Origin of the sequence: Litorivita pollutaquae (genome assembly GCF_003205515.1) — a bacterium.
Taxonomy (GTDB): Bacteria; Pseudomonadota; Alphaproteobacteria; order Rhodobacterales; family Rhodobacteraceae; genus Litorivita; species Litorivita pollutaquae.
Genome location: NZ_KZ826484.1, coordinates 1 through 57671 on the forward strand (window position 1 = coordinate 1; position 57671 = coordinate 57671).

The window sequence follows — 57671 nt, forward strand, 5'->3', positions numbered from 1 at the left end:
ACCACCGTCCACACACAAGCCTCGCTGGCCTGACGCCAGCAGAATATGCTAACCGGTCAAAGGAAGACCAAAACCTGAACAGAGCTAACCTAAATTAGCGGACTCAATGGGGAGCAGGTCAACAACTATATATTTGACCAACGAAAGGAATAAGGATCAGTGACGAGGAAACGCTGCTGCTCATACTGATCGTTGCAAAGGAGCCGCCAGACCGGGTAAAAAGCGGCCTGTCAGAATTACGGCCAAAGCCCGGCCTCGACGCCCCAGCCCAACTTAAGAAGCCTAAGAAACTAAGCTTGGAAGAAAATGGATGAGCATAGAAAAATCCCAACGAGACTGCTTCAAAGAGGCCGCCCACGAGATCGGGACGGACGACGACAAAGCGCAGTTCAACGAAAATCGGGTGAAGCCGACGCCAGAACCAAAGAGTGACGGCTGATGGAAATCGTAATACCACTGCTATCTCTTCCCATTGGCATTTGGATTATGTGGACCTTGTTTGTTATCGTTGGGGATATGGCTGAGATACGTGGCCAAGATCGCCTGTTGTGGCAAATTTCTGCACTTTTCATCAATCCTTTTGGGGCGATGCTACTTTTGGCCTTGTTTTGCGGCATCAAGGATAGTTCACCCGATCCTTAGGCTGGTCTCAGCCGTAACCGTGGGTTTATAAAGCAAATAATCGCCTCTAAATATCCCCGCCGGTGGCATCCCGCCACGATCCAACCGCGTGGAAAAATCACGGCGCGCCTGCCTTAGCAGCTATCCCAGATACGCCCGCAGGGCCGGCGGTGGATCGGCCAAGAGCACAGAGGTGTCTTGCGGCGCAAAGGCCCGCCCTTCGGCGACCAACACCGTCTGCGGACAAAGCCGCGCCGCATCATCGGGGTCGTGACTGACCATCAACAGTGTCGCGGCCTGCTGCGCCGCCATTTGCGCCACCAGATCAAGCATTTCGACCTTGAGCGCGGGACCCAGCGCCGCAAAGGGTTCATCCAGCAAGATCACCGGACGGTTTTGCAACAAGACCCGCGCAATGGCCACGCGACTTTGTTGCCCGCCCGACAGCTGCGAGGGCTTACGCGGGCCGAGCCCCTGCAATCCGACCTGCTCGAGCGCACGGTCCACCGCGCCGCGCTGCGCCGTGCTCAACCGAAGATCAGGACGCAAGCCAAGCCCGATGTTTTGCGCCGCCGTGAGGTGCGGAAACAGGTTGTGGTCCTGAAACAGCATCGCAATCGGGCGCACCGCAGGGGCAGCATCGGTCAAATCTTGCCCCTTCCATGTGATCCGTCCCTTGGTCAATGGCACAAATCCCGCCATGGCCCCCAGAAACGTCGACTTGCCCGCACCAGAGGGGCCAACCACCGCCACGCGCGCGCCCGCCGCGATGCTTAGATCGGCGGACAGGGTGAAATCGTCTTGCTGAATACATAGGCCCTCAAGCGTCAACATCGCGCCGCCCCCTTTGATCGAAAATCCAGAACAACCCAAGGCTCAACGCGAGCAACACCACCCCCGCACCGGAAGCCGCTTGCATTTGATACGCCCCCATCAGGCGATAAATTTGCAACGGCAAGGTCGCCCATTCGGGATCGGCAAACAACACCACCACACCCAGATCTCCCATCGCCAAGGCCGCGCTCAACCCGGCGGCAAAACCTAGGGCGCTGCGGCTGCGGGGCAGGATCAACAACCGCAGCCGCGCCACGCCCGTTAAACCCAGTTGATCCGCCAGAACGCCAAAATCCGTCTCGGCGCGGCGCACGGCCGGGGCAATGACCCGCACCGCAAAAGGCAACGCCATCAAGGCATTCACGGCAACGGTCACCGGCAAGGCAAGACCCGCCGGCGCAAAAAACGGATTGATCATAATAAAAAGCCCGGTTCCGATCACCAAAGGCGACACAGCCACACCCAAGAGCCCAAGCCCCTCTGCCCAGCGCCAGCGTGCCATTGAAAGCCCCAAGGCCAACGTCAACGTCAACGCCGTTGCCAAGAGTGCGATAACCAAGGAATGACCGCTGGCGGCAAGGACCGACGCCCAGACATCGGCGCTCATCTGCGCGCTGCCCCATGCGCCGCGCCAGAGGATCATCGCCACCGGCCCGGCCACAAACAGCGTGGCCAGTGCAACCGTCAACGCGTCAGCAATCCGTTGCATCCAGCCGCCCGCATCAAACCGCTCGACCCGCCCGTCCATGCCCCGCCCGAATCCGTCCGCCCGCGCCACAGTTGCCGCGCCAAGCGCCGCAATGCCCACAAGACACAATTGCACAAGCCCCAGCCCAGCCGCCCGCGCCAGATCAAAATCCAAGGTGAAGGCTTGGTATATGGCCAACTCCAATGTGGTCGCGCGCGGTCCACCGCCAAGGGTCAGCGCCACAGCAAAGCTCGACAGGCAAATCGCAAACACAATCAATGCCGCGCCCGGAAGATAGGCGCGCAACATCGGTGCCTCGATCCGCCAAAACACATCGCGTGGGCGGAATCCGAGAGAGGCGGCAAGGCGGAAATGTTCCGCCGGTATCGCTTGCCAGCCCTGCAAGATAATACGTGTGGCCAACGGTAGATTGAAGAAAACATGTGCCAAAACCACGCCATGCAGCCCGTATATTTGAACGGCAGGTAGGCCCAATGCCGCCAATCCTGCGTTCAACAAGCCGCCGCGCCCGAAAATCGCCAAGAGACCAAGGATCGCCACGATCACCGGCAAAATGAACGGGGCGCCGAGAAGCGTGATCAAGGCACCGCGCCCCCAAAACCTGCGCCGTGCCAACGCCCGCGCGACCGGCACCGCCAAAGCGATTGAGAACAACGCTGACAACCCCGCTTGCACCACGGTGAAGCGCAAAGCGGCAAGATCGCCAGCCCCGAACCGCGCACCGGATTCGGCGCGCAGAGCGACAGCAACCAGAGGGGCGAGGATCATCACCACGACAAACCCTGCCGCCGCGATCCCCGCCCCTGCGTTCAAATCAATGCGCTTTATTGGGACAGCGCCGTGAGCCATTCGGCCAAAGCCTCCTCACGCATTTGCGGCGCATCGGCCAGAGGTGTCATCAAGGCTTTGTCCGGTGTCACAAGCGTTTCGAACCCTTCAGGCAGTCCGCCGGTAGGCGTGATCGCCGGATACATCCAGTTGGTCGTTGGAATGATGGTTTGGAAGGCATCCGAAAGCATGAAGGCAAGGAACCTGTCGGCCAATTCCGGTTGATCCGTGCCGGCGATTTTTGCGGCCACTTCGACTTGAAGATAATGGCCTTCGGAGAAGGCCGCGACATTTTTGCTGTCATCCTCTTCCGCAATCAAATGGTAGGCGGGCGAGGTGGTATAGCTGAGCACCATGTCGGATTCGCCTTCGAGGAACAGGCCGTATGCCTCGGACCAACCTTTGGTCACGGTGACGATATTATCCGACAGCGCCTCCCAAACGGCGGGCGCGTCGTCACCATAGGCCGCTTTGACCCACATCAACAAACCAAGACCCGGCGTTGACGAGCGCGGATCCTGAATGATGATCTTCAAATCCGACTCTGCCAGAGCCTTGAAATCGGTGGGCGCATCGAGGCCCGCATTTTTCACGAAAGCGAAATAACCCCAGTCAAACGGCACAAATGTGTCATCCTCCCATTTGATTGGCAGAGCATAATCGGCACTAATCCCGGAGGGGGCAAAAAGACCGCTGTCACGGGCGGCCGCGATCAGATTGTTGTCGAGGCCCAGAACAACGTCAGCCTTTGTCCGTGCGCCCTCCAATTTGATCCGCGCCAAAAGCGATGCGCCATCCCCTGCCGCGACAAATTGAAGATCGCACGCGCAGACCTCCTCAAAGGCCGTCTCGACCGCAGGGCCGGGGCCCCATTCAGTGTCAAAGCTGTCGTAGGTGTAGATGGTCAATACGGGCGTTTCGGCCAACGCGGTGCTGGCTGCGAAAAGCCCCGTAGCGAGTGCAAGATACTTCACGGCATCCTCCTAATTTCTATTGGGCGGAATGGGTGCGTGGAGCATATCCAAACCTTCCCTCCGCCGGTCTTAACCGGTTCAGGTTCAACGGGTTCGCAGAAGTGCATCTCAGCCGCATATGCGCGGCACCCCGAGGCAAGGCGGAATCTAGGCGGCGCGGGGCGCGGTGGCAAGGGGATTTCCCGTGCCACCGCGCCCCGTTTGTTGATGTGCCGTGCTAGTGCGGCTTGGCGTATTGCGCAAGCTCCGCCTCGGCAGCCTTGTCAATATCCAGATCGTCGCTGGTCAGGATGCCTGCATCGGGATCATTGAATATTGCCATATCAACCTTACCCTCGCTTTTGGCGACGATGGAGGTGACGACCGCATCGCCGGTGATGTTGACCGCCGTGCGGATCATATCCATCAACCGGTCCACCCCGAGGATAAGCGCAATGCCCTCGATCGGAAGGCCCACCTGCCCCAATACCATGGTCAGCATCACCAGACCCACGCCCGGTACGCCCGCCGTCCCGATAGACGCCAGAACCGCCATAGCAATCACCGTTACATAACCGCCAAGCCCCAGATCAATGCCATAGACATTGGCCAGGAACACCGTGGCGACGCCTTGCATAATGGCGGTGCCATCCATGTTGATCGTCGCGCCAAAAGGCACGCAGAAGGAGCCGACCGAATTGTTGACGCCGACCCGTTCCGTCACGCAGCGCAAAGTCACGGGGATCGTGGCGTTGCTCGACGCGGTGGAAAAGGCAAAAATCTGCGCAGGGCGAATTTTGCGCATGAAGGTTAGGGGGCTAAGCCCCGAAAGCAATTTGAGCATGATCATCAGCGTCACGAAGAGATGCACAAACAGCGCCAAAACCAAGGTGACAACATAGGCCAACACCGGCAGGAACAATTCGATCCCCTGTTCGGTGAAGGTCTTGGCGATCAAACAAAACACGCCAATGGGGGCAAAGGCCATGACGATGCCGACGACCTTCATCATCACTTCGTTCATATATTCGCTGGCTTCCACAAACCCTTTGGATTTCCGGCCGAGCATCAAAACAGCCACCCCCAAAATCACCGTGTAAAAGATGATTTGTAGCATCTCGCCATTGGCGAAGGACGCGACCGGATTGGTGGGAACGATCCCCGCAAAAACGTCCCAAACAGTGGGGGCCTCGCGGCCCGTCACACCGGAGGTGTCGATGCCATCCATGACAAACCCTTTGCCCGGCCCAATCATCGAAGCAAGAATAATCGCCACGGCAATCGCAATCGCCGTCGTGGTCAAATAAAGCACAAAGCTTTTGCCGCCGACACGGCCCAGAATGCGGATATCACCGATCCCTGTCACGCCGCAGATCAAAGAGAAGAACACCAGCGGCACCACCAACATTTTCAAGGCGTTGACGAACATCTTGCCGATCATGGCGAACAGTCCGCCGACAATATGGGTATTGATGAAATCGGACCCGATCTTGTTAAAGATCACACCAAGGATCAGCCCGCCAAGCATGGCCAACATGATTTGCGTCGTCAGGGACATTTTTGACGGCTTGCCGCCACTTGCCCCGCTTTCCGTTTCGCGTGTCATTGTCTTTCCTTCCTGTTGCTTATGTGAGGAGTTTTGCACGCTTTGCGTGAAACGCAAAATTTATGCACGCTTTGCGCGAAACAACGCGGAAGATTGCCTCTGACATGAGCAGTTGATAGAGCAGGTAAAAGAAAATGCGAGCCGCCACAGGAGCCGCCTATGTCGCTAAATTCATTCGGACATCTTTTTCGCGTCACCACATGGGGCGAAAGCCACGGCCCTGCATTGGGCGCGACGGTTGACGGGTGCCCACCCGGCGTAGCCGTGGACGAAGCCATGATCCAACATTGGCTCGACAAACGTAAACCCGGCACCAGCAAATACACCACGCAGCGGCGCGAAGCCGATGAGGTCGAAATTCTGTCCGGCGTGTTCGAAGGGCAAACCACCGGAACGCCGGTACAATTGATGATCCGCAACACCGATCAGCGGTCAAAAGATTACGGCGACATCGCCGAAAAATTCCGCCCCGGCCATGCGGATATCACCTATTGGCAAAAATACGGCATCCGCGATTATCGCGGCGGCGGGCGGTCCTCGGCGCGCGAAACAGCCGCGCGGGTGGCCGCAGGCGGATTGGCGCGGGCGGCCTTGAAATCGCTTTTGCCCAACGTCGAGATCACCGGATATCTCACGCAAATCGGCCCGCATAAAATCGACCGCGAACGGTTCGATTGGGCCGAGATCGGCAACAACGTCTTTTGGTCCCCCGATGCGATCGCCGCCGGTGAATGGGCCGATTACATGGATGCCCTGCGCAAAAGCGGCAACTCGGTCGGGGCGGCGGTCGAGGTCGTGGCGCGCGGTGTGCCCGCCGGTCTTGGCGCGCCGGTTTACGGCAAGATAGACACTGATTTGGCTGCCGCGATGATGAGCATCAACGCCGTCAAAGGCGTCGAGATCGGCGAAGGCATGGCAGCCGCAGAGCTGACCGGCGAAGAGAATGCCGACGAGATTTTCATGGGTAATGACGGCAACCCCGTCTATTCATCCAACCACGCGGGCGGGATTTTAGGCGGAATTTCCACGGGTCAGGATCTGGTTGTGCGCTTTGCGGTGAAACCCACGTCATCGATCCTGAAGCCGCGCCAGACGATCACCAAATCCGGTCAATCGGCCGAAATCATCACCAAGGGCCGTCATGATCCCTGTGTCGGCATTCGCGCCGTGCCGGTGGCCGAGGCGATGATGGCCTGCGTGATTTTGGATCATGTGTTGCTACATCGTGGCCAAATTGGCGGCGCCGCAGGCGAGACACGCGGCAAGATCGGATAATCCGGCGGGCGCCCCCTGTGCCCTCCTCACCCCGCCGGTTTTAACGCTGATCGGGCGGGGGTTTTTCAAGCCGTTTACCCCGCGCATAGATGCACTGCCTTGACGCGATGCGATGCACATCCGTTGGGCGGCGCGGTTGGTCTCTAGACGGCGTGCTTTGCCACCCTCTCGGCACGGCTCTATGCCTTGGCCTGAAGCACGGGGGGCTGCTGCTTCGACAACTGCACCGCCAAAATTCCCGCCGCAATGATCCCCACGCCAATGACATCACGCAAGCCAATGCTTTCGTTGATGACCACCGCAGCAATCGCCACACCAAAAAACGGGTTGAGGAAATGGAAGGTTGCGGCTTTGGTTGCGCCGATCATGCCAACCAAAGTGAACCACACCCATGTCGCCAAAAGCCCCGGCACCAAAGTGGTATAGATGAACGCGATGACCAACGGCGCGGACCATGTGACCTCTAGCGTTTCGGTAAATCCTGACACCACAGCGAGACAGGCAGACCCAACCAGCATTTGCAGCCCGACGATCATCATCACATTCCCGCCCGACACCGCGCCGCGTACCGACAATGTCGCAACGGTCAACGCCGCCGCCGCAATCAGGCAAAGCAGCAAGCCATAGCTGTCTACTCCGCTTTGCAACCGCGCGCCCATGATCAACGCCACGCCTGCCACACCTGCAATCAATCCGATCACCGCCATGCGCGGCAAACGGTCACGAAAGATGACCCAACCGGCCAACGCCACCATCAAGGGCATGGACGAGGCGATGATCGACGCAAGCGATGCCTCAATGGTTTGCATCGCGACAAAATTCAAACCGAGATAGAGCGCGTTTTGACAGATCCCGAAAATCACCGTCGCACGCCATTGGCTGCGGGTCAGGTTAAACCGTTGACCCATCGCAAATGCAATCGCCACCCCAATCAAACCCGACAGCAGAAACCGCAACGACAAGGATGCCAATGGCGGCGCATAGGCCACGATCACCCGCGCCGACGTAAAAGCCGAAGACCACATCAGGGCAAAGGCCAGCCCCATCAACATCGCGCGCAGGTTCATCGTGTCTCCAATCCGATCAAGAGAAAGCGCCCAAACGCAAAAAGGCCGCCTTACCGGCGACCCTTTCGAAAACTTGGCAAAGATGCAAGCTTAGCCGTTGACGCTGTCTTTGAGCGCTTTGGCGATGGTCATTTTCACGACCTTGTCAGCTTCTTTCTTGATCTGCTCGCCGGTGGCCGGGTTGCGCACCATGCGCTCGGGGCGCTCACGGCAGTAAATTTTGCCAACGCCGGGCAGGGTCACAGCGCCGCCAGCGGACACTTCTTTGGTGATGATTGCAACGATCGCGTCGAGCGCGCCACTTGCGGATTTCTTATCGCTGCCCATTTCTTCGGCCAGAGCGGCAACAAGCTGGGTTTTAGTCATTGGTTTCGACATTCTGTGGTCTCCTTCACTTGCCCGATCTATGGGGCCTCATTGGCGTTATATAACCTTATGTTGCGTAGCTACACAACGAATTGTGGTGCGAAACAAGTGGAAATAACACATTTTGGGAAGTTTATCCCTGATCACAGGAAGGCCGTCTCGTCAAATGAGCGCAATTTGCGGCTGTGGATACGCTCCAGTGGCATTTCGCGCAGGCTCTCCATCGCCCGAATCCCGATCATCAAGTGCCGTGCCACTTGGGTTTTATAGAAATCCGAGGCCATGCCCGGCAACTTCAATTCGCCATGCAGGGGCTTGTCAGAGATGCACAGAAGCGTTCCATAGGGCACCCGAAACCGAAACCCGTTGGCAGCGATCGTCGCGCTTTCCATATCAAGCGCCACGGCGCGCGATTGGCTCAGCCGCTGCACCGGACCGGTATGGTCACGCAATTCCCAATTGCGATTGTCGAGGCTGGCCACCGTCCCGGTCCGCATCACACGCTTGAGATCATAGCCCGCGAACTCCGTCTCTTTCTCGACAGCGGTCTCAAGCGCGATTTGGATTTCCGCCAAAGCGGGGATCGGCACCCAGACCGGCAGATCATCATCCAACACCTTGTCTTCGCGCAGATAGGCATGTGCGAGAACGAAATCCCCCAGACTTTGCGAATTACGCAAACCCGCGCAATGTCCGACCATGATCCATGCATGCGGGCGCAAAACCGCGATATGATCGGTGGCGGTTTTGGCGTTCGACGGGCCAACCCCGATGTTGACCAGAGTAATCCCGGACCCATCGGCGCGCTTGAGATGGTAGGCAGGCATCTGCGGCATTTTCATCGTCGGCGGGATCGGCGCATCGGCATGGGTGATTTCGACATCTCCGGTGCTGACGAAACTGGTATATCCACTGTCCGGATCGGCCAGAACGCTGCGCGCAAAGGCTTCAAATTCCGAGACATAGAACTGGTAATTGGTGAACAACACATGGTTCTGGAAATGTCCCGGATCGGTGGCGGTATAATGCGCCAGCCGCGCCAGTGAATAATCCACCCGTTGCGCCGTGAAAGGGGCCAAGGCGCCCGGCCCGCCCTCGGTGGGAACATAGGTGCCGTTGACGATATCATCATTGGTCGTGGTCAGGTCCGGAACGTCGAACACATCGCGCAGGGTAAATTTCGCCGCGCCTTCCTGCGGGACGGTCATGCCCCCCGTTCCCGCCACAGCAAAATGCACCGGCATGGGCGTTGTCGAAGGGCCGATTTCGACCGGCACTTTGTGGTTTTCAAGCAAAAGCCCGATTTGCTGCTCAAGGTAGGATTTAAACAAATCCGGCCGCGTGATGGTTGCGGTAAATGTGCCGGGGCCGGCGACATATCCAAAACTCAGACGGCTATCGATTTGGGCAAAGCTGCGGGTGGTGACGGATATTTGCGGATAAAAGGCGCGCATGCGGGCGTTGGGGTGGCCGTTTTTCATCGCAAGGCGGAAGTTGTCGCACAAGAAGGCCGTCGCCTCCTCATAGAGCACGATCAAATGTGCCACGGCCGCCTTGGCATCGTCGAAGCTTCGCGGGGCGGAGGGCGTGGGTGTCAGCACCGGCAAGCCTTGTTTGTCGTCGTTCATGCGTTATCCACCATCAGATCAGTCAATTCAAAACGGGTCACATCCACCAACCCCAAATCAGAAATACGCAGCTCCGGAATAACCACAAGCGCCAACAACGAATGTTGCATATAGGCGTTGTTCAATGTGCATCCGCAGGCCGCCATCGCCGCCATCATCGCGCCTGCATCGGCGGCCACCTCGGCCGCAGGCGCATCCGACATCAACCCCGCGATCGGCAATTTGACAAGCGCTAGTTCGGCCCCGTCCTTCCAAATGGTGATGCCACCGCCGACCTCGGCCAAACGGTTCGCTGCTGCCGCCATCATCTCGCGGTCTGTGCCGACGACGATCATATGGTGGCTGTCGTGGGCGACGGTGCTGGCCATGGCCATGCGGCCGTTGTATCCGAAACCCGACACGAACCCGTTCACAACACCGCCGGTGGCGCGGTGGCGTTCAACCAAGGCAATTTGGCATATATCCTGCGCGCCATCCATTTCAACGCGCGACTCGCTGACCTTTAGATCAGCGGTCAGGGCTTTGGTCGGCGCTTGATTTTCCACCACGCCAATGACGCGGGCGGTGACGTGATTGGCGCCCTCCGGCGCGGGGATATCGAAATCCGTCTCGGTCAGGGCATGACCCAAATGCACGGTTTGCCGCGCCGTATCGGGCCACGCGTAATGCGGACAATCGACGAGGCATTTACCGTCCTTGGCTACGGTTTTGCCGCGCGCGATCACCTGTTCAATCGGCAGGGTTTTGAGATCCGAGGTCAGGATCATATCCGCCCGCCGCCCCGGCGCGATCGAGCCGATCTCGCGCTCCAACCCGAAATGCGTGGCGGTGTTGATCGTCGCCATTTGCAGCGCAATCAGCGGATCACAACCACAATCAATCGCATGACGCACCACGCGGTTCATATGGCCGTCCTCGACCAATGTGCCGGAATGGCAATCGTCGGTGCATAGGATAAATCCGCGCGGATCGAGCCCCTTTTCAGTGATCGCAGTGATCTGCGTTTCGACGTCATACCACGCCGAGCCGAGCCGCATCATCGCGCGCATGCCTTGGCGGGTGCGGGCGATGGCATCGGCCTCGCAGGTGCCTTCATGGTCATCAGCAGGACCGCCCGCGACATAGGCGTGAAAGGCAGGGCCCAGATCGGGCGAGGCATAATGCCCGCCAACGGTTTTTCCCGCACGTTGGGTTGCGGCGATCTCGGCCAGCATCTTAGGGTCGCCATTGATCACACCCGGGAAATTCATCATCTCGCCAAGGCCGATAATCCCCGGCCATGCCATAGCCTCGGCGACGTCGTCGGGACTGATCTCTTGGCCCGTGGTTTCCAATCCCGGCGCAGATGGGGCGCAAGACGGCATCTGCGTGAAGATATTCACCGGCTGCATCAAGGCTTCGTCATGCATCATCCGCACCCCGTCGAGGCCAAGGACATTCGCGATCTCATGCGGGTCGGTGAACATCGACGTGGTGCCATGCGGGATCACCGCACGGGCAAATTCGGCAGGGATCAACATGCCGCTTTCGATATGCATATGCGCGTCGCACAGACCGGGGATCATATAGCGGCCCTCGGCCTCGATGATTTGCGTGTCCGGCCCGGTGCAATGGCTGGCATCCGGCCCGCAATAGGCAAACCGTCCGCCCGCAATGGCGATGTCCATATTGTTCAGAACCTCGCGGGTGTGGACATTGACCCATCGCCCGCCGCGCACAACGGTATCGGCGGGGGCGCGCCCTGCGGCAACGGCGACGAGAGTGGGGGCCATATCGGCCCAGCTTGGAAAATCTATGCTCATAAGAACAGCTTTTCCCCATTCACGCCGAGGTGCAAGGGGGAACCTGTCATACAGATGGTTGCGGAGGCTTCTATGGAATGTGTTGACCCATCTGCGATGTAACACCGGGCGATCAGGCCAAACCTGCCCTTGCCTTGGCCGAGCGGCTCGGCCAAACCTGTCACCATGACAGAGCAACACGGCAAAATTCTTTTTTCATACGGTCATGGCTATAGCGCACAGGCTTTAGCCCGCCGCCTCGTGCCGCAGGGCTGGACGATCTATGGCACCACGCGCAGCACCGATAAAACGGATCGGCATTGGGCCGACGGCATCACGCCCTTGGTCATTGGCGCGGATGATTTGACCGCGCCGCTGTCGCGCGCCAGCCATCTGTTGATCAGCGCCGGACCTGACGCCGAGGGTGATCCGTTTTTGCGCAACCACCGCGCCGAGATCACCGCCCGTGCGCCGCATCTGACATGGGCAGGATACCTGTCGACCACGGGGGTTTATGGCGATCACGGCGGTGATTGGGTCGATGAGACGACCCCCCTCTCCCCATCAACGCGGCGCGGCAAATGTCGCGTGGCGGCCGAAGCTGATTGGCAAACCATCCGCGATCTGCCGCTGCATATCTTCCGGCTGGCGGGGATCTATGGCCCCACTCGCGGACCATTTGCCAAAGTGCGCAATGGCACTGCGCGGCGGATCATCAAAGACGGGCAGGTGTTCAGCCGCATCCATGTCGAGGACATCGCGCAAGTGCTCGAGGCGTCCATCCAAGCACCGCGTGCGGGCGGTATTTACAACCTGTGCGATGACGACCCCGCCCCGCCGCAGGATGTGATCGGCCATGCGGCGGAGCTCTTGGGGCTGCCGCTTCCTCCTGCCGAAGCCTTTGAGACAGCAAAGATGACCCCAATGGCGCGCAGCTTCTACGCCGAATCCAAACGCGTGCGGAACGATTTGATCAAACGGGAGTTGGGGATACAGTTGCTTTATCCAACGTATCGTGACGGGCTGCGTGCCTTGCTGGATGCGGAAACCACCGCAGAAGAAAGTTGAACCCCATGCAGGAAACCGTCACGCCCCGCGTCGACACCCCCTCCCCGTCCCTGCGTAGCCTGAGCGACATTCTCGATGCTGTTGAGGCAGCCGCAGAGGGCGGCACGGCCTCGGTGGAGGATATTTTGACCGAGGTGGGCGAACGGTCGTTCTCTCCGATCATCCTGGTGCCGGCGCTGATCCTTGTCTCGCCGTTGTCGGGGATCTTCGGTTTGCCGACAGTTGGTGCCGTTCTGATCTTTCTGACCACGGTGCAAAAGCTGTTCGGGCGTCCGCATGTATGGTTGCCCAGCGTGATCAAAAAGCGCAGCGTGAAAGCCGAACGGCTGATCCGGGCCGTGGGGTGGCTCCGCCGCCCAAGCCGGTGGATCGACGCGCGCATGGAAAAACGGCTGACCTGGTTGGTGACGCGCGGGGCGAATATCGCGACATTGCTGACAATCATCGCCATCACCATGGTGATCCCGCTGCTCGAAGTCCTGCCATTTGTGACATCCTTTTTGGCCACGGCCATCGCGTTTTTTGCCATTGGCCTTTTGGCCCGCGATGGCGCGTTTATCGTGCTGGGCTATGTCTGGACCTGCGCCAGTTCCGCCATTGCCTATTGGTTGATGATCGAAACAGGTATAGCCGGTTAGGCGCGGTCTGCTTTCGCATCCAATCGCACCACGCCCAGAACCTCCAACACCTTTGCCTCGATATCCGCCGCCGATAGAGCCGCCGTGCGATACATGTCCTCGGGCGAGGATTGGTCGATAAACGTGTCGGGCAACACCATTGAGCGATATTTAAGGCCGCTGTCAAACACGCCTTCTTCGGCCAGCATTTGCGCCACATGGCTGCCAAACCCGCCCACGGCACCCTCTTCAATCGTAATCAGGGCTTCGTGGCGCGCGGCCAGATCAAGGATCAGATCCCGGTCCAAAGGTTTGGCAAAACGCGCATCTGCAATTGTCGGAGTAAAACCGCGCGCGGATAGGGCTTCGGCGGCTTTTTCGACCTCTGCCAAACGGGTGCCAAAGGACAAAAGCGCCACGCGCCCGCCCTCTTGGATCATCCGGCCTTTGCCAATCTCCAATGCCGTGCCGCGGTCGGGCAAATCAACACCCACGCCTTCGCCACGCGGATAACGGAAGGCAATCGGGCCATCGTCATAGGCGGCAGCGGTGGCCACCATATGCATCAATTCCGCCTCGTCCGCCGCCGCCATCACCACCATTCCCGGCAGATTGGCAAGAAAGGCCGTGTCGAAACTGCCTGCGTGGGTGGCGCCATCGGCACCGACCAATCCGGCACGATCAATGGCAAACCGCACAGGCAAACGTTGGATTGCAACGTCATGCACCACTTGGTCATACCCCCGTTGCAAAAACGTCGAATACATCGCGCAAAACGGTTTCATTCCGCCCGCCGCAAGGGCCGCCGAGAACGTCACGCCATGTTGTTCGGCAATGCCGACATCGAAACAGCGCGACGGGTAGCGTTCGGCAAACAGTCCAAGCCCGGTGCCATCCGGCATCGCGGCGGTGACAGCACAGACCTTGGCATCGGCGGCAGCTTCGGCCAGCAACGCACGCGAGAATACAGACGTATAAGAGGGTGCATTGGATTTGGCTTTGACCTGTTTGCCGCTCACCACATCGAATTTTGCGGTGGCGTGGCCCTTGTCGTCGGCGTTTTCAGCGGGGGCATACCCTTTGCCTTTGACGGTGTTGATGTGAATAAGGATTGGGCCGGTGGCGCGCTCTTTGACCGTGCGTAAGACCGGCAGCAATTGCCCCATATCATGCCCGTTCAATGGGCCGATGTAGGAAAATCCCAATGCCTCGAAAAGCGTGCCGCCCACGGTCATGCCCTTGAGCATGTCCTTGGCGCGCTTTGCGCCCTCGCGGAAGGGCGGCGGCAAAAGCGAAACCGCGCCTTTGGCGGCGGCTTTCAATTCCTGAAACGGCTCGCCCGCATAGAGCCGCGACAGGTAGGACGACAGTGCCCCCACCGGCGGGGCAATCGACATCTCGTTGTCGTTGAGGATCACAATCAGACGTTTGCCCAAATGGCCGGCATTGTTCATCGCTTCGAATGCCATGCCCGCCGACATCGCGCCATCGCCGATCACCGCAATCGCATCGCCAAGCCCACCGTCGCAGGCCCCACCCAGATCGCGCGCCACAGCAAAACCCAATGCCGCGCTGATCGAGGTCGAACTATGCGCCGCGCCAAAGGGGTCATAGGGGCTCTCGGAGCGTTTGGTAAACCCCGACAAGCCGTCCTTTTGGCGCAGGGTGCGGATACGGTCGCGCCGCCCGGTGAGGATTTTATGCGGATAACTCTGGTGCGAGACGTCCCAAATGATCTTGTCCTTGGGGGCATCGAAAATCGCATGCAGCGCCACGGTCAATTCTATAACGCCCAGCCCTGCGCCCAAATGCCCGCCGGTTTCCGATACCGCCGAAATGGTTTCGGCGCGCAGTTCACCCGCCAGCGTTTTCAATTGAACATCGGAAAACTGCTTTAGATCCGCCGGTGAGGCGACCGTATCGAGCAACGGTGTGTCAGGTCTGGACATCGTAGGGCGCTCCTTGCGGGGGCGAATTGGCAACCACGCAGGTCAGGCGCAGCAGGCTAGCTTTGACGCGAGATAACGAAACGCGCGGCTTCTCGCAAGCCATCTGCGCCTTTGCCGTAAGGGGAAAGCGCATCACAGGCGGCGTCGGTCAACTCTGCGGCGCGGGCTTTTGCCCCGGCGAGCCCCAAAAGCGAAACGAATGTGGCTTTGCCCGCACCCGCGTCTTTTTGCAACCGCTTGCCGGCAGTTTTCTCGTCCCCTTCTACATCTAAGATGTCATCGGCGATCTGAAAGGCAAGGCCAAGAGCCTCGGCATAGAGTTGCAGCGCTTCGGTTTTGGCGCGCGCCATGCGCGGCCCCGCCGTGGCGGACCATGCGATCAACGCGCCGGTTTTGCCGTTTTGCAAGCGGGTTATCTCGTCCAAGGTCAAGGCCCGATCTGCCGTTTCCGCAGCAATATCAAGTGCCTGACCCAAGACCATGCCGCGTGCGCCGGCGGCTTGGGCCAATGTCAAACCCAGTTCTGTCCGTGCCTCCGCCGACTGTGCACCGCGTGGATCAAGCGCCAATTCAAAGGCCAAAGATTGCAAAGCATCTCCCGCCAAAATCGCGGTGGCATCATCCCATGTGACATGCACGGTCGGCTGGCCGCGCCGCAGATCGTCATCATCCATTGCCGGAAGGTCATCATGAATAAGGCTATAGGCATGCATCGCCTCAATCGCCGCAGCAGGCCAAATCGCGCGCGCCGGATCGACGTCATGCAATGCCGCCCCTTCGAGTACCAGATAGGCACGCAAACCTTTGCCGCCACGCAGACCATACCGCATCGCTTCGATCACGGGCTGATCGCCCATCGGGGCCAAAATGCGCGTCAGATGCGCCGCCGCCTCAGCCGCCCGCGCGCTCAGGTCGTTTTGAAACACTCACAAACCCTCGACCGGGGTCGTGCCTTGCGGATTACCGGCACCATCAAGCGTGATTGCCGCGACTTTTTCCTCGGCTTCTTTCAACTTGGCCTCGCAGCGTTTTTTCAACTCTGCACCGCGCTCATAAAGCTTGATCGAATCCTCGAGCGCCACATCGCCGCGCTCCAACTGGCCGACGACCTGTTCCAATTCGGCCATGGCCTGTTCGAATGTCATTTCCGAAACGGAAGGGGCGGTGTCGCTCATGATGCGTCCTTTGCGGGTGGCGATTTTGGCGCGATCATAGCGGCGGTCGCAGCGGGGTTCAATCACGCAGGCGACTTGCACCGCCGGCGCGAATACCGCAAGATTCGCCCATGCAAAACACCAACCCCGACCACGATGACGCCATTGAGGCCGAGAGCGCCCTACGCGACCCAAAGGCGGCGCTGCGCGCGACCGAACGGCTTGAAGCGGCAGCTGCGGAACATGCGGCGCTTGCATCCATGGTTCTCGACGACATTTTACGAATTGTGCCGGAAAAGCGCGCGATTTTCACCGGCACCTTGCACGGACAAAACGCCGTGTTTCGATTGGCGCTGTGCGATGCCGAACGGCGACAAAGCGCCGAACAATGGGCCGAGCTTAGCCGGATTTATCCCTATATGAACGCCGGTGCCTATCGCGTGGCCGAGCCGTTGTTTTTCGACGAGGCGGACGGCATTACCGCAATCAGCCATGCGGCGGGGCGGCCTTTGATGATGCATCTGTGGTCCTTGCCGCGCGACGCGCGCCTGCCCCATATCGCCCAAAGCGCCGGTTGGCTGGCACAATATTGCGCGCCCAGCACCGCATGGCGTGGGGTGGATTGGCGCAATTGGGCGCGGCGATGCGAGAAGGCCGCCGCGCAGCAACATTTCACACGGCTGCAAAACATCGAAAGCAAAATCTTGCAAAAGACCAAAAAACTGGGCCGGATGATCAAGGAGATGGAGTGGCGGGTCGCCGTCTGCCACGGGGATTTCCACCCGCTGAACCTGATCATTGCGCCCGATGAGACGCGGTTGACGGGACTGGACCTTGGCTCATCGTTCTTGATGCCGATCTACCGCGATATTGCGCGATATCTGATCTATAATGCGCGGCGGCATATGTGGGCGGGCGATGGGCGCCGCTATGGCGTTGACGGCGCCGCGATTGATGCCTTTGCCGATGCATTTGCGATGAGCGCAGACGAAAAACGCTATTTCATCCCCTATATGATCGCGGTCGAAACCCTGACGCGCGTCGAATCCAAAACCGAGGTCACCACGCGGCTGAACAACAGCGTCGAGCTGGCGGAGGCATTGTTCGAAGATCTACGCGAATTGACGCTTTAAGCGGCCATCAGCGCGCCGACATGGGCGGCGGTGGCATCGGCCAATGCCTCAAGGTTATACCCGCCTTCGAGGATGGAAACCAGTTTGCCCCCGCAGTGGCGCGCGGCGAGGGCGCATAGGTTTTCAGTCAACCAGACATAATCATCCGTTTGCCAATTCAGCTGCGCCAAAGGGTCATCCGCATGGGCATCAAATCCCGCCGAGACCAATATCAGCTCGGGTGCAAACGCATCAAGCGCGGGAAAAACGCGGTTTTCATATGCGGCGCGCATCTCGGTCCCGGTGCTGTGCGGTGGCAATTCGATGTTCATCACATTGCCATGCGCGCCGGTTTCTGTGGCACGGCCGCTGCCGGGCCAAAGCGGCGATTGATGCGAGCCGATAAACAAGGCACGGTCCTCGTTCCACAAAAGGTCTTGGGTGCCATTGCCATGATGCACATCGAAATCGACGATGGCGACACGGGCCAATCCGCGCCGTTCCATCGCGTGACGCGCGGCAATGGCGACATTGCCAAACAGGCAAAACCCCATCGGTTTGGCTGTTTCGGCGTGATGACCCGGCGGGCGGGTGGCCACAAAAGCTTTGCCAACGGCCCCGTCCAACACCGCATCCACGGCGGCAATCGCGCCGCCAACGGCACGGCGCGCAGCACTCATCGAGCCCGGCGACAGCCATGTGTCCTCGTCCAATCGCGCGAGGCCGGTCTGCGGCACGGCGTCTTTGATCCGGTCAACATAGGTCTGCGGGTGGCATAAGCCTATGTCTGCATCATCGCATTGCGGCATCGTCCGGCGTTCCAGTGCATCAAAGGCCGGAACCGATAAGGCCCGCGCAATATGACGCAACCGCGCGACCTGCTCGGGATGACCCTCGGGCGTGACGTGGTTCAGGCCGTCGTCATGCATATAAAGTGCAACGCTCATGGCGGTCCCTCCGATCCGGTTTGGCATATCCTGACGCCAGATTTCGTGCCGTGCAAGGATGCTATTCGGGGCTGAGCATATAGCCTTCCCCGCGCACGGTTTGTAGGTAGCGCGGTTGTTTCGGATCGGCTTCGATCTTACGGCGCAGACGGGTGATTTGCACATCCACGGCGCGGTCTTGGGTGGTATCTGCGTCGCGGCCAAGATCCTCCGCCAAAGCACTGCGCGAGATTGCTTCGCCCGTGCGGGCGGCAAATATTTTCATCAACTGGCTTTCCGTCGCCGTCAGGCGCACCAATTCTTCCCCACGCCACAATTCTCCGCGCTCGATATCGTAGCGCACCGGGCCAAGCTGCAAGAGCTTGGGGGCCAGATCTTGCGGCGCTTGGTCCGGCATGCGCCGCAAAATGGCATTGATCCGCAGCAGCAATTCCTTTGGCTCGAAAGGTTTGGCAAGGTAATCATCGGCACCTGCCTCCAATCCTTCGATCCGCTCCGAGGTCTCACCTTTGGCGGTCAGCAACAGGATCGGAGAAGAGATCGTTCCGGCCAAAGCCCGCGTCAAAGACACCCCATCCTCGCCCGGCATCATCACGTCCAGCACGATCAAATCGAATTCGAGGCCGGCCAAAATCCGCCGCGCATGGGCGGCATCACGGGCGGCCGTGACCAAAAACCCGTGCCGTGTCAGAAACTTTTGCAGCAATCCACGAATGCGCTCATCATCATCAACAACCAACAGATGCGGGGCCAAATCGGTCATGATCTGCCGTCCCTAAGGCGCAGATAGCGGCGGCGCATTTCACCATCCATCATCGCTTCGAGCACGGTGCGAAATCCGGCGACCGCCTCGGGACCGGCGGCACGATATGCGGCGCGCATACGGCTGCGTTGCGCATCCGAAAGCTTGCGCTCCAAGGCTGTGCCTTGTTCAGTCAAATACAGGTTGCGTTCACGTTTGTCAGAGGTGCCCACACGGCTTTCGACCAGCCCGTCCTCTACCAAGGTCCGCAGCACCCGGTTAAGTGATTGCTTGGTGACACCCAGAATAGCCAGGAGGTTGTTCACAGTGGTTCCGGGCGCGCGCGCAATGAAATGCACGGCGCGATGATGGGCCCGCCCATACGCCATCCCCTCGAGGATACGGTCGGGATCGGCAGTGAATCCACGATAGGCAAAAAACATCGCCTCAATGCCTTGGCGCAATTGCTCATCAGTGAGAAACAGTAGACTTTCGCCCCCATGCGCATCTGACATATTTCCCTCCTTATGTTCACAATTCGCCCCGATTTCGAACTAGCTTAAGTCAGCTATGTTGACATTCCAAGTGCTAACTGGTAGCGAAAGTCGATTTTAAAGCAATATTATGTCCGCACCGGCCATAGGTGCGCAACAAATGCAAAACAGCGGCAAGGCCGCGCTAAGAAAGGAACGAAACCATGACGGGCGCATATGATGATCGCGACGGCAAAATCTGGATGGATGGCACACTTGTCGAGTGGCGCGATGCAAAGGTCCATATTCTGACCCATGCGCTGCATTATGCTTCCTCGGTCTTTGAGGGCGAGCGCTGCTACAATGGCAAGATTTTCAAAGGTGTGGAGCATTCGGAACGCTTGAAACGCTCTGCCAACCTGCTTGATTTCGACATCCCCTATTCCGTCGATGAAATCGAAGCGGCAAAATACGCGATGCTCGAAGCCAATGGTTGGACAGATGCCTATGTCCGCGCGGTCGCATGGCGCGGCGCGGGCGAAGACATGGGCGTTTCGGCCAAAAAGAACCCCGTGCGCCTTGCCGTCGCCGGATGGGAATGGGGCAATTATTATGGCGATGCCAAAATGAAGGGCGCCAAGCTCGACATCGCAAAATGGCGCCGCCCGGACCCCGCGACGATCCCTTGCGAAGCCAAGGCCGCCGGTCTTTATATGATCTGCACCATGTCCAAACATGCCGCAGAGGAAAAAGGATGCTCAGACGCGTTAATGTATGACTATCGCGGCTATGTGGCCGAGGCGACGGGCGCGAACATCTTTTTCGTCAAGGACGGCGAAGTGCATACGCCCAAGCCCGACTGCTTTCTCAATGGCATCACCCGTCAAACGGTTTTGGGCATGTTGGCCGAACGCGGTGTGACCGTGCATGAACGCCACATCATGCCCGAGGAGCTGGACGGCTTCGAGCAGTGCTGGTTGACCGGCACCGCCGCCGAAGTCACCCCCGTCGGGCAGATCGGCGATTATACGTTTGAGGTCGGCGCATTGACCCGCGACATCGCGGAAAACTATGAGAAGCTTGTACGCTTGTAAGGCCTAGCATTGGTACAAAATGAAAACGCCGCTCGGGGTGACCTGCGCGGCGTTTTTGTCTGGGTCATCGTCTTGGCCCCGCTTACCCCGGGCTCATGCCCCGCAACCGCTCAGAGCGACGGCGTAAGAGTTCCAGCGTGGTGAGCAGGAGCACCGAAATCACCACAAGAATCGTCGCCACCGCCAGAATGGTCGGGGAAATTTGCTCGCGCAGGCCGGTGAACATTTGCCATGGCAAGGTCTTTTGCGCGGCGGAGCCGACGAAAAGCACAACGACGACTTCGTCAAACGAGGTGATAAAGGCGAAGAGCGCGCCGGAAATCACACCCGGCAAGATCAGCGGCATTTGCACACGAAAGAAGGTGGTCACCGGCCCCGCGCCCATATTCGCCGCCGCGCGGGTGAGCGAACGGTCAAACCCGACAAGCGTCGCCGTGACGGTGATGATCACGAAGGGAATACCAAGAACCGAGTGGGCCAAAACGACCTTCACATAACCGACGAAATTCTTGTTCATGCCAAGGCTGTTTTCCATCCAATTGCCAAGCGTGGAGTAGAAGAAAAACATGCCCGTGGCAGAGATGATCAGCGGCACAATCATCGGTGAGATCAAGATCGCCATGATCCCGCGACGGAACGGGACATGACTTTGGCTGAGGCCGATGGCAGCCAGCGTGCCAAGCGAGACAGACACAATCGTCGCAATCGGCGCGATGATCAGCGAGTTCTTGAAGCTATGCTGCCAATCCGAGCTGGAGAAGAAATCACGGTAGTGTTTGAGACTATAGCCATCCGGGTCGAGCTTGAGCATTTCCGGTGTGAAGGTGAAGAAATCCTGCGCATTGAACGAGAGCGGAATGATCGTCAGGATCGGCGCAATCAGGAAGAAGAAAATGCACCCGCAAATCACGCGAAAGGCATAGAACCAGATGCGTTGACCGGTGGTGGCATAGGGGGGAAGGCTGCTCATGATCTTATCCCAACTTCACGTTATCGATGCCGACGATTTTGTCGTAGGCGTAATAGAGGATCAGCACCGCCGCCAAAAGGATCGCGCCCAGCGCCGCCGCCAGCCCCCAATTGAGCGAGGTCGAGATATGGAAAGCAATCCGGTTCGAGATGAACACGCCTTTGGTCCCACCAACCAATTCAGGGGTGATGTAATATCCAATGGCCAGAATGAAGACGAGGATCGAACCGGCGCCAATGCCCGGAATGCTCTGCGGGAAATAGACCCGCCAAAAGGCGGTCCAATTGGTCGCGCCAAGAGATTTTGCCGCGCGCAGGTAAGTTTCCGGAATGGTCTGCATCACCGAATAAAGCGGCAGGATCATAAAGGGCAACAGGATATGCGTCATGGCAATGATCGTGCCGGTGGCGTTGTTGATCATCACCAATCGGTTCGCATCATCGACAAGCCCGATCCAGACCAGCAAATCATTGATCACGCCCTGCTGTTGCAGCAAAACCTTCCACGCGGATGTGCGCACCAAGAGCGAGGTCCAGAACGGCAAGAGCACAAGGATCATCAAAAGATTGGCTTGGCGCATGGGCAAATTCGCCAAAATCCACGCAATCGGGTAGCCCAGCAAAATACACGATCCGGTAATCATCAAGCTCATCATCAAGGTGCGTTTGAACAAGGTGACATAGATTTGTTGGTTTTCGGGTCGGGCTTCGATGCCGTCGGGCGACACCTGCATATCCACCGCATTCAGAAAATATCCGGGGGTATATTTGGGGGAATTGGCCTTGATCGTGACCCAGACCTCGGGATCAGCCCACTTCTTATCGAGGGCGATAAATTTGTCCTTAAACGGCCCATCGTTGGCCAGGTCCCATTTTTTCACACCGCGTCCCGATTTGCGGAACAACGACGAAATCCCGTTCATTTCATAGTTGAGCCGTGTGCCGAGGCGCGTATGCGTCTTCTCTGCGACGGCGATTTTCATATCGGCGGCCAATGCGGCAAACACTGGCTCTTCTGGCACGGTGCCCGCCTCGCTGTCCCACTCTTGCAGGGCGACAACCGTCTTCGGCAGGGTCTCTTGTACGATCTGGTTCTCGACGGACCGGAACAACATATCCCCGATCGGCACGATGAATGTGATCAGAACAAACAACAAAAGCGGCGCAATCAGCAAAAGCGCGCGGATTTTCTGGCGGCGCAGAGCACGGGCGAGACTGACCTTAAGCGGCTTGCCGTCGGCGGCCAATACCGGGCCGGAGTTGTCGTGGGCAGTGGTGTCAGTCATGGATCGTGTCCCCGTTTATCGCGCGTTTGCCGCGTCTCGTATCTGGGTCCGGCGGGCGCGGGCGCCCTGCCGGAATTTGCGAGCGGGCCGGTGATCCGGCCCACTGCCTATGCTTAAAAATGGCTTACTTGGCCAACCACGCCTGGAATTTTGCATCCAGATCGTCGCGGTAGTCCGCCCACCACATGTAGTTGTTTACAAAGGTGTTTTCGGCATTCGACGGCTCTGTCGGCATATGCGGTGCCATTTCGATTCCCAAATCGGCGTGGGTCGAAACCAGCGGCGCAGAGGAAGCGCGCGCAGGACCGTAAGAGATGTATTTCGCCTGATCGGCCAAACGCTGGGTGTCGGTTGCATACATCACGTAATCTTTGACGCGCGCCAGACGATCGTCGGCCAAACCGGCGGGGATCACCCAACCGTCAAGGTCAAACATCTGCCAGTTCCATGCCATGCCGATGGGCTGATCTTTTTCGACAATCGCCGAAAAAAGGCGGCCGTTATAGGCCGATGCCATGAAGACTTCACCGTCAGCCAACCATTGAATCGGCTCGGCGGACGCAGACCACCACAGGGTGTCGGCCTTGATGGTGTCGAGTTTGGCAAAGGCTTGCGCTTGGCCCTCCTCGGTTTCCAGCGTGGTGTAAACTTCCTCATATGCAACACCGTCGCAGAGCAACGCCCATTCCATGTTGGCAATCGGGTTTTTGTTCAGCGCGCGTTTGCCCGGATATGTCTCGAGGTCAAAGACATCGCAAGCACCGCTCGGCGCATCGACGCCTTCGGGAACCTGATCGGTGCGGTAACCGAAGGTGGTCGAGAAAACGATCTGCGGGATGAAGCAGTCGGACACCAGCATATCACCAAAGTCATCCGCAGCAGATGTGCCATCAGGCGCCGGCGCCAGATCGGTCGCCGGATCGATTTCCAACGCAAGGCCTTCGTCGCACAGACGGATCGCATCAGCGGCTTCGACGTCCACCAGATCCCATGTGACATTGCCCGCTTCGCTCATCGCGCGCAGTTTCGCCACAGCTTCGGACGAGCTTTCATCATTGATGATCTTGATGCCCGTTTTTTCCATGTAGGGCTCATGGTAGGCTTTGATTTGCGAAGCCGAATAGGCGCCGCCCCACGACACGATGGTCATTTCGTCGGCCATATGGCCGTCCGCACCGGCCACACCTGCTGTCATCGCAAGCGCGGTGGTGGCCAGAAGAGTTTTTGTCAATTTCATAGCTTTCTCCCAATTGGTTCCCGTTGTTCTCTGCACACCATAGGTAACGGGCCTAACCGTCATGGCTGCGGGGTGTATCGCGCGGGCGATGTGGCAGCGCGCGCGAATCTCATGCGTCACGCGTCGAGCGCGTGACAATCCTCTGGCATCCAACCGATTTCGATCTGCTCACCCGGCTTCAACCGGGTTTGGTCGGGGGCGTTGCGGGTCTTGATGATGAATTCATCATTGCCCGCCACACGCAGGCGGGTGCGGAAAATATCGCCCATATAGATGAACTCCAACACCTCGGCCTTGAGGGTATGAGCATCAGCATGCAGGCGTTCTTTGTTGTATTCGACGCGCTCGGGGCGGATCGACACACGGGTGCGTTCACCGACCTTGGTGACGTTCACCGGCTTACAATCAATCAACTCGCCACCATCCAATTGCACCAAGGCTTTGCCGTCGCTGATCTGCGTGACAACGCCTTCCATGGTGTTGTTCTCGCCAATGAACTGCGCAACAAAACTGTTTTCCGGCGATTCATAAAGTTGATCCGGCGGGGCCAATTGTTGAATGCGGCCATCTTGGAACACCGCAACCCGGTCCGACATGGTCAAGGCCTCGGTTTGGTCGTGGGTCACATAAACCACGGTGATGCCCAGATTGTCAGCGATCGCCTTGATCTCGAATTGCATCTTTTCGCGCAGCTGTTTGTCCAGCGCGCCGAGCGGCTCGTCCATCAACACCAGTTCGGGTTCAAACACCAAAGCCCGCGCCAAGGCGACACGCTGCTGTTGCCCGCCCGAAAGCTGCGCCGGACGGCGGCCGCCAAAGGTGCCCATTTCTACCATGTCGAGGGCGCGCTTGACCTTGGCCTCACGTTCGGATTTGCCAATCTTGCGCACTTCCAACGGGAAGGACAGGTTTTCGGCAATCGTCATATGCGGAAAAAGAGCGTAGTTTTGAAACACCATGCCGATGCCGCGTTTGTGCGGCGGGATGTTGTTGATCGAGGTGCCGCCAAGGCGAATATCGCCGTGGGTGGCGGTCTCGAACCCCGCAAGCATCATCAGACAGGTGGTTTTTCCCGATCCCGACGGCCCAAGCATCGTGAGAAACTCGCCCTTTGGCATCGAGAGGTTCAAATCTTTGACGACGAGTGTTTCGCCGTCATAGCTTTTTTGCACGCGTTCAAATTCGACAAAGGCGTCGTTGTTCGCAGTATCGGCCAAAAGAGGCTCCCTGTTTTCGTCCAGCGGGTTTTCCCGCTCGTTATGGTCAAACTAAAGCGCCTCAGGCGCTGTCTTGCAACCGGATCGCGCCCTTTTTGGGCAAAAACCGGCAGTTGCGGGAAAAACGGGCAGCAAATCAGCGTTTTAAAGTCGATCTGACTGCCTCATTCCCATGCATCAAGCAGCTTCCGCAGAGGAAGCGCTGCGCTTATGCGGTCCCCAGAACGCTTTCGACAGCGCGTTTTGTCTTGGTTGCGATTTCATCCGCCTCGGCCCGACTCAGGCAGAACGGCGGCGCGAATCCGAGAATGTCGCCCTGCGGCATGGCGCGACCAATCACTCCATCTGCGGCCAGCGCCGTGGTGATTTGCACCCCGATTTTTTGGTCCGGATCGAAGGGCCTGCGGGTTTCGGCATCGGCATCAAACTCGATCGCCGCGAGCATTCCCTCGCCCCTGATCTCGCTGACATTCTTATGCCCGCCCAGCGCATCGCGCAGTGCAGCATTCAAATAGGCACCCACTTCGCCGGCGTTCTGCACAAGCTCTAGCTCATCGAGCAGCTTGAGGTTCGCCACCCCTGCCGCCGCGCCAATCGGATGCGCCGAATAGGTCCAGCCGTGTCCAATGGGACCGTTTTCATCGGTGCCCTGCTCCAGAACCTTCCACATCTTGTCGCCCACGATCGAGCCAGACAGCGGCGCGTAGGCCGAAGTCAGACCCTTGGCGATGGTGATCAAATCAGGCTTGATCCCATAGTGATCCGAACCGAACATCGTGCCGAGGCGGCCAAAGCCGGTGACCACTTCGTCAGCGATGAGCAGGATGTCATGTTTATCCAAAACCTCTTGCACGGCGGGCCAATAACCTTCGGGTGGCGGCACAATGCCCCCGGTGCCAAGCACCGGCTCGCCAATGAAGGCCGCGATCGTATCGGCACCCTCGCGCTCAATCAGCGCCTCCAATTCCGCCACGAGATGCGCGGTAAATTGCGCCTCTGTCATGTCCGTTTCGGGGCGGCGGTGATAATAGGGCGCTTCGGTGTGGATGACTTGGCTCAGTGGCAAATCGAATTTTTTGTGAAAGCCCTCAAGCCCGGTCAGCGACCCGGTTACCAAACCCGATCCGTGATACCCGCGCCACCGAGAAATGATCCGTTTCTTTTCGGGGCGGCCTAGAATGTTATTGTAATACCACACCAATTTCACGTTGGTCTCGTTGGCATCGCTGCCCGATTGACCGAAGTAAACTTTGGACATGCCCGCAGGCGCACGGTCGAGAATCATTTTCGACAGGGTAATTGATGCTTCGGTGCCGTGACCGACATAGGCATGATAATAGGCCAATTCGCGCGCCTGATCGGCGATGGCCTCGGCAATCTCTTGGCGACCATACCCGACATTGACACAATAAAGCCCCGCGAAAGCATCCAGCAATTTGTTCCCGTCACGGTCTTCAATATGACACCCTTTGGCGGTGCGGATCACACGCGTCGCCGTTTCGCCGCGCGCGTGTTGCGCCAGATGCGTGGAGGGGTGAAAGAAATTCTCGCGGTCCCATTGGGCGAGTTGGTCATTGGTCAGCATTGCAGCATCCTCGGGTTGGTCTTTGACGTGTGGGTATTGGGTAGTGTTGGCGGTGGGCGTCACGGCGGTAAACCGTCAGTAGCCCGTCAGGGCCCACACCACCACAGTTGTGCACAACTTTGCAGCATGGGCAATCCAGACCACGATAGGCTGCCTAAATTTTAACTGATTTTCTAAAAGCGACATGGCGGCGTCGCTTTCGGAGCGGACGAGTTGTGCACAAATCGGCTTGATCATCTTATTCCCGCTCAAAGAGGCCGCCATGCCCCCTATCTCCCTTGCCTTCACTGCCTCCGAATATGACCGCCGCCTCGGCCTGACCCGCGCCGCCATGGATGCGCGCGGCATCGATGTGCTTTTTGTCGAGGATCCCTCGAATATGGCCTGGCTGACGGGGTATGACGGTTGGTCCTTCTATGTGCATCAAGGCGTAATTTTGACACTGGAGGACGAGCCGGTTTGGTGGGGTCGCAATATTGACGCCAACGGCGCGCGGCGCACCTCATGGCTGGGCTCCGACAACCTGCGCCCCTACCCCGACCACTTTGTGCAATCGACCGAATTCCATCCGATGCAGCATTTGGCGGGGGTGATCAAAGACATGGGGTTTGAACGTGCCCGCCTCGGCGTCGAGATGGAGAATTACTACTTCTCGGCCAAGGCCTACACCACGCTATGCGCCGAACTGCCGGACGCCGAGATTGTGGATGCGACCACATTGGTCAACTGGCAACGCGCGGTGAAATCCGCCGAAGAAATCGCCTTCATGCGTCGGGCCGCACGGATTTCGGAAAAAATGGTCTATGGCGCCATTGAGCGGGCCGAAGTTGGCCTGCGCAAAAACGAGATGGTTGCCGAGATTTACCGCGATGCGCTATTGGGGGTCGAGGAAGATTGGGGGGACTACCCCGCATTGGTGCCGATGGTGCCCTCCGGAGCCGATTCATCCGCGCCGCATCTGACATGGGATGGCTCGCCTTTGACCCCCGAACAATGTACATTTTTCGAATTGTCCGGCGTTTACCGCCGCTATCACGCGCCGCTTTGCCGGTCGGTCTACCTTGGTTCACCGCCCGATGATGTGCTGCGGGCCGAGGGCGCTTTGATCAAAGGTCTGGAGGCGGGGTTGGACGCAGGCCGCGCCGGCAATCGCGCTTGCGATATTTTCAACGCGCTCGCCGTACCTTTGGAGGCTGCGGGCATCGAACGCAGCGCGCGCTGCGGCTACCCCATTGGGCTCAGCTATCCCCCCGATTGGGGCGAGCGAACGATCTCTTTGCGTGACACCGACCACACGATCCTGGAGGCGGGGATGACCTTTCACTTCATGCCGGGGCTTTGGACCGATGAATGGGGGTTGGAAATCACCGAGAGCATCTTGATCACAGAAGACGGCCCCGCCGAAACCTTTTGCCACGTGCCACGTAAGCTTTTCATCAAATGAGCGCGCATTTGGCCCAAACAGAGACGATTTTGGGGGATTTGATTGCCTATCCTACCGTGTCGTCCGACAGCAACTTGGCAATGATTGATCACCTCGCCGGACGGCTTGAGGATGCCGGCGCACGGACCGATGTTTACCGCAGCCCCTGCGGGACAAAGGCCAATTTATTTGCCACGCTCGGGCCGGATCGAGACGGCGGCATCGTCTTGTCGGGACATAGTGATGTCGTACCGGTAGAAGATCAAAGCTGGACCAGCGATCCGTTTCAGATGCGCCGCGATGGCGACCTGCTTTACGGGCGCGGCACATGTGACATGAAGGGGTTTATCGCCGCCTGCGTCGCCATGGCGCCGGACTTTGCGGCGCGGGACTTGAAGCGCCCGATCCATTTCGCATTCACCCATGATGAAGAGGTCGGATGCCTTGGCGCGCGGGCCTTGGTTCCGCAGCTTGAGGCGCGTGGCATCCGCCCTGCGATGGCGTTGATCGGCGAACCGACAATGATGCGGATCATCGAAGGCCATAAGGGGTGCTGCGAATATCGCACGCAATTTCAAGGGGCCGAAGGGCATGGTTCGACCCCCGATTTGGGGGTGAATGCTGCGGAATACGCGGTGCGCTACGTCAACCGTCTGTTGGAATTGGGCGAAATGTTGAAAACCCGCGCACCGCAGGGTTCGCGGTTTGATCCACCATGGAGCACAATCAACATCGGGCGCATTGCAGGGGGTGTTGCAACCAATGTCATCGCCCCGCGCGCCGAGGTGGAATGGGAAATGCGCCCCGTGACGCAGGCCGATCAAATCTTTGTAAAAGCCGAGATCGACGCCTATGTGGCGGATTTGGGTGCGCGGATGCGGGCCATCGATCCGGCAGCGGGCATCACCACTGAAATCATCGGCGAGGTTTGCGGATTGGAACCGATGGCACAGAATCTGGCGCGTGACTTGCTCGCCGCGCTGACCGGCGCGAATGGGGCCGATGTGGTGCCGTTCGGCACCGAGGCGGGGTTGTTCCAAACGCTCGGCTGCGATGTCGTGGTGTGCGGACCCGGCAGCATTGACCAAGCCCACAAGGCGGATGAATTCATATCGCTGAGCCAGCTGGCAAGCTGTCTCTCCCTGCTTTCCGGCATCGGTGATCGCATGGTATGACCCAAGCATAACCCGAAAGGCCCGCAAGATGGACGCAGACAATCCGACACTTTCCGGCGATGCGAAAGAGCGTTTCGAGCAGCTCTCGGATTGTCTTCTGCGGCGCATCTGCCTATTGGATTATCCGCCCGGCACGCGCCTGTCCGAAGCCGATCTGGCGGCGGAATTCGGCACCTCGCGCACGCCGATCCGGCGGGCTCTGGCGCGCCTCGAAGACGCCGGATTGCTGCAAAGCCAACATGGCGTCGGCACATTAGTCACGGATGTCTCTTTGACCGAGATGGCCCGCACCTATGAATTACGCTGTGAGTTGGCGGGGCTTGTCGGGCGGTTGTCGCCGGTCACCATCACCACCGCACATCAAAAGCAAATCACAGAGTTCAGCCAGCGCGCTGCGGCGCTGCTCGCGTCGCCGGATGCCCGCCGCTTTGCTGCGTTGAACATGGATTTCTTTATTTTCGGCACCGAGCTGACAGAAAACCAAGCCCTGCGCGACATGTCGTTGCGCTTATATTATCATACTGCGCGCATCTGGCTTCAATCCATCCCCCAACTGGATCTGGCACGGGAAACCGCCATTTTTTCCGGTGAAATCACACAGATCGGTGAGGCGATTGCCGCATCGGACCCATTGGCCGCCGCGATGATCCGGCAGGCGCATATATCGCTATGTGTGGTGCGCCTAAAGAAGTTTGCCCAAGGTTAGAGCCTGTTTTTGGCATTCCTCAGGGTCGGGGTCCCACGCGCTTCCGATGAAAAACCTTACGGCGCTTTTTGGTTTTAGCTATTTTGAAGCGCCGGTTTCTATCCTAACCTCTGCCCCTGCTACCCCGATCTTGGGGGGCCGTTCGCAACGCATGACGGCGCGGTGAACGGATGGAATTTCTGAGGAGACGAGAACATGGCCCTGCCTGCAATTTTTGACAGCCTGCGTTTGCCGCTGATTGGTTCACCGTTGTTTATCATTTCCAATCCCGATCTGGTGATCGCGCAATGTAAGGCGGGCGTTGTCGGGTCGTTCCCGGCGCTGAACGCGCGCGAAAAAGCCGGTGAGGACATTCAACTGGAGCTTTGGCTCAAGAAGATCACCGAAGAGCTTGACCGCTATAACCAAGCCAACCCCGACACCCCCGCCGCACCCTATGCGGTGAACCAGATTGTGCATCGCTCGAACGCGCGTCTGGAGCGGGATCTGGAGATTTGCCACCGCTACAAGGTGCCGATCTGGATCACATCTCTTGGCGCGCGCGAAGAGGTGAACCAAGCCGCACATGATTGCGGCGGCCTTGCCTTGCATGACATCATCAACAACCGGTTTGCCCATAAGGCGATTGCAAAAGGGGCCGATGGTTTGATCGCCGTTGCCGCCGGTGCAGGTGGCCATGCCGGCGCGCAATCGCCGCTCGCCTTGATTCAGGAAATCCGTGAGTGGTTTAACGGGCCGCTGTTCCTGTCCGGTGCGATTGCTACTGGCGACAGCATTCTGGCCGCACAGGCGATGGGGGCCGACGGCGGCTATGCCGGATCGGCCTTTATCGCCACGACCGAAGCAAACGCCGACGCGGCCTATAAAGATATGATCGCCGAATGTGGCGCCGAAGATATCGTCTATTCAAACCTCTTCACCGGCGTTTGGGGCAACTATCTCAAACCGTCGATTGCCAAAACCGGCATGGACCCCGACCGTTTGGAAATCTCCGACGCCTCGAAAATGGATTTTGGCGAGAACCGCGAAAAGCCCAAAAGCTGGAAAGAGATTTGGGGGTCGGGTCAAGGCATCGGGGCGATCAACGAAATCGTCCCCACCGCCGATTTGATCGCACGTTTGCAACGCGAGTATGTCGCGGCACAAGAGCGGCTTGCGGCACAACTCGGGTGGAAACGCGCCTGATCAGAGACGACCTTGCGATTGTTGGGGCGCTGCATGAACTATGTGGCGCCCTTGGCATATGGTGCGGTTGGGCCTTGCCCGGAGATCTGCGCCGCACACAATCCAGCCCTTGTTTACGGGCGTATGACCGGATGAGAGTAAAGCGGACCGCTGGCCCATGCCGCAGGGCATGACATCAATGACATCGCCCTTTCGGGTGCGCTTTGGGCCACGGGGCCAAAGGATGGCATGCCGGTCCCTCCTTTGACTCTATTGGGCGAGTTCGGAGCCGGTGGGATGCTCTTGACCTTTGGCATGGTCGCGGCCCTGCTGCGCGCCGCTAGGACCGACAAAGGCGATGTGGTCGATGCGGCCATTGTCGACGGGGCCGCATCGGTGATGGGATTCATCTACGGATTTCTCGCCAATGGCGGATGGGAAAACGCCCGTGCGGCCAACCGGCTTGACTGCGGCGCACCCTTTTACGGCGTTTATGAATGTAGCGACGGCAAAAGGATATCTCTGGCCCCTCTGGAGCCACAGTTTTTCGCCCTACTGGTGTAGATGCTTGATCTGTCCGGTACGGCGGTAGAGGGGCGTAACAATCCCGCCCATTGGCCTGCACTTCGGGCCGAATTAGAAACTGTTTTCCGTCAGAAAAGCCGCGACGAATGGACGGCTGTCTTCGAGGGAACGGATGTGTGTTTCGCTCCGGTTCTGGATCTTACGGAGGCCCCGCATCACCCGCATAATACCGCAAGCGCCGGATATCCGCAGCCTGTGCCTGCGCCGCGCTTTTTACCCAAGCCAAGCCGCAGATGCCCGCCCCCGGCGCCCGAAATCGGCGCGGACAATGCCACCGCATTGCAAGGATGGGGATTTGATCAGGGCGAGGTTGACGGGTTGCTCGCGAAGGGCACTTTATCGGCGCGCTGACGCACCTATGCGCCGATGAAGAACAAATAAAGCGACAAGAGCGCCCCCGCCACCAGCGAGAACCGCAGGTTCCATCTCAGCCCGATTTCGGCGGCTTCGCGGCCGATCACCCGCGCGGACATGCGCACCGAGGTGGAGAAGGGTGATAGTCCGATGATGACGGCCCATGACATCATCACCATATGCGCAATCCCCAGTTCACTCAGTGCCAATCCGGGCAGGTTCGGCAATATTTCGATCGCAATCGTCGCAGAGATGATTGGGTTGATACCGACCATCAACGCAAGAGCGATGCCCCAGAAGGACAACACCAAAACGCCCCCCGCCGACAAACCCAGCTGCGCCACGGTGCTGCCGATAACGTCCAAATTTAGAAGAGGCGGGATCAAGATCCCAATAAAGGCCGATCCGGCAAAAATCCCAACCTCGGAGCGCAGGGATGGCAGGGACGGCAATACATCCCGCATGATCCATGTGCCCGAGGCGCGCATCGGATGTGAATCGCCCGCGCCACGCATCTGGATAAAAATCCACCCAAACGAAATGAACGGCACGGTCACCAACAACGCCGCAATCATCGACAGGCCGAGTACTTCCGCCACCACATAGGCCACGCCGGGGATCAAAATGACCAAACCGACCAATGGTAAAAGCGTGGTAAGAGGCGCGCCTTCGGTGCGGTTTGCGCCACTGGGCCTAGGGTAGGTGAGACGGTCCGTGATCCAACCTAAGACCAAAAACGCCACCGTCGCCGCAAGGCCAAGCGGCAGAATATCAATCCAGCGTAGCGACGGCAGGCCTGACAAGATAATCGCCAACGTCATGGTCGTGGGTGACCACATCGGAATTGTAGAAAACCCGCGTAGCATCGCCAAAGTCATCCGTTGCATACGAATTTCGCTGATCCTTGGTTCGGTCGACCCGCGCCGCCCTTCCACACCGCTGACGATGATAGAACCCAACAGCGACAGCGTGCCGAGGCTCAACAAAACGCCGAACAGCGCCCCGCCGATGGTGAGCACGGTGTAGCGCCGGCCGGGGGGCTGTTCGACCAATGCCTCACCACAGTTGCGGATCATCGGCGAGCGCCCGCCCGCGCTTTGCAGCAAACTCAATGCCGTGACGAAAAATGCCAAAAATGCCGCTCTGTCGATCGCGCGGCCAAGAACGGCAAGGTCGATCTTTTCAGCCAACAATAACATCCCGGAACCGAGCAGGCTGATCATCACCAAGATCCGCGCCATCCGTGCCAGATGCCGCCATTCGCGCAAAAAGAACAGCAACAGCGCCGGTCCCGCAATCGCCGCCGTGAAGGGCGGCGCGGCGATTTGCGCGGCGGCAGCGCTCAGACATATGAGGATCAGCAGAAAAGCAGAGACTTCGGGGCGGCGCGGCTGCGGCATCAACGCTGCCTTTCTGAAGGATCAAGTGAGAAAAATCAAAGGCGGCGCGATGATCCGCGCCGCGCCTATGTGGTATTATCCAATAGGCTGCGGTGCAAGGATTTGCCGCAAGGCCCCGTCCAAGGCTATTTTGCCACGCCCTAGGTTGATCTCATCCGTAGCCGATGTTCATGCCGATATCGCGGGCGATCAAATGATCCACCGATGTGCCCAATGCCGCCGGAACCCGCAGGTCGTCTTGATCAGGCCATCGGTGGATTTGGACACATCGAGGGAGACGCTTTGACCTCTGGCAGGCGGCAGCTGGCAAGGGATGCTGCCCAACAGACCGCGCGCAGAACGGCCGCGTGGCGCGAGGGGATCATCGCCTTCCGTCGCTGGGATGACAAATGTGAGCTATGGCCCAGTTGTAGTCCTTAACCCATTCAAAACGCATCGTTGTGCGCCATACCGTTCTGCAATCCGCGCAAATACTGATGTTGCTTTGAGGAACTTCCGCCAACGCCCAAGCGTTTGCAGCACGCAAGATCCTTTCAAAACACAATAAAAACAATATGTTGTACCGGCGATCAAGGTTGGTACGCTGCGGGTGCCTGTGCCAAAAATTCGGCCTCCTTGCTTGCATGTCGTGCGTGCGGCGTTAAGAAGAATATCAAATGAATACGTGTGATGCGTGCCATCAACTTGAACAACAAGGCACGGGTACGGGCGGCAAAATGACAAGCGCCGCTGATGACCGGGGAATACAATGAAGATTCTATACTACAACTGGGTTGATTATCTGGATTTTGAAAAGCGCGGCGGCGGTGTCACCGTCTATCAACGCAATGTCATTGAAGCTTTGGACAAAGAACCGAACGTAGATGCCTGGTTCATTTCATCGGGGATTTCCTATGATGTGGTGACGCAAAAACCGCGCTGGGAACGGTTAAAGTATAACGCCTCTGCCCATAAAGGTCGCCGGTTCGAGATCGTAAACTCAGGGGTGTTGGCCCCCGCGCACCATTCCTTTGGCAGTGTGGAACAGCTAAGCCATCCGGCGACAGAAGAGACATTTTTCGATTTTATCGATAAGAACGGTCCCTTTGACGTCGTCCATTTCAATAACCTCGAAGGGCTTCCAGTAGATGTCCTGCGGCTGAAAGAGCGGTGGCCCGAAACCAAGGTGATTGTGTCGCTACACAACTATTATCCGATCTGCCCACAGGTGAACCTGTGGTATGATGAACGCGAGAATTGCACCAACTTCGAGAACGGCAGCAAATGCGCCTCTTGCCTACAGCACCGTCCCGATACGCGGATTGTGAAATTGGCCAATGGCGTCGCCTATAACTTCAAACGCAAAGGCATCAAACCGGGCACCAAGCTGTTTGACAAAGGATTCCGCCCCGCGATGCGCCTCGCAGGGCGCTCCACAAATGAGATGATCAAGCTCAAACACAAGATAAAGGGCAATCCGGCCAAGCCCGAAGACGGCAATACGCAACCCGCACATCACGCTTTCGTTGATCGCCGGGCGCATTTCGTCGATACGATCAACCGCTATGCTGACAGGGTGCTTTGCGTGTCTGAACGTGTGGGGGTGGTTGCAGCCTATTTCGGGATCAAACCTGCATTGATCGATACCAGCTATATCGGCACCAAACAGTCGCAAAAATACGCCGAGACCAAGCCCAATAAAACCATCCTGCGCGAAGATGGTACGATCACTTTGGGTTACATGGGCTACATGCGCCGCGACAAGGGCTTCTTTTTTCTGCTCGATGCCCTCGAAGCTTTGGACGCCAAAACGGCGAAGAAAATTCGTTTGGTGATCTGCGCCCGTCGCGGCGATCATGCGACGATGGAACGTGTGGCCGCGCTCAAGGAAAAATTCCTCGATCTGAGCTATGCGGATGGTTACACCCATGAGCAGCTCGACAAAATTCTAAAGAATGTCGACGTCGGCGTGGTTCCTGTCTTATGGGAAGACAACCTGCCGCAAGTTGCGATCGAAATGCACGCACGCCACATTCCTTTGCTGACCTCGGACCTTGGCGGCGCAAAGGAATTGTCATCTTGCGCCGATATGGTCTTCCGCGCGGGTGACACCGCCGGGTTGCACGGAAAGCTGCGCGACTTGCTGGCCGGGACGATCACCCAAGAAGCCTATTGGAAAGACGCGATGGCGCCGTTGTCGATGAAGCAGCATATTGACGAATTGATGGCCTTTTACGCCTGATGTTCCGCGCCAACCACATTAGATAACGGTGCCCTCTGCGGCGCCGTTTCTATGTAAAGAATGGCTCTAATGGTTGGTTTCTGTCGCTTCGACCGTGAAGAAAAATTCGTCCTGCGGATCGCGCGCCACGACCTCGGGCGGAACGCAATCGGGGCCGGTCAGGAACACCGCAGATCCGAAATGCACATGTAGACGGCTGAGTTTTTCCAAACGCGGGCTGGTGAGTTCGGCGTAAAAGGCTGAATATTTTTCGGTCGCCTTCAGGTCGTTGATCTTGGCGCGATGCATTGCAACCGCATGCTCATGCGCGGCGCGTATTTCCGGATCGCTGAGCAATTTTTTCAACTCTGCCCGCATCATCGGCAAACGTTTCTGGATCGACAGATCTTCTTCGAAATTGTTGTTCATGCGAAACCAGTAGGCGAGCCCCTGATCGCGGTCGACGTGGTTCACCCGCCCGCGATCGCGTTTGACCAAAAAGCTTTCGGCGCTGCGCACCGCATAATGGTTGAGCTGCACCAGATCATAGCCATAGGTATCCACCGTCGAGCGCCAACCATTGCGGAACATTTCCTTTGGCATTGGCGCGCCGGACCCATTGACCCAATTGATCTCTTCCCACAGCTGCGGGTTCAACCCTTTGGGTCGGTGAACGCCGAGTTTCTTGAACAGGCCGATGTTTTTGAACAGGGTCTTGAAGCCCCATGCCTGATGCGGCTTTCGGGCCAATTCCGGCGCGGCACGGCGGAAAATCTCGGTGATCGGCCGATCTTCGAATTCATGCACATCCGCATTGCCAAACAACCGCCACGTCATCGCGATCATATTGGCATCGGGCACGACCTCAAACAGGGCGTCCAATGTTCCGTTGCCGACCTTGATGTTCACAAATTCATCAACATCAATGCAGGTCACCCAACGGGCATTTCGAATGACGTCTTCGTTGTCACCATCTTGCAAGGCAGCGTGTTGTGGCTTGAGGCCGGATTCCTTGAACGGATTGTCCTTGTGTTGCACCACGCCCTTGGAGGCGAGAAGATCCAACATCGTGTCCGTGCCATCGGTGCAATCATTGGTGTAGATCAGAAAATCATCGAACCCAACGGCGCGGTGATAGGCCAACCATTCAAGGATAAACGGCCCTTCGTTTTTCATCGTGGTGATGATCGCAGCGCGGCCGCGCGTGTTGTCCTCTTCTTCGGCAGCGATCTCGGGCATCCGCACCGGGTTATGTTTGAAGCGTTTTTTTGACAGCTCCAATAGCGGCTCATACTCGATCAAACTGGTCTTCGGCACAATTTTCGACACCGACTCCGCCGGATGACGCAATGCCATATGCCGGTAGAACAACCCCGCACGATCCGTCGCCGTAGGAGCGCGGCCCACGCGAACCAACCGCCAAACCGCATCATCGGGCGCTTTGGCCGGCGCAATACACCACCGTTGCTTCAATCCTTGGGCGTCGAATTGAACACAGATGTGATCGGCGAACTGCGTGGCGTCGCCTTTGCGCACCCGCCACGGATAGCAATGCCGTCCGAGCACAGAGATCAAGCCCTCTGGCGCATCCACAGCCGCATCAAACACATTGCCCTGCGGCCCCGGCACCAAAAGGTCATACACGTCGATGTTCACCACGGCCCGCGCCGCGCCAAGAAACCGCGCGCGGCAGATTTCATAGGTCAAGATCGCCACCAAGGGCGCCGACCATGGATCGGACTCGGGGTGCTCCATCCGGTCCTTGCCCGGCGCTTCGGGCACACAGATTGGATGCGCTTCGGGCGCACCGTCGTCGTCACCCAAGGGCGCATCCGCATCGAGGACCAGAACGGTCATATCATGGTCGAGCTTTGCCGCCATACGGGCGAGTTTTTTGGCAAATCCGTCGCGCGATTTCGGGTTGGCGCGGTTGATGATCACCGCTCCGCTCATACCGTGTTCGGCGGCGTGATACGCCAACCAGTCGCGGACAATTTCGGGGCTTTCGCCGTTGCGGGTGGCCAGCGCACAATTGCGCGCCTCAAAAAGTTTCAATTCCGCAGCAACCGGCACCACTTCGAAACTCTGCCCTGCGATTTTGAACTGAACCGGGCCGACGACACTTTGCACATCACAGGACACCCATGGCGCGCCGCCGACGGAACGGACCTCGGTCACCGTGGTGCCGCCGCCGCCCTCAATTAGCGCCGCATCGGCACCTTGGCGAAAAAACAGCATTACTTTGCGCGCGCCATCCTCGAAGCGTTCGACCGCACAGAGCAGCGTCACCCCCGCGTGGGTGATGGTTTCTAACCGACGGTTCAGAAATACGATATTGCCCGGCGTCTTTGCGGATTTGGCCTTGCTCATGCGCTGCCCTTTGCTTGCATTTGCGCCGCGATAAATTTGCGCATCGTGGCTTCGTCCGGCGGGGTTGATCCGGTCAACAGGCCCAACCGCCATAGGGTTTTGACATGCGCGATATCCGCCTGCAATGCCGCCCGCCGCGCGGCATGTTCCGCGCAGGTGTCGGCATGGGCTTTGGCAACCACAGAATTCGACAAAAGCGTCTCTATCATCGCTTTTGTCGCAGGGATCATGGGCAGAATACCACGGTCCTCAACAGAGTTGAAATTGCGCTCCGCCCAGTAATTAAGGTCGATTTTGCGATCCATATGATTGGGCAATCCACGCATGGATTTGAGAATGAATTCCTCCGCCGAGCGCAGAGAATAATGATTGAGCCGTGCCAGATCGGGGAACCGCTCTGCATCACGGTGACGCCCGTAAAGCGAAATCAATGCTTCGTTCTGGGCAAAGTCAGGCGATAAGGCTTGTCCCGTTGACGCCGCCCAGCGCGGAAGAGTGCCCTTTTTATTGCGAGGCCGGTGGACGCCAAGTTTTTGAAACTCACCCGGTCGGATCAGCGATTTGTAAAGATGTCCCATCGGATAATGCAGATCCTCAGGCGCCGCCCGTGTAAACCGTTCGGGAGTCAGTCCTTCGCCAGCCTCGATCCTACCGCCCGATCCGAACAACCGCCAAGGTATAGCGATCGCATCCGGTGTGCCGCAGGCCCGGACGAGACCCGAAACAGTCTCTATTTCACCTGAAAAGCACAAAAATTCATCGCAATCGAAGAACATTGCCCAATCGGCGGCGCGGGTGCGCGGGTGGTCCCCGATCCGTTTGAGCGCCTGCCATTGTACCGATTTGCTGCCCTCGGGGATGAAGGGCACGTGGGTTACATATCCGGTGCCTGCCAATGCATCGAGCAGCGCCACCGAACCGTCATCGCAATCATGGCTCAACATCAGCATATGCGTGAATCCCGCCGCCAGATGATGGGCGACCCATTCAAGCACATAAGGCCCTTCGTTTCGCAATGTGGTGAGGCCGAGAATATCCAAACGCCTGCCTTATCTTGCTGTACTCGCACGGCTTTAACCGGCTTTTGATCCACGTTACCCCAGCGCGCCGCACAGACATAGAGCCCGCACCGGTTGCTTTAGGGTATCCTCAAGCTGATGGTGCAGCCATGCAACGCCCGCGCCCGCAATGCCGGGCAAAGCTCGGGCTTTGGCAATATTTATGGCGTTAGGATCAAAACGAGATTAATTTCAGCCGCAGGCCTGCATCAGACTGGCAATATATAGAGGCCATGCGCGGCAAAGCGCTGCGAGGAGATTACCATGAGTAAAGACTATCAAATCGCCGCACTCTGGATGCAGGGGCCTCTCAGCTTTCTTGAGCAGCTGTGCCTGAAATCCTTTGTCGATGCCGGGCATCATGTGAAGCTGTATCATTATGGCGCGTTGCAAAATGTGCCCGATGGTATCGAATTGGCCGACGCGAATGAGGTTTTGCCCGACTACAATGTTTTGACCCATGCGCGCACCGGTAGCCCGGCGCTGCATTCTGATATCTTCCGTTATAAGATGTTGGAACAAAACACCGACACAATATGGGCCGACACCGATGCCTATTGCGTCAAGCGGTTCGAAACGCCGAACGGACATTTTTACGGATGGGAATCGGACAAGCACATCAATGGCGGTGTGCTGGGTTTGCCCAAGGACAGTGACACATTGCGCGCGTTGTTGGACTTCACCTCGGATGAATACGCCATTCCCGAATATTACGGCGAAGACTACGTCAAGGAATTGGAAGACGCGCGCGATGCGGGCCATCCGATCCATGCATCAGAGCAGCCCTGGGGCGTTTGGGGCCCGCATGCGGTGACGCATTTTCTGCATAAAACCGGCGAAGCAAAATACGCATTGCCGCAAGAGGGGCTATATCCGTTTACCTTCCGCGATCGCAGGATGATGTTGAAACGGAACTTCGACACCTCGCCCTATGTGACCGAGAACACCTATTCGATCCACCTTTATGGCCGCCGGATGCGGGCACGATTGGTCGAAAAGGAAGGCGGCGCGCCGCATCGTAAATCACTTTTGGGTCAGCTTTTGATCAAGCACGGAATCAACCCCGCCGATGCGCCTTTGCCCCCTTCAAAGGCCCAAATGGCCGCCGCAGCTGCGGAAGCCGCAGAAACACAATAATCCGGCATAAATAGGGACTGTTCCACGGGAAATCGGGGCCAATCATAGCCCGGTTTTCTATCCGCGCCGCGCGTCTGCGGGGACCATTTCAAAATATTGCTCTATCGCCGTCGGATTGGTCAAACCGCGCGATTGCAATTGTTCCAACGCATAGAGCGTCAGGTCGAAATTGCCCATGATGCTGTCCGCGATCACCGCCAGCTTGCGGATCTGGTCATCAGAATAACTGTTCACCGCGCGCATGTTGCGTAAGAAAAACGCATCGCCATCGACGGCTTGGGCAAATTGGCTGCGCTTGAGGCGGCGCTTGAATCCTGTAGCGAGGCAGGCATGTTTCAACGAGGCAAAGCGTAGAAATTCGAACCCCTGATCGACCAATGCGGCCTCAAGTTCGCCATAGCGCGGCTCGCCTTCATAAAGCGGGAACATGCGGACCTCGGTTTGCACCGCCATAGCCTCGGCCAGCTTTTTGATGCCGTTGCTGATGATCGCGGTCTCGCTGCCCTGCACGTCGATTTTCAAGAAATCAACTTTCCCCACGGGTTTGAGGCTGTCCAAACGGCGGGTCGGCATGGGAATGACCTGTTTTTCGGTCATGCCCTTTTCGAAATTCAGGTAGGCGGCGCTGGCCGCATCGGCGGGAAAAATCGAGGTAAAGCCGGAGGATTGGTAGATGTGCAGATTCTTTTTCTTCCCATCACCCAAGGCATGCGGCAGGTAAGTTTCGGCATCGGATTTCCGTGCATCCAACGCCGCCAATGCCTCTTCTTGCGGCTCAAAACCGGTGACATTGGCATATCCGCTATCGAGTAGGGCTTGATAGGACACCTCGCCCTCAATCGGATTGGCGCCGATATCCAGAACCTCGATTTTCCCGTCAAGCGCCGTGATGTCAACAAGCAGGTCAAGACGGTTACGGCTGATATCTTTGGGCATCACGACGCGCCTTTCTCCTCTAACGCGGCCTTGAGCGTACGGCGCATGTCGCGCGGTGCTTCGGCCAAAACACGGCGCAAACGATGACGGTTATAGTTCTTTTCGCCGCTCGCAATGCGCGCCTTTACCGTGGCATAGGTCACTGTAGGATGAAAGGCTTTTGCCGGATCGGGCGCGGCAATCTGTGCATCAAACAAATGTGGCGGGTTGGTATCAAAGCTGCTGCGCGCGAACATGTCCGGCAGCAGCGCCTCAAGCGAAATATGGCTCAAACCATATTCGAATGCGGCTGCGGCGAGAATGGCTTCGTCGTTGATTTTATCGCTGGGGCGCTCTTTGATTGCGCGCAGGCGTAGGGTCTTCATATGGTCCACGGCACGGGCAGACGCCCGCGATACCGGAAAGATGCAACCCCAATGCGGATCAAGTCCCATCGACTCCAACCCGCGCGAATAGCGTTTTGGCGCAGCATGTCGATCGAGCTGCGCGGCAATGACTTCGGCCCCATCGGCTTCCATCGTGGCGACAAAAGTTTGGGCCGCCTGCGGCCCGATAAAAACATCAGATTCGAGCAACATGTAGCGATCATAATCAGGATAGGCTGCCGCCGCCGCATAATAACACATATCACCGCATAGCCATCCCCATTTGGCGGGCAAAGGCGCAAGACCCAATGCGCCAAGCCGCGCCTCGGTTAGGGAAATCTTTTCATAGGGCGCGGTCACCACCGCGCCTCGGGTTTCGTCGCAAACAAATATGACTTCGGCGCCCGCAGCGCGCAGGTTCTGCGCAAGGCTGCGCGCAACGTCATCAACCTCAAGGGCGCGGATCAAAGTCAAGGTGCGGGGCATTCGGGCCTTCAAGTGCGGGGAATTCAAGCAGAGATGAGCGTCACGCCCTCCATTGCCGCAATCACTTCCAAATCGGTTTCATAAGTTTCGGTCATCGCTTCATAGGTGCCATTTTTCCACCCAGGCAAATCAATATCCACCGCAATTTGATCGGGGCGGGCAAATTTTTCCATGAAAATTTCGAGCACCCGTATACGCGCATCCTCGTTTAATCCCGGGTGATCGGCCAAATAGGTTTCGAGCCGTGTGTGACCCTCTGGCGTCAGAATCGCGCCAAGAGGGTCGAGCGCGCCCTCAAGCTCCGTGGCATCGCCATCTCCCAAAACCGCCCGCATAATGCGCGGCCAGACAAAGGGAATTTCCTCTTTGGTCCAAAGGATCAACGGAACATCGGGGTTTTTTGCGCGGATGCGCGCGATCACATCGGACCATTTCAAAGAGGTCAGTGCCGCGCCATCGGTGATTTCTTCATAGGTGCCGTAAGCGCCGCTGTGCACCAATTCGGCAATCATCATCGCCGGATTGCTCAGGCCCATGAAAAAGCTAAACGCCGCTTGTGGGAACAACGCACGGGTCCAGCTTGGCATATCCCCGGCAGCGCCAAAAAATACACCGTCGTCAAATGCGGTGTCGGCGCTGCCGATCTGTTCGGTGCTGGCAAAAAAGATCCGCCCCGCGTTGCTCTCCAGGCCCGCATAAAGCAGGGTGTCTTGCGCCTCGACCGGGGCGGGATTGCCCCGCAGCGTTTCGGCCAAACGGGTCAACGGGCGGCGGTAAAACTTCGGGCGCGGCACCACGCAATCACGTGCGTCAAGCAACGGTGCATTCTTGCGCAAGGACCAAATCAGACCATCACTGCCATCCATCGGAGACCCGATTTGCAGCGCCACATGCACGTCATTGGTCATTTGACCCGCTCCCTCAATCATCCGCAAAACCTCATGGTTTTCGCATGTTAAGAACCTAGCATGCCGAATGAACCCAGCGCAACGCGCCGCGCCTTGCGGGCGATGCGGCTATTTGGTCAGGATCAATTTGCCCGCACGGGTGATGCGCAATGTATAGGTTTGCTCGCCAAGCTGGATATAGGCGAGGTTTCCGCCTCCGGTTAACGTTTTGGCGGCATGCACGGGATGGTGGTCGGGAAAAGCGGCGGCGCGCGTAGATTGCGCGCCATCAGGGGCGGTGTCGGTCCAATTGGTATGCAACATGTAAGGCGTCCTTATACAGGGAGGGGTTACGGGCGTCTGGCTACGCTGGAGCGCGGCTGGTTTTAATTCTTAGTAATTTAATCGGATATGTCAAGTTGAGTATTAAACTCAGGTTTATTGTGCCGTGCCTCAGGACCCACCGGCACGGCCGTAGTCACAGGCGGATCAACCTTGGCATGCGAAACGCATGTGCGCCTCGATTTCAGGTAAGTTGCGCCGACATGGCAAGGCCTGCCCATCGCCGATGGCGCGGGTTTGCAAAGCTTTGCCCGCCTATTTTTTCCACATTTTCAAAAAGAAACGATATCAAGGCCCTTATGATAAAAAGCACCGGCGCGCACGCGATGTAACGAAGGGACCGCCGCTGTTATCGATGATCGCGATTCTCTTGATCTGACCGCATAAACGTCGGGTATAGAGTCGGGCTTTGCCGTGGCTGCATTCATTAGGTCGCCGATCAATCCGCATCCGCCGAGCCGCCCGTGCGCTACGGAGCCTTAATCACGGCGTCGGATGACAATAAACCAAGCGGGTCTTGCTCAAACATGATGATACCGGATTTGCGCCCCGATACGATGGCCGCAGCAGCACAGAAGACCAGCGGCCATCCCATCGCAGCATCCGCGCATTACACCCTTAGTCGTATTTGCGCATCCCGTCGCAGCGCATAGGCTACACTTAGAAATCTTCAGGGAGGATACTAAGATGGCTTGGACGAAACCAAAAGCAGTCGAAATCAACTGCGGTATGGAAATCAACATGTACGGCCCTTCGGACGATGATCGCGGCGCAGAACGCGACCTGTTTTAATCCGTAAGGATCTATAGCCTCCGTGTTCATTACCATACTTGGCGCGGGCGCGGGCGGCGGCCTTCCGCAATGGAACTGTGGCTGCCGCAATTGCACAGACGCCCGCACGGGTCGCTTGCCACCGATGACGCAATCGTCGGTGGCCGTTTCCGTGAATGGGGTAGACTGGGCGATTTTAAATGCCTCGCCCGACATTCGCGCGCAATTTGCTGCCAATCCGTCGATGCATCCGCCCTCTTTGCGCGGGAGCCCGATGCGTGCCGTGGTTTTAACCAACGGTGACATCGACCATGTGGCCGGTTTGCTAACCCTACGCGAGAAGACGCCCTTTACGGTCTATGCTACATCCGAAACGCTTGGCGTTTTGGATCATGACAGCGTGTTTTGCGCGCTTGATCCGGCCTTGGTCACCAAGCAACGCATCACGCTGGATGCCGCGTTTCACCCGCTTGCAGGGATGGAGATCACCCCCTTCGCCGTTCCGGGAAAAGTCCCGCTCTATATGGAAGGCGAAACCGTCGATACTGAAGCCATGGGCGAAAACACCGTTGGTTTGCGGATCGCGGGCGGGGCCAAGGTGCTCTACTATATCCCCGGCTGCGCGACCTTACCCGATTGGCTTTTGGATCGTTTGGGCGAAGCGGATATGCTCTTGTTTGATGGCACGGTTTGGGAAAACGACGAGATGGAGCAAACCGGCACCGGCGCGAAAACCGGCGCGCGGATGGGGCATATTTCCATGCGCGGCGATGCGGGCAGTTTGGCCCGCCTGAGCGCCCTGACCGACACGCGAAAAATCTATATCCACATCAACAACACCAATCCGATCCTGCAACCGGACGGACCGGAACGGGCCGAAGCCCTCGCCCAAGGATGGCAGATCGCGGCAGATGGTATGGAGCTTGAACTATGACCCACGCCGCCCTCACAGCCCCCGACAGCGCCGCCGATTTCGAGGCACGCCTGCGCCAGATCGGCGCCGAACGCTATCATGACAAACACCCGTTTCACCAATTGCTGCATTCGGGCGGCTGCAGCATCGACCAAGTGCGCGCATGGGTGATCAACCGGTATTATTACCAAACCCGCATCCCGATGAAGGACGCGGCGTTCATGTCGCGTGTTTCTGATCCGGACTTGCGCCGTGTCTGGCGCTCGCGCATCGAGGATCACGATGGCGGCGTGAACGAAGGCGGCGGCATTCGCCGTTGGCTCAAACTGGCCGAAGGCGTGGGGCTGGACCCTGATTATGTCGCCTCTGAGGTTGGTATTTTGCCCGCGACCCGATTCGCCGTCGATGCCTATGTGCGCTTTGTACGCGACGCGCCTTTGCTGCCCGCGATGGCCTCATCCCTGACCGAGCTATTCGCGCCGACCATCCACAAAACGCGGATCGCGGGGCTTTTGGCGCATTACGATTTCGCCAATCCCAATACGATTTCCTATTTCCAACACCGGCTGACCGAAGCGCCGAAAGACGTGGCCTTTGGGCTCAAATGGGTGATGGACCGCGCGATATCCCGCGCCGATCAGGACGCGGCCGCAGCGGCGCTGATTTTCAAAACCGAGGTTCTTTGGGCGCAACTTGATGCGCTGCATTCGGCCTATGTCGCGCCCGCGCGCATCCCACCGGGCGGTTGGCAACCCCACGAAGGGCTGCTGTGAGCAACGCGATCCCATACCTGCCGCGCGGTGTGCGGACACATTATGATCGCATACGCGGCCGCAATGTATTGTTGGGCCCCGAGCGTGCTTTGATGCTCGATGAAATTGGCCATGCCATTATCGCGGAATTGGACGGCAAACGGACCGAAACGCAGATCGCCGCAGACCTCGCCACCCGTTACGGCGCGCCCGTTGAGGCCGTTAGCGTCGATGTGGCCGAGTTTCTCACCGACCTTGCAGACAAACGCCTAGTTGAGAGAAGAGATCCGTGAACGCCGCCGCCACACCTCGCCCAAATCCACCGATTGCAATGTTGGCCGAACTGACGCATCGCTGCCCGTTGTCGTGCCCCTATTGCTCCAATCCGCAGGAACTCACCACGATTTCCGCCGAATTAGAGACTGATCAATGGGCGGACATCTTCCGGCAAGCGGCCGAATTGGGCGTCTTGCAATTGCACCTTTCGGGCGGCGAGCCGGCCTCGCGGCGCGATCTGGTCGATCTTGTCATCGCTGCGCGCGAGGCGGGGCTTTATACGAATTTGATCACCTCCGGCATTGGTTTGACGCCGAAACGGCTTGAGGCGCTCAATGATGCGGGCCTTGATCATATCCAATTGTCCGTCCAAGGCGTTGCACCGCAACTGGCGGATTGGGTTGGCGGATACAAAGGCGGGTTCGAGCGGAAAATGCACGTTGCCGAGCATATCGCGCGGCTTGGATTTCCCCTGACACTGAACGCGGTGATGCACCGCCATAACCTTGATGATCTGCCCGCCACGATTGAACTTGCGCTAAAGCTTGGCGCGCGGCGAATGGAGGTGGCTTGTGTGCAGTTTCAAGGCTGGGCCTTGGAAAATCGCTCGATGCTTCAACCCACCCGCGAACAGGTAGATGCCGCCAAGGCCTTGGTCGCACACGCGCGCAAAGAGCATCGCGGTACTTTGGTGATCGATTTTGTGCCGCCCGATTACTACGCTGATTTTCCCAAAGCCTGCATGGGCGGTTGGGGCTCGACGGGGTTGAATATTGCGCCGGACGGCAAGGTTTTACCCTGCCACGCTGCCGAAACCATCCCGCATCTGACATTCCAACACGCACAAGACGTGCCCTTGGCGGAAATTTGGTATGACGATCCGGCATTCCAAGCCTATCGCGGTACAGATTGGATGCCGGACCTATGCCAATCCTGCGACCGGCGCGACGTGGATTTCGGTGGCTGCCGGTGCCAAGCCATGGCCATCGCCGCCGATGCGGGCGCCACCGATCCGGTGTGCCGTAAATCGCCACATCGTGGATTGGTCGATGCGCTGCTCGAAGCCGAATTGGGCGCACAGGCGCAGCAAGACTTCATTTATCGCAAACCTCCCGCATCTGTATAATTACAAAACCAGAGCCTGTTTCACCCTAAATCCACGGGTACCGTGGTCGCGAGAAACGCTTCAAGGTGGCGCGCATCAAGCGGTTTGGCCATCAACTCCACCTTCATCTCGGCGCAACTTTGACGCAACTCCGACGATCGGTTGGCGGAAATGATCCGTGCGGGGATATCCCCATACGTTTGCCGCAACCGGGCCACCACATTCAGACCGTTTTCACCATTGTCGAGCTGATAATCAATCAACATCGCATCTGGCTTGATCTGGATTTCATCCAGAAGTTCCATCGCCTCGTCGCCGGAATGCACATCCAAAACAGCGGCATTCCATTTGCCAAGCAGCAGGCTGATCGCACGGCGCACTTCGGCATCGTTTTCGACCAATAGGACAATCAATCCGCTTTCGGTCAGTTTACGTTCGCGGCGCGGCGTCGGCGCCGCAACCGGCAGAGCATTGTCGCCCTCGAAGCGTTGCATGTTCACAAAAAAGCCAGTCCCCTGCCCTGGCACCGACCACAGGCTAAGCTGGTGCCCCAGGCGCGTACAGGCACGTTCGACAATGGCAAGACCAAGGCCAAGCCCTTCGGGGGCGCTGGCCGACGTATCAAGACGGTGGAACTCTTGAAAGATCGCGCTTTGATGTTCCTCTGCAATGCCCGGTCCGGTGTCCCACACCTCAAGCCGAACCGAACCGCCATTACGCCGCACCCCGACCAACACCCGACCGCTTTGAGTATAGCGGATCGCGTTGGCGATGAGATTTTGCAAAATCCGGCTGATGAACAGCGGATTGGAGTAGACCATTGCCGATGTCCCGACGACGCGGAAATCAAGCCCCTTCATCTGTGCATGTGGCGCGAATTCGTCACGCAGGCGGGCAAGGACGCGGCCCAAGGGGACGGCCGTTTGTTCCAACCCCGCAGTGCCCGCGTCGAGTTTGGAGATATCCAACAGCGCCTCGATGATGTTTTCGACACTTTCAAGCGCACCAAAGGCCTTGCGCACCGTATCCTGTTCAATCGGATCGCGGTCGGTTTCCGCCAGAGACGCAACATAAAGTTTCGCCGCTGACAAAGGTTGTAACAGGTCGTGACTGGCGGCGGCGACAAACCGCGATTTCGACGCATTGGCGCGTTCGGCCGCACTCAACGCATGTTCCAATTCCAGCGTGCGTGCGGCCACGCGCTCTTCGAGCAAAGCGTTGGCCTCGAACAGGCGCTTTGCCGCCTCCCGCTCGGCGGTGATGTCCGTGAGCGACACCACAAACCCGCGATCAGGCATTTCTTGCGCAAAGAAATCCAAAATGGCGCCGCTTTTGTGTTTCAGCTCGAACGACAGCGCGCGGCGTTTTTTGGGCGCGTTGACCCAATCGAGAACCGCCTCGCGCGGCATGGTTTTGGGAAAGATCAGCCGGTCCTGCATCCGGTCAAACAAAGTGTCAAAATGCGCGCCGAAGCGGAATTGTGATGCAGGCAGCGCCAGCAATTGCCCGATCCGGTGGTTCCAACCCACCAGATGGGTGTCCTTGTCAAAAATCCCGACGCCTTGGTTCAAATGATCCAATGTGGCGCGAATCATGATCGCCTGTTGGTCCATCAACTTATCACGGGCTTGACGTTCCAACCGCATGATATCGGTCACATCGGTTTGCAAGATCACCGTGCCGCCATCGGGTGTGCGATGCGCAGACACCTGCACCCACCGATTTCCAACCAATTTGACGTTGAAAATCGCGTGTTCATCCTTGTGCCGTTCAAGGCGCATTTTGCGCCATGCGATGCGTTCCTCTGCGCTGCGCAAATCTATGCTGGTGCTGGAACTGACCGCATCGACATATTCCGCGAAACTCATACCCGGGAAGAGCTGCTCTTTGAGGTCGCCCAAATGCATCGAAAAACGCAGGTTATAGAGCACCAGAAGATTGTCGGGGCTGAAAAGAGCAAAGCCTTCTTCGACAGCTTCAATCGCGGCGGTCAAATCCGAACGCGCCGCTTCTGTGGCCCGGTTGGCCTCGGCGAGGCGGGCGTTGGATTCATTGAGCAGATCCAGCACCCGTTCAAGATCCTGAGTCCGCTGGCGCACCTGACCTTCAAGCAATGCCGCGCGTTCAAACTGTGCATAGGCCGCGCCGGAATCATTGGTCACCTGCTCCACCCGCCGCATCAATGCATCCGTGATTTGCAGCAATTTTTCATGCTGGCGTTCCAGCGAATCAGCAGGGTCGAGCAGAGTATGAACCATCACAGAGCCTTCAGAGGTTTCTTCGATCACGATTCGGGAAGGTAAATCGCCACACCGGTCATTGTGTGGTTCACGTGTTTGGCGTCAATCTGTTCGCCGTAAGTCGCAAAACCAACAACACGGTTTTCTTTGAAAATCTGCGAAATCTGGTTGGTTTGCTGTTTTTGTGCCGCCTCCATGCGGCGCAGCAAACAATCGCAGACAAAAATCGTGTCGAGCGATCCCGCCTCGGCCAGCCCCCGCAATTCGCGCTCCAGATGCACGGCAATATCGTCGGGTTCGGCAAGTGTCAGAACCAAACCTTCGTCGATGGCAGAGAAGAACACCAAATCGTCGCTGTCTTCAATACGTTGAATGGCGCGCACATGATGGGCACCACCAATGCGCACCACAACCGGATGGGCGGCAAAGGTAAAGGTATCGAGCTGCTCGGGCGACTTCCCCAAAATGCGGGCGTATTCGCGCGCGGCGGGTTCGGCATTGATCTCATGCACGATCCGGCGCGACGGATCGGCACGGGTCACCACCATGCGGGTCTCGGTCGGTGTCAAATGCGCGAGACTAAAGACCTTAACCGGGCAGTGGGTGCGCACCATGGTTAGCACACCGGCGTTTTGATAAACTACGCCGCCGTAAGACAGATAGGTATTGGCAAAATCCTCACCGTCGGCGGCAGAACCACCAAACAATTGCATTGGCCCGAGACCGGGCGCGAGGGCGCTCATCAATTCGTCTTCTTTGCGCGACAACCCATCGACAGTCAGAAAGGCAAATTCATATGCCATATCGCGGGCGTCATGGGTCAATTTGGCACGCGCGCGGATTACATCGCCGATCAATGTCTGTGGATCGATTTCGTCAAGTTCCTCGATCAACAAGGTTTCGATTTGGAACAATCGGGCACGGAGCGCCACGGCGACGATCTCTCGTTCGGTATAGCCCTCGGTCGATATTTCGCCCGCCGTGCTGCAACAGACCACCGGCGTCTCCCCGAAACATTCTGCGGCCCGCTGCACGATACTGGCGAAATCCGCCACGTTAGAGACGAACAGATACACAATCGACATATCTTCGTCGCCCAGCGCATCACGCAAATCGCGCACCGGATCCGCCGCATCACACGGAGCATGGGCCGTCAACAATGACGAACCGGCTGCAAAAGCAGGTGGTTTGAGTTGGCCCATTCTCCTCCCCGATCATAGGCGCGATCTTTTTATGGCAGTTTAGAAGCTGCTCCCTTCTCCCTGTGCAATGCTGGAAAACCGCGCTTCTTGCGCGATGAGCACGGCCTGTGTGCGGCTTTGCACCCCCAGCTTTCGCATAATAGCGGTAACATGCGCCTTAACTGTCGTCTCTGCAATCGAAAGATCATAGGCGATTTGTTTGTTCAGCTTACCCTCGCAAATCAGATTGAGAATCCGCGCCTGTTGATTTGTCAGGCTGGAGAGCCGCGTCAGCGCAGCCTCTTGTTCGCCTTCGGGGGCCACGTCCTCGTTCGGCATATAAAGACCTTCGGGCACGAACACCTCGCCTGCGCTGATCGCGTCAAAAGCGTCGCGGAATACACTGCGCTGGCTATGTTTGGGGATAAACCCGCGCGCACCGGCGCGGATCGCCGAAGCAATAATGCGCGGTTCGGACATGGATGACACAACAATCACCGGCACCGAGGGAGCCGCGTTGATCAGGCGCAAAAGCCCGTCGAGCCCGTTGACATCCGGCAAGTTCAAGTCGAGGAAAATAATATCCGGTGACAGGCCCTCACCAAGCCGTTCCAGCGCGCCTTTGAGGCATTCGGCGGTTTTTACGGTCTGCACTTCAAGCACCGCGCGCAATGTCATCGAGAGCGCATCGCAAAACAGCGGATGGTCGTCGATCACCATCGCCGTGTTCAACGCCTTGTCAGACGTCCCCCGATCATCGGGGCCCCTTTCGGTCGAGCGGGCGTGAGCCATACACATATCTCCTGAACAGTGGTGTTCTCAGGCTAGCAAATTGCGCGCTCTGTCACACTAGCCAATAAGTCGGGGGTCATTTTCAAACCACCTGCGCCTCTCTACCCACGGAAAAACGCGCGCCTCGGGGGGGACCGAGACGCGCGCTGCCGGATAGTTAAAGAAAAGGCTTATTTCACTTCGGCCAATTGCTTGGGCAATTTGAACGTCCACAACATGCCACCTTGGTTCAGGAAGCTGACCTTTTTGGCCACTTCACCACCCCAAAGAGGAACCGCGCCACCCCAACCGGAGATCACCGAAACATATTGCTCGCCGTCCATTTCCCATGTGACGGGCTGACCCACGATGCCGGAGCCGGTTTGGAAAGACCAAAGCTGTTCGCCGGTTTCATCATCAAAGGCGATGAAGTCACCCTGCGGTGTGCCGGTAAAGACAAGTCCGCCAGCCGTGGTCATTACGCCACCCCAGAGAGGGGATTCGTTTTTGAATTCCCACTTCCATTCGCCGGTTGCCGGGTCGATGGCTTTGAGGCTGCCGATGTGATCTTCATACATCGGCTTGATGGTGAAGCCGGAACCAAGATAGGCCGCGCCTTTTTTGTAGGTTACAGGCTCATTCCAGATATCCATGCCCCATTCGTTGGAGGGCACGTAGAACAGGCCGGTTTTCTGACTGTAGGCCATCGGCATCCAGTTTTTGCCGCCAAGGAAACCGGGGGCCGAAAAGACAACATCGCCTTTCTTGCCATCCGCCGCATCCGCCGGATTGCCCGGACGGTTGTCTTCGTTAAAGATCGGGCGGCCGTTTTCATCGATGCCCGACGCCCATGTGATGTCCTTCACAAACGGCGTGCCGGAGATGAAGCCGCCGGTTTCACGATCCAGAACATAGAAGAACCCGTTCCGGTCCGCCGTGGCGTACCGCTTGTTGCCGTCTTTGTCGGTAAAGGCGACGACTTCGTTCACACCGTCATAATCCCAACCTTCGCGCGGCGTGGATTGGAAATGCCATTTGATCTCGCCCGTGGCAGGGTCGATGCCGATACGCGAGGCCGCATAAAGGTTATCGCCCGCGTTGCCTTCGGTTGGCACCCCCGCGTTACGCAGATGGCTGTTCCATGGGGCGGGGTTACCGGCGCCAAACACGATCGTGTCTGTTTCGATATCATACGATCCGCCAAGCCAGGTCGCACCACCGCCGGTTTTCCACATGTCGCCCGGCCATGTCGCATTCAGCGTGCCGGTCATAGAGGATTCTTCGCCGTTCAGCGTGCCCATATGGCCTTCGATCACCGGACGGGTCCAAACCATTTCGCCGGTTTCGGCGTTGCGGGCCTGAACTTCGCCCACGATACCAAATTCACCACCGGAGTTGCCGGTAATCACAAGGCCATTCACGATCAACGGCGCCGCGGTATAGGAATAGCCCGCTCTGTAATCCGCGATTTTCTTGTTCCACACGACATCGCCAGTCTTGAGGTTCAACGCCACCAAGCGCGCATCAAGCGTGCCGAAAATCACATTATCGCCGTAGATCGCGGCACCGCGATTGACGACGTCACAGCAAGGTAAAATGCCTTCAGGCAGACGCGCGTCATATTGCCAAAGCTCTTTACCGGTGCGCACGTCAATCGCATAGATGCGCGAATAGGAGCCGGTGATATACATCACGCCATCATAGACCAACGGCTGTGTCTCCTGGCCGCGCTGCTTTTCACCGCCAAGTGAAAATGCCCATGCCGGCATCAGGTTTTTAACGTTGTCTTTGTTCAGTGTCTCAAGCGGGCTGTAGCGCTGCAAATCGCGCCCCATGCCGTTGGTAACAATCTGGCTCGTATTGGTCCGGTCGTTGGCCAGATCTTCTTCGGTCACTCCGGCGACAGCGGCCCCTGCCGCCATCATGCCGATCGCGACGGATGCGATAAAGCGATTCATTTCGGTAATCCTCCCTGGGTTCTCCCCGCCGCGCAGGCAGGTCCACCACGCGTTTCGCACGCATGGGTTGACATGAGGCTAGGGGAAGCGCGGCGCCCAAGGTATAAGCCAATAGTCGTATTTCAAATTCCGTCTGGCTGCGGGCCAAGTATCAATCTGGCGGGTTCTCGAACATCGAACGTGCGGGCGTCCAACGCCACAGCGCCCGCGATCCAACGCGACATCATGACAATCCCGCGCGGGCGCAGGGATTAGTCTTTGGTCAATTTCTCAGAGACAGCCGCGCCATCACGCGTGGTGATCGACCGCAGATAGGCCAGAATGAAATCCTGCACAGTGCGATCCTCGATTCCCACATGGCGCATCTTGGTGCCCGGCATAAAACCAGTATTATCCTCCATCCACGCCCGCAACGCGGCTTCGGTCCACACAATGCCAGAGGCCGCCAATGCGATAGAATAGTCATAGTTTTCGACCGTCCCTGCGCCCCGCCCGATAATATTTTCTAACGGCGGGCCGTAAGAGACATCTTCCGATTCATTCGCGTGGCACCGGTGACATTCACCATCATACAAGGCCTTCCCCGCATCGATTTTCACTTGGTTGTAAAGCGCGGCGCTTTCGGCAGAAACCGGGCCACTCATCGCACAAGCAACAAGCGCGGCAAAGGTTGCAGCACAAATAATGCGGGTCATATCATGATCTCCTGATTGGTTGACCCGATGCTACGCCGCGCCGCATGAGCCGGAATTGATCGACATCAACAGGTCGCTCCTCCTTTGGTCGTAGGAAACGCGGGCAAGATGCAGCAGATATCCGGCGCCGGCGCACGGCTTCCCCGCCGATCAAAACATCGGACGGTATTTCCAATTGTCCGCGTCTGGCGTCACCTCGTCCAAATCATAATCGGCACGCTGCATCCGCTTCGCAATGGCCAACCCCTGCGCCGCCGCATCGTCAACCATGGCGCGGCCGGCTTCTATATCTTGCGAAACACCGCGCCCCCGCATCAACGACAGACCGTAATTAAATTTGCCTACAGGATCGCCCGCTTCGGCCGCGCGGCGGCTCCATTCGGTTGCTGCGTCCGGGTTTTCCTCGCCCCCCAAACCGTTGTCATCCATCTGGCTGAGCCATGTCATCGCGCCAGTATATCCAGCCTCGGCGCATCGTTGGAAAAGCTCGCGCGCCGCCGTGTGGTCGCCCTTTTTCACCATCAGGTATCCGGTGGCACAGGTGACCATATCGGTTTGGCCGCGCCGGACATTCTTCATCACGCGGTTCAATGTCATCTCTTCGGGGTTCACACTCCCGCCGCCGCCGTCATCCTCGCTTTGGCACAAGGCGGGTGTGGCCAATAGGGCCGCAGCGAGGGTCAATCGTATCAACATTGGGGCTTCCTCCTGCGGCCAAGCCTACCAAAATAGGGTGCCTGCGTCATTGCGCGCATGGTCGTAGGATAGGTCACCCCTTGCGCCGTATCATCCCGCGGGCCGGATCATATCCCCAAAGCGCCAGCGCCAAAAACACCATCCCAGCCGCACAGGTGACCGCCATGGCCCCGAAATTCACCTGTGCATAAAGCGCGAAACGGATCATTTCGACCGCATGGGTGAAGGGGTTAAAAGCGCAAATATCATGCAAGATCTCTGAGCTTTCCGCCATTCTCCACAGGGGATAGAGCGCAGAAGACAGGAAAAACATGGGAAAGATCACGAAATTCATCACGCCGGCAAAATTCTCCAATTGCTGGATGAAACTCGACAACGCCAACCCGAGCCCGCCCAACATCAATCCGGCCAGAAACAGCGCGGGCAAGACAGCGACATATCCCGCCAGAGGCATGGTGATGCCGAACAAGGCCGCAATCACAAGAAATGTGTAGACCTGCAAAATCGAAATCAACGTCGATCCAATCAGCTTGCACACCAACAACCACCACCGCGGCATTGGCGAGGTCAGGAGCAAGCGCATCGACCCCATTTCACGATCATAGACAAGGCTGAGCGAGCTTTGCATGCCGTTGAACAAAAGGATCATCCCGCACAAACCGGGGATAATATAGGTCTCGTAGGTGACATAGGTTTGGTAAGGCGGGATAATCGACATGCCCAAAGCGGCCCGAAACCCTGCGGCAAACACCAAGAGCCAAACCAAAGGCCGCACCAAGGCGGCGACAAATCGCTCGCGTTGCCGGACAAATCGCAATGCCTCACGCGCCGCGATCGCCCGCAACACCAAAACCGCGCCCCTCATAACGCCACCCCCGCATCTTGCGCCGCGCCGGTCAGCTCCAAGAACACCTGCGTTAATGGCCGCCCCGCCGCAATATCGCCGGCCATGCCATTTTTCAAAATGCGACCCTGATCCAGCATAATCAACCGGTCTTCAGCGCGAACTTCATCGGTCAAATGCGTCGCCCAGAGGACACAAAGCCCCGCCTCGGCCAGAGCATGCACATGCGCCACAAGCCCCTGCCGCGCCGCCACATCAAGTCCAACAGTCGGTTCGTCCAAGAGAAGCACTTTAGGGTCATGGATCAAAGCGCGGGCAATCTCGGCACGGCGGCGATGCCCGCCGTTGAGGTTGCGGGCCTTTTCATCGGCCCGTTCCCGCATGTTAAGCTGATCCAAAGCCGCATCAATCCGGCGCGCGGCATCTTTGCCGCCAATGCCTTGCAGCGCAGCAAAATACGACAGGTTGCGCCGCACTGACAAATCAAGATCAAGCGTGGTTTGTTGGAACACAACCCCCATTTGCGCCAAGGCCGCACGGGGGCGGGTGGCCAAATCCGCACCAGCGATTTTGATGCTGCCCTGCGGTGCCGTGAACAGCCGCGTGAGCAATGAAAACAGCGTTGATTTTCCGGCCCCATTGGGACCAAGCAGAGCGCAGAACTCTCCGGCGGCGACGTCAAAAGACACGGCGCTCAACGCTTGTTTCGTGCCGTAGGAAAAACTCAGATCCCGCGCCTCAATCCCGCTCATCAGGGCACAGGCCGGGCTTGCGGGGCTGTGGCTTTATTCAATCGTGATCTCCAAACGCTGCGTGTCTCCGGTCGTGCCCGGCACATGCAGGTTATACGTTCCCGGCTTGAGCGCAATAAATCCGATCTCCATGGTGCCTGCCTCGTCAAATTCGACACTATCAAGGCCCAAAGGTCGAATTTCCAGCCCCTCAATCACGATCTCGTCGATCCAGATCGCGCGAAAAAACTCCGGCCCGGCCAATGCCAATTCCTGACTGCCGTCGGCGGTGATTTCCACCTCATAATAGCCACCGGATTTCAACACCCAAGGCGCATCGGCCAAAGGCATGCCCGACGAGAGGATCACTTCGGGCAAGTCGTGCTTGTTTTTATTCGACAATAATCCTGCAAGTCCGAATGTTGGCGCATCGTCGTCATCCGCCAATGCGGGCAATGCGCCGCCGCCAAGTGTCAGTACGGCGAGGGTTGTCAGGGTGAGAATCGATTTCATGTCAGTCCTCCAATAGATTTACGGGCGCAAAGCCGCGCCCCAAGGGAAGCGTCCGACTTTGATGGTTTTGATGGCTTTGCGTTTGGCAACGTCAACGACCGTAACATCCCCCGAAACGCCGTTGGTGGTGAACAGCAGGCTTTTGTCGGTGTTGAATGCCATATGCCAAACCCGCCGCCCAACAAGAATATAGTCCTCGACCTCATAGGTTTCGGCGTTGACCACGGCAAGATGGTTGGCCGGCCCGAGCGCGACAAACGCGGTCTTTTCATCATCCGTAAATTCAAAGCCCACGGGCTGTATACGGTCCTCATGAACGCCGTTGACGGCAAAGTTGATTTTAGCAATTTCGGCCTGATCAGAGACGGAAAATACCGAAACTGTGCCGCCAATTTCGGCGCTGACCCAAAGTTCGCGACCATCCTTGGCAAATTCTGCATGACGGGGACGAGAATCAACCAGCGTATTGGCGAACAGTTTTTGTGTTTCGGTATCAATCCAATGGGCCATATTGGTGGT

General features: G+C 57.9%; 53 protein-coding genes, 2 pseudogenes and 1 riboswitch (1 of these 56 running past the window's edge). Of the genes and pseudogenes, 18 read left to right on the forward strand and 37 right to left on the reverse strand.

Translation table 11 applies throughout. The features are described from left to right. Window positions 1-438 precede the first annotated feature (438 nt). Window positions 439-642 (forward strand): hypothetical protein, encoded by a 204-nt coding sequence (locus DI396_RS16425; RefSeq protein WP_162617190.1) that lies wholly within the window; start codon window positions 439-441, stop codon window positions 640-642. A gap of 120 nt (window positions 643-762) precedes the next feature. Here the strand turns inward: DI396_RS16425 and DI396_RS08620 are convergent, their stop codons facing one another. The 4 genes from DI396_RS08620 to DI396_RS08635 all read right to left on the reverse strand — a co-directional run bounded on the left by DI396_RS08620 (window position 763) and on the right by DI396_RS08635 (window position 5551). Then, window positions 763-1455, reverse strand: a complete 693-nt coding sequence (locus tag DI396_RS08620) for a thiamine ABC transporter ATP-binding protein (RefSeq protein ID WP_110795818.1) — start codon at window positions 1453-1455, stop codon at window positions 763-765. Continuing rightward, complete coding sequence (locus DI396_RS08625) at window positions 1442-3013, reverse strand: thiamine/thiamine pyrophosphate ABC transporter permease ThiP (RefSeq protein ID WP_110795819.1); 1572 nt, start codon at window positions 3011-3013, stop codon at window positions 1442-1444. Before DI396_RS08625 ends, DI396_RS08620 begins: the two co-directional genes overlap by 14 nt. Then, the gene (gene thiB, locus DI396_RS08630) at window positions 2989-3966 is read right to left on the reverse strand and encodes a thiamine ABC transporter substrate binding subunit (protein WP_110795820.1); all 978 of its coding nucleotides are present in this window, start codon (window positions 3964-3966) and stop codon (window positions 2989-2991) included. Before thiB ends, DI396_RS08625 begins: the two co-directional genes overlap by 25 nt. A 38-nt stretch (window positions 3967-4004) precedes the next feature. Further along, window positions 4005-4109, reverse strand: a riboswitch (TPP riboswitch). Window positions 4110-4183: 74 nt separating this feature from the next. Continuing rightward, window positions 4184-5551 carry a dicarboxylate/amino acid:cation symporter gene (locus DI396_RS08635; RefSeq protein WP_110795821.1) on the reverse strand — a complete coding sequence of 456 codons (1368 nt, stop codon included), beginning with the start codon at window positions 5549-5551 and terminating at the stop codon, window positions 4184-4186. A gap of 159 nt (window positions 5552-5710) precedes the next feature. On the opposite strand from DI396_RS08635, the gene aroC reads away from it, so the two are divergent. Then, window positions 5711-6826 (forward strand): chorismate synthase, encoded by a 1116-nt coding sequence (gene aroC / locus DI396_RS08640; RefSeq protein WP_110795822.1) that lies wholly within the window; start codon window positions 5711-5713, stop codon window positions 6824-6826. 179 nt (window positions 6827-7005) lie between these two features. Here aroC and DI396_RS08645 read toward each other — a convergent pair whose 3' ends face one another. The 4 genes from DI396_RS08645 to ade form a co-directional block, all read right to left on the reverse strand. Then, the gene (locus tag DI396_RS08645) at window positions 7006-7893 is read right to left on the reverse strand and encodes a DMT family transporter (protein WP_110795823.1); all 888 of its coding nucleotides are present in this window, start codon (window positions 7891-7893) and stop codon (window positions 7006-7008) included. A 90-nt stretch (window positions 7894-7983) separates the two neighbouring features. Next, on the reverse strand, window positions 7984-8271 hold the full coding sequence (locus tag DI396_RS08650; RefSeq protein WP_110795824.1) for an HU family DNA-binding protein: 288 nt from the start codon (window positions 8269-8271) through the stop codon (window positions 7984-7986). A gap of 131 nt (window positions 8272-8402) precedes the next feature. Beyond that, complete coding sequence (locus tag DI396_RS08655) at window positions 8403-9887, reverse strand: AMP nucleosidase (protein ID WP_110795825.1); 1485 nt, start codon at window positions 9885-9887, stop codon at window positions 8403-8405. Further along, a complete protein-coding gene (gene ade / locus DI396_RS08660) occupies window positions 9884-11689 on the reverse strand; it encodes an adenine deaminase (RefSeq protein ID WP_110795826.1) in 1806 nt (601 codons plus the stop codon). Before ade ends, DI396_RS08655 begins: the two co-directional genes overlap by 4 nt. A gap of 165 nt (window positions 11690-11854) precedes the next feature. Between ade and DI396_RS08665 the strand changes: the two genes are divergently transcribed. Next, entirely contained in the window at window positions 11855-12736 is an 882-nt protein-coding gene (locus DI396_RS08665; RefSeq protein WP_110795827.1) for an SDR family oxidoreductase, read from the forward strand. 5 nt (window positions 12737-12741) lie between these two features. Beyond that, entirely contained in the window at window positions 12742-13374 is a 633-nt protein-coding gene (locus tag DI396_RS08670; protein WP_110795828.1) for an exopolysaccharide biosynthesis protein, read from the forward strand. Here the strand turns inward: DI396_RS08670 and dxs are convergent. From dxs to DI396_RS08685, 3 genes are read right to left on the reverse strand one after another with little or no spacing between them, the layout of a single operon-like run. Continuing rightward, entirely contained in the window at window positions 13371-15302 is a 1932-nt protein-coding gene (gene dxs / locus DI396_RS08675) for a 1-deoxy-D-xylulose-5-phosphate synthase (RefSeq protein ID WP_110795829.1), read from the reverse strand. The two genes, DI396_RS08670 and dxs, sit on opposite strands and share 4 nt — an antisense overlap. A 56-nt stretch (window positions 15303-15358) precedes the next feature. Next, window positions 15359-16228: a polyprenyl synthetase family protein gene (locus DI396_RS08680; protein ID WP_407936304.1), complete on the reverse strand. Its 870-nt coding sequence runs from the start codon at window positions 16226-16228 to the stop codon at window positions 15359-15361. Then, window positions 16229-16477, reverse strand: coding sequence for an exodeoxyribonuclease VII small subunit (locus DI396_RS08685; protein WP_110796031.1), 249 nt, complete (start codon window positions 16475-16477; stop codon window positions 16229-16231). Between the two features lie 110 nt (window positions 16478-16587). On the opposite strand from DI396_RS08685, the gene DI396_RS08690 reads away from it, so the two are divergent. Next, window positions 16588-17589, forward strand: coding sequence for a phosphotransferase (locus tag DI396_RS08690; protein WP_110795830.1), 1002 nt, complete (start codon window positions 16588-16590; stop codon window positions 17587-17589). Here DI396_RS08690 and DI396_RS08695 read toward each other — a convergent pair. The 3 genes from DI396_RS08695 to DI396_RS08705 form a co-directional block, all read right to left on the reverse strand. Then, window positions 17586-18515, reverse strand: a complete 930-nt coding sequence (locus DI396_RS08695; protein WP_110795831.1) for a histone deacetylase family protein — start codon at window positions 18513-18515, stop codon at window positions 17586-17588. The genes DI396_RS08690 and DI396_RS08695 overlap by 4 nt on opposite strands. 61 nt (window positions 18516-18576) lie before the next feature. Continuing rightward, window positions 18577-19278: a response regulator gene (locus DI396_RS08700; protein WP_110795832.1), complete on the reverse strand. Its 702-nt coding sequence runs from the start codon at window positions 19276-19278 to the stop codon at window positions 18577-18579. Next, entirely contained in the window at window positions 19275-19772 is a 498-nt protein-coding gene (locus DI396_RS08705; RefSeq protein WP_110795833.1) for a MarR family winged helix-turn-helix transcriptional regulator, read from the reverse strand. Before DI396_RS08705 ends, DI396_RS08700 begins: the two co-directional genes overlap by 4 nt. A gap of 182 nt (window positions 19773-19954) precedes the next feature. Between DI396_RS08705 and DI396_RS08710 the strand changes: the two genes are divergently transcribed. Then, window positions 19955-20824 carry a branched-chain amino acid aminotransferase gene (locus tag DI396_RS08710; RefSeq protein WP_110795834.1) on the forward strand — a complete coding sequence of 290 codons (870 nt, stop codon included), beginning with the start codon at window positions 19955-19957 and terminating at the stop codon, window positions 20822-20824. A gap of 82 nt (window positions 20825-20906) precedes the next feature. Here DI396_RS08710 and DI396_RS08715 read toward each other — a convergent pair. The 6 genes and pseudogenes from DI396_RS08715 to DI396_RS16430 form a co-directional block, all read right to left on the reverse strand. Further along, window positions 20907-21785 (reverse strand): annotated as a pseudogene (locus DI396_RS08715) (ABC transporter permease); the annotation flags it as partial. A 13-nt stretch (window positions 21786-21798) separates the two neighbouring features. Then, a complete protein-coding gene (locus tag DI396_RS08720; RefSeq protein ID WP_110795835.1) occupies window positions 21799-23079 on the reverse strand; it encodes an ABC transporter permease in 1281 nt (426 codons plus the stop codon). Between the two features lie 124 nt (window positions 23080-23203). After that, window positions 23204-24316 carry an extracellular solute-binding protein gene (locus tag DI396_RS08725; RefSeq protein WP_110795836.1) on the reverse strand — a complete coding sequence of 371 codons (1113 nt, stop codon included), beginning with the start codon at window positions 24314-24316 and terminating at the stop codon, window positions 23204-23206. 116 nt (window positions 24317-24432) lie between these two features. Then, complete coding sequence (locus DI396_RS08730; protein ID WP_110795837.1) at window positions 24433-25533, reverse strand: ABC transporter ATP-binding protein; 1101 nt, start codon at window positions 25531-25533, stop codon at window positions 24433-24435. Between the two features lie 208 nt (window positions 25534-25741). Continuing rightward, window positions 25742-27118, reverse strand: coding sequence for an aspartate aminotransferase family protein (locus DI396_RS08735; RefSeq protein WP_110795838.1), 1377 nt, complete (start codon window positions 27116-27118; stop codon window positions 25742-25744). A 75-nt stretch (window positions 27119-27193) separates the two neighbouring features. Further along, the gene (locus DI396_RS16430; RefSeq protein ID WP_162617191.1) at window positions 27194-27382 is read right to left on the reverse strand and encodes a hypothetical protein; all 189 of its coding nucleotides are present in this window, start codon (window positions 27380-27382) and stop codon (window positions 27194-27196) included. Here DI396_RS16430 and DI396_RS08740 point away from each other — a divergent pair. The 5 genes and pseudogenes from DI396_RS08740 (at window position 27381) to DI396_RS16705 (ending at window position 32522) form a co-directional block, all read left to right on the forward strand. Beyond that, entirely contained in the window at window positions 27381-28562 is a 1182-nt protein-coding gene (locus DI396_RS08740; protein ID WP_110796032.1) for a M24 family metallopeptidase, read from the forward strand. The two genes, DI396_RS16430 and DI396_RS08740, sit on opposite strands and share 2 nt — an antisense overlap. Beyond that, the gene (argE, locus tag DI396_RS08745; RefSeq protein ID WP_110795839.1) at window positions 28559-29716 is read left to right on the forward strand and encodes an acetylornithine deacetylase; all 1158 of its coding nucleotides are present in this window, start codon (window positions 28559-28561) and stop codon (window positions 29714-29716) included. Before DI396_RS08740 ends, argE begins: the two co-directional genes overlap by 4 nt. A gap of 28 nt (window positions 29717-29744) precedes the next feature. After that, window positions 29745-30422, forward strand: coding sequence for a GntR family transcriptional regulator (locus DI396_RS08750; RefSeq protein WP_110795840.1), 678 nt, complete (start codon window positions 29745-29747; stop codon window positions 30420-30422). Between the two features lie 195 nt (window positions 30423-30617). Continuing rightward, a complete protein-coding gene (locus DI396_RS08755) occupies window positions 30618-31607 on the forward strand; it encodes an NAD(P)H-dependent flavin oxidoreductase (protein ID WP_110795841.1) in 990 nt (329 codons plus the stop codon). 183 nt (window positions 31608-31790) lie between these two features. Further along, window positions 31791-32522: pseudogene (locus tag DI396_RS16705) on the forward strand (CoA transferase). Window positions 32523-32527: 5 nt separating this feature from the next. Here the strand turns inward: DI396_RS16705 and DI396_RS08770 are convergent. Next, window positions 32528-33925, reverse strand: coding sequence for a hypothetical protein (locus tag DI396_RS08770; RefSeq protein ID WP_110795844.1), 1398 nt, complete (start codon window positions 33923-33925; stop codon window positions 32528-32530). Window positions 33926-34673: 748 nt separating this feature from the next. On the opposite strand from DI396_RS08770, the gene DI396_RS08780 reads away from it, so the two are divergent. Then, the gene (locus DI396_RS08780) at window positions 34674-36146 is read left to right on the forward strand and encodes a glycosyltransferase (protein WP_110795846.1); all 1473 of its coding nucleotides are present in this window, start codon (window positions 34674-34676) and stop codon (window positions 36144-36146) included. Between the two features lie 66 nt (window positions 36147-36212). On the opposite strand, the gene DI396_RS08785 is transcribed toward DI396_RS08780, so the two are convergent. Together DI396_RS08785 and DI396_RS08790 are read right to left on the reverse strand one after the other, a co-directional pair. Beyond that, a complete protein-coding gene (locus DI396_RS08785) occupies window positions 36213-38495 on the reverse strand; it encodes a glycosyltransferase family 2 protein (RefSeq protein WP_235851799.1) in 2283 nt (760 codons plus the stop codon). Beyond that, the gene (locus tag DI396_RS08790) at window positions 38492-39535 is read right to left on the reverse strand and encodes a glycosyltransferase family 2 protein (RefSeq protein WP_235851800.1); all 1044 of its coding nucleotides are present in this window, start codon (window positions 39533-39535) and stop codon (window positions 38492-38494) included. Before DI396_RS08790 ends, DI396_RS08785 begins: the two co-directional genes overlap by 4 nt. Before the next feature lie 282 nt (window positions 39536-39817). On the opposite strand from DI396_RS08790, the gene DI396_RS08795 reads away from it, so the two are divergent. After that, the gene (locus tag DI396_RS08795) at window positions 39818-40690 is read left to right on the forward strand and encodes a hypothetical protein (RefSeq protein ID WP_110795847.1); all 873 of its coding nucleotides are present in this window, start codon (window positions 39818-39820) and stop codon (window positions 40688-40690) included. 57 nt (window positions 40691-40747) lie between these two features. Here the strand turns inward: DI396_RS08795 and DI396_RS08800 are convergent, their stop codons facing one another. From DI396_RS08800 to DI396_RS08815, 4 genes are all read right to left on the reverse strand, one after another. Beyond that, window positions 40748-41626, reverse strand: coding sequence for an FkbM family methyltransferase (locus DI396_RS08800; RefSeq protein WP_110795848.1), 879 nt, complete (start codon window positions 41624-41626; stop codon window positions 40748-40750). Next, the gene (locus DI396_RS08805) at window positions 41626-42477 is read right to left on the reverse strand and encodes a hypothetical protein (RefSeq protein WP_110795849.1); all 852 of its coding nucleotides are present in this window, start codon (window positions 42475-42477) and stop codon (window positions 41626-41628) included. Before DI396_RS08805 ends, DI396_RS08800 begins: the two co-directional genes overlap by 1 nt. A 23-nt stretch (window positions 42478-42500) precedes the next feature. After that, window positions 42501-43385 carry a hypothetical protein gene (locus DI396_RS08810; RefSeq protein ID WP_162617192.1) on the reverse strand — a complete coding sequence of 295 codons (885 nt, stop codon included), beginning with the start codon at window positions 43383-43385 and terminating at the stop codon, window positions 42501-42503. 108 nt (window positions 43386-43493) lie between these two features. After that, the gene (locus DI396_RS08815; RefSeq protein WP_110795851.1) at window positions 43494-43688 is read right to left on the reverse strand and encodes a hemin uptake protein HemP; all 195 of its coding nucleotides are present in this window, start codon (window positions 43686-43688) and stop codon (window positions 43494-43496) included. A gap of 705 nt (window positions 43689-44393) precedes the next feature. Between DI396_RS08815 and pqqA the strand changes: the two genes are divergently transcribed. Genes pqqA through pqqE form a run of 5 tightly spaced genes read left to right on the forward strand, consistent with a single transcriptional unit; the run spans window position 44394 to window position 47544 of the window. Next, the gene (gene pqqA, locus DI396_RS08820) at window positions 44394-44498 is read left to right on the forward strand and encodes a pyrroloquinoline quinone precursor peptide PqqA (RefSeq protein ID WP_110795852.1); all 105 of its coding nucleotides are present in this window, start codon (window positions 44394-44396) and stop codon (window positions 44496-44498) included. Between the two features lie 22 nt (window positions 44499-44520). Then, window positions 44521-45411: a pyrroloquinoline quinone biosynthesis protein PqqB gene (gene pqqB / locus DI396_RS08825; protein ID WP_110795853.1), complete on the forward strand. Its 891-nt coding sequence runs from the start codon at window positions 44521-44523 to the stop codon at window positions 45409-45411. After that, window positions 45408-46163, forward strand: a complete 756-nt coding sequence (gene pqqC / locus DI396_RS08830) for a pyrroloquinoline-quinone synthase PqqC (RefSeq protein ID WP_110795854.1) — start codon at window positions 45408-45410, stop codon at window positions 46161-46163. The genes pqqB and pqqC overlap by 4 nt, the downstream gene beginning before the upstream one ends. Continuing rightward, window positions 46160-46435, forward strand: a complete 276-nt coding sequence (pqqD, locus tag DI396_RS08835) for a pyrroloquinoline quinone biosynthesis peptide chaperone PqqD (RefSeq protein WP_110795855.1) — start codon at window positions 46160-46162, stop codon at window positions 46433-46435. Before pqqC ends, pqqD begins: the two co-directional genes overlap by 4 nt. After that, on the forward strand, window positions 46432-47544 hold the full coding sequence (pqqE, locus tag DI396_RS08840; RefSeq protein WP_268876838.1) for a pyrroloquinoline quinone biosynthesis protein PqqE: 1113 nt from the start codon (window positions 46432-46434) through the stop codon (window positions 47542-47544). Before pqqD ends, pqqE begins: the two co-directional genes overlap by 4 nt. 20 nt (window positions 47545-47564) lie before the next feature. Here the strand turns inward: pqqE and DI396_RS08845 are convergent, their stop codons facing one another. From DI396_RS08845 to DI396_RS08890, 10 genes are all read right to left on the reverse strand, one after another. After that, entirely contained in the window at window positions 47565-49781 is a 2217-nt protein-coding gene (locus DI396_RS08845; RefSeq protein ID WP_110796035.1) for a hybrid sensor histidine kinase/response regulator, read from the reverse strand. Window positions 49782-49807: 26 nt separating this feature from the next. Continuing rightward, window positions 49808-50965, reverse strand: a complete 1158-nt coding sequence (locus tag DI396_RS08850) for an FIST N-terminal domain-containing protein (protein WP_110795857.1) — start codon at window positions 50963-50965, stop codon at window positions 49808-49810. A gap of 39 nt (window positions 50966-51004) precedes the next feature. Then, entirely contained in the window at window positions 51005-51736 is a 732-nt protein-coding gene (locus tag DI396_RS08855) for a LuxR C-terminal-related transcriptional regulator (protein ID WP_110795858.1), read from the reverse strand. A 170-nt stretch (window positions 51737-51906) separates the two neighbouring features. After that, entirely contained in the window at window positions 51907-53673 is a 1767-nt protein-coding gene (locus DI396_RS08860) for a PQQ-dependent methanol/ethanol family dehydrogenase (protein ID WP_110795859.1), read from the reverse strand. Between the two features lie 251 nt (window positions 53674-53924). Then, window positions 53925-54368, reverse strand: coding sequence for a c-type cytochrome (locus DI396_RS08865; RefSeq protein WP_110795860.1), 444 nt, complete (start codon window positions 54366-54368; stop codon window positions 53925-53927). A 150-nt stretch (window positions 54369-54518) separates the two neighbouring features. Next, window positions 54519-55064 carry a tetratricopeptide repeat protein gene (locus tag DI396_RS08870; RefSeq protein ID WP_110795861.1) on the reverse strand — a complete coding sequence of 182 codons (546 nt, stop codon included), beginning with the start codon at window positions 55062-55064 and terminating at the stop codon, window positions 54519-54521. Window positions 55065-55137: 73 nt separating this feature from the next. After that, window positions 55138-55929 carry an ABC transporter permease gene (locus tag DI396_RS08875; RefSeq protein ID WP_110795862.1) on the reverse strand — a complete coding sequence of 264 codons (792 nt, stop codon included), beginning with the start codon at window positions 55927-55929 and terminating at the stop codon, window positions 55138-55140. Continuing rightward, window positions 55926-56660: an ABC transporter ATP-binding protein gene (locus tag DI396_RS08880; RefSeq protein WP_110795863.1), complete on the reverse strand. Its 735-nt coding sequence runs from the start codon at window positions 56658-56660 to the stop codon at window positions 55926-55928. The genes DI396_RS08875 and DI396_RS08880 overlap by 4 nt, the downstream gene beginning before the upstream one ends. A 33-nt stretch (window positions 56661-56693) precedes the next feature. Continuing rightward, window positions 56694-57152, reverse strand: a complete 459-nt coding sequence (locus DI396_RS08885) for a hypothetical protein (RefSeq protein ID WP_110795864.1) — start codon at window positions 57150-57152, stop codon at window positions 56694-56696. Between the two features lie 18 nt (window positions 57153-57170). Then, window positions 57171-57671, reverse strand: the 3' portion of a protein-coding gene (locus tag DI396_RS08890) for a YVTN family beta-propeller repeat protein (protein ID WP_110795865.1). It continues 468 nt past the right edge of the window; 501 of the gene's 969 nt are visible here — the last part of the coding sequence; the start codon falls outside the window, past its right edge; its stop codon occupies window positions 57171-57173.

Coding starts and splice junctions, on each gene's coding strand:
- DI396_RS16425 (WP_162617190.1), top strand. CDS start 439: ATGGAAATCGTAATACCACTGCTATCTCTTCCCATTGGCATTTGGATT.
- DI396_RS08620 (WP_110795818.1), bottom strand. CDS start 1,455: ATGTTGACGCTTGAGGGCCTATGTATTCAGCAAGACGATTTCACCCTG.
- DI396_RS08625 (WP_110795819.1), bottom strand. CDS start 3,013: ATGGCTCACGGCGCTGTCCCAATAAAGCGCATTGATTTGAACGCAGGG.
- DI396_RS08635 (WP_110795821.1), bottom strand. CDS start 5,551: ATGACACGCGAAACGGAAAGCGGGGCAAGTGGCGGCAAGCCGTCAAAA.
- aroC (WP_110795822.1), top strand. CDS start 5,711: ATGTCGCTAAATTCATTCGGACATCTTTTTCGCGTCACCACATGGGGC.
- DI396_RS08645 (WP_110795823.1), bottom strand. CDS start 7,893: ATGAACCTGCGCGCGATGTTGATGGGGCTGGCCTTTGCCCTGATGTGG.
- DI396_RS08650 (WP_110795824.1), bottom strand. CDS start 8,271: ATGTCGAAACCAATGACTAAAACCCAGCTTGTTGCCGCTCTGGCCGAA.
- DI396_RS08655 (WP_110795825.1), bottom strand. CDS start 9,887: ATGAACGACGACAAACAAGGCTTGCCGGTGCTGACACCCACGCCCTCC.
- ade (WP_110795826.1), bottom strand. CDS start 11,689: ATGAGCATAGATTTTCCAAGCTGGGCCGATATGGCCCCCACTCTCGTC.
- DI396_RS08665 (WP_110795827.1), top strand. CDS start 11,855: ATGACAGAGCAACACGGCAAAATTCTTTTTTCATACGGTCATGGCTAT.
- DI396_RS08670 (WP_110795828.1), top strand. CDS start 12,742: ATGCAGGAAACCGTCACGCCCCGCGTCGACACCCCCTCCCCGTCCCTG.
- dxs (WP_110795829.1), bottom strand. CDS start 15,302: ATGTCCAGACCTGACACACCGTTGCTCGATACGGTCGCCTCACCGGCG.
- DI396_RS08685 (WP_110796031.1), bottom strand. CDS start 16,477: ATGAGCGACACCGCCCCTTCCGTTTCGGAAATGACATTCGAACAGGCC.
- DI396_RS08690 (WP_110795830.1), top strand. CDS start 16,588: ATGCAAAACACCAACCCCGACCACGATGACGCCATTGAGGCCGAGAGC.
- DI396_RS08695 (WP_110795831.1), bottom strand. CDS start 18,515: ATGAGCGTTGCACTTTATATGCATGACGACGGCCTGAACCACGTCACG.
- DI396_RS08700 (WP_110795832.1), bottom strand. CDS start 19,278: ATGACCGATTTGGCCCCGCATCTGTTGGTTGTTGATGATGATGAGCGC.
- DI396_RS08705 (WP_110795833.1), bottom strand. CDS start 19,772: ATGTCAGATGCGCATGGGGGCGAAAGTCTACTGTTTCTCACTGATGAG.
- DI396_RS08710 (WP_110795834.1), top strand. CDS start 19,955: ATGACGGGCGCATATGATGATCGCGACGGCAAAATCTGGATGGATGGC.
- DI396_RS08720 (WP_110795835.1), bottom strand. CDS start 23,079: ATGACTGACACCACTGCCCACGACAACTCCGGCCCGGTATTGGCCGCC.
- DI396_RS08725 (WP_110795836.1), bottom strand. CDS start 24,316: ATGAAATTGACAAAAACTCTTCTGGCCACCACCGCGCTTGCGATGACA.
- DI396_RS08735 (WP_110795838.1), bottom strand. CDS start 27,118: ATGCTGACCAATGACCAACTCGCCCAATGGGACCGCGAGAATTTCTTT.
- DI396_RS08740 (WP_110796032.1), top strand. CDS start 27,381: ATGCCCCCTATCTCCCTTGCCTTCACTGCCTCCGAATATGACCGCCGC.
- DI396_RS16430 (WP_162617191.1), bottom strand. CDS start 27,382: ATGGCGGCCTCTTTGAGCGGGAATAAGATGATCAAGCCGATTTGTGCA.
- argE (WP_110795839.1), top strand. CDS start 28,559: ATGAGCGCGCATTTGGCCCAAACAGAGACGATTTTGGGGGATTTGATT.
- DI396_RS08750 (WP_110795840.1), top strand. CDS start 29,745: ATGGACGCAGACAATCCGACACTTTCCGGCGATGCGAAAGAGCGTTTC.
- DI396_RS08755 (WP_110795841.1), top strand. CDS start 30,618: ATGGCCCTGCCTGCAATTTTTGACAGCCTGCGTTTGCCGCTGATTGGT.
- DI396_RS08770 (WP_110795844.1), bottom strand. CDS start 33,925: ATGCCGCAGCCGCGCCGCCCCGAAGTCTCTGCTTTTCTGCTGATCCTC.
- DI396_RS08780 (WP_110795846.1), top strand. CDS start 34,674: ATGAAGATTCTATACTACAACTGGGTTGATTATCTGGATTTTGAAAAG.
- DI396_RS08785 (WP_235851799.1), bottom strand. CDS start 38,495: ATGAGCAAGGCCAAATCCGCAAAGACGCCGGGCAATATCGTATTTCTG.
- DI396_RS08795 (WP_110795847.1), top strand. CDS start 39,818: ATGAGTAAAGACTATCAAATCGCCGCACTCTGGATGCAGGGGCCTCTC.
- DI396_RS08800 (WP_110795848.1), bottom strand. CDS start 41,626: ATGCCCAAAGATATCAGCCGTAACCGTCTTGACCTGCTTGTTGACATC.
- DI396_RS08805 (WP_110795849.1), bottom strand. CDS start 42,477: ATGCCCCGCACCTTGACTTTGATCCGCGCCCTTGAGGTTGATGACGTT.
- DI396_RS08810 (WP_162617192.1), bottom strand. CDS start 43,385: ATGACCAATGACGTGCATGTGGCGCTGCAAATCGGGTCTCCGATGGAT.
- DI396_RS08815 (WP_110795851.1), bottom strand. CDS start 43,688: ATGTTGCATACCAATTGGACCGACACCGCCCCTGATGGCGCGCAATCT.
- pqqA (WP_110795852.1), top strand. CDS start 44,394: ATGGCTTGGACGAAACCAAAAGCAGTCGAAATCAACTGCGGTATGGAA.
- pqqC (WP_110795854.1), top strand. CDS start 45,408: ATGACCCACGCCGCCCTCACAGCCCCCGACAGCGCCGCCGATTTCGAG.
- DI396_RS08845 (WP_110796035.1), bottom strand. CDS start 49,781: ATGGTTCATACTCTGCTCGACCCTGCTGATTCGCTGGAACGCCAGCAT.
- DI396_RS08850 (WP_110795857.1), bottom strand. CDS start 50,965: ATGGGCCAACTCAAACCACCTGCTTTTGCAGCCGGTTCGTCATTGTTG.
- DI396_RS08855 (WP_110795858.1), bottom strand. CDS start 51,736: ATGGCTCACGCCCGCTCGACCGAAAGGGGCCCCGATGATCGGGGGACG.
- DI396_RS08860 (WP_110795859.1), bottom strand. CDS start 53,673: ATGAATCGCTTTATCGCATCCGTCGCGATCGGCATGATGGCGGCAGGG.
- DI396_RS08865 (WP_110795860.1), bottom strand. CDS start 54,368: ATGACCCGCATTATTTGTGCTGCAACCTTTGCCGCGCTTGTTGCTTGT.
- DI396_RS08870 (WP_110795861.1), bottom strand. CDS start 55,064: ATGTTGATACGATTGACCCTCGCTGCGGCCCTATTGGCCACACCCGCC.
- DI396_RS08875 (WP_110795862.1), bottom strand. CDS start 55,929: ATGAGGGGCGCGGTTTTGGTGTTGCGGGCGATCGCGGCGCGTGAGGCA.
- DI396_RS08880 (WP_110795863.1), bottom strand. CDS start 56,660: ATGAGCGGGATTGAGGCGCGGGATCTGAGTTTTTCCTACGGCACGAAA.
- DI396_RS08885 (WP_110795864.1), bottom strand. CDS start 57,152: ATGAAATCGATTCTCACCCTGACAACCCTCGCCGTACTGACACTTGGC.